Here is a 57671-nt window from a genome sequence, read left to right as displayed (position 1 = left end):
AGCATAGCTTTGGCATTGTTATTCGCTGATGCATCAACCGCTTGTGGTAAGTCGATAATAACTGGACCATAGTCATCGACCAATACATTAAATTCTGACAAATCACCGTGAATGATACCCGCACAAAGCATTAGCTTAACGTAGTGCATGACTAGTACATGATCTTCTGCTGCTTGCTCTGCTGACATCACAACATCGTTTAATCGTGGCGCAACGTCACCGTCATCATCGGTAACGAGTTCCATCAATAAAACACCGTCAAAGCAGCCAAAGGGTTGTGGTACTCGTACTCCAGCTTCTGCTAGTTTATACAAGGCATCAACTTCTGCATTTTGCCATGCGGACTCTTGTTGGTCACGACCATATTTTGAGCCTTTTTCCATTGCGCGAGCACGGCGGCTATTTCGGCTTTTTCTGCCTTCTTGATATTGCGCTGCTTTTTTAAAGCTGCGCTTAATCGCTTCTTTATAGACTTTTGCACAACGAACGTCATCGCCGCATCGTACCATATAAACGGTGGCTTCTTTACCGCTCATTAACTGGCTTATTACTTCATCTACTAGGCCATCATCAACAAGTGGCTGTATGCGTTTAGGTACTTTCATGGCGTCGTTATACCTTAGTTCGTTGATGGATGATATAACAAAATTATAACTTTTTATTTATCAATAGATTAAAACCTAGCTATGTTAGGGTAAAATAACAAATAAACGCCAACAACATTAGTGTGACCATGATCCCATTCGTTAGCCAATTACCTAGAATTGAACAAGCTTTATGGCTTGAAGCGCTGAGTCAAGTGCTCACCAATGAAACTATTGTTTTAGCTGATGATATCCCGCAAGAGCAGCGACACCTTTGTAAATTAGCAATTGTTGCTAACCCTGATATATCGACGTTGAAGCAGTTTAAAAACTTGCATTGGTTGCATAGTGTTTGGGCGGGAGTTGAGAAGCTAATGGAGTCCTTACCAGCGTCACCGATTAATGTGGTTAGGTTAGTTGATCCTATGTTGAGCCAAACCATGGCAGAAGCGGTACTTGCGTGGAGCCTGTACCTGCATCGTGATATGCCGACTTATGCAAAACAACAGCGGAAAAAACAATGGCAACAGCAAGCTTACGTGTCAGCGAGTGAGCGACGTATTGGCATCTTAGGTTTGGGGGAGTTAGGTTGTGCTAGTGCTAAGCAATTAAGTAATGTTGGTTTTCAAGTGTTGGGTTGGAGTCGAACGACTAAAACCTTAGCTGGCGTTTCTACATATAGTGGTATCGATGGATTGGCGAGCATGGTTTCGCAAAGTGACATTTTAGTGTGTTTACTACCATTGACTCCGGCGACAAAAGGTTTAGTCAACACAGAGTTACTTTATAAAATGCCAAAAGGGAGTTCGCTAATTAACTTTGCTCGCGGCGCTATTATTCATTCGCATGACTTACTTCAAGCCCTTGACGATAAACAGCTTAGTCATGCGGTGCTAGATGTTTTTGAGCGAGAGCCATTGTCATCAAACAGTGAACTCTGGCAACATCCCAATATTACGGTTTTACCGCATATTTCTGCGCCAACGAATATGGCTACGGCTTGCCAAATTGTTGCTAAAAACATTATTGAATATCGCGCTACTGGACAATTACCTGAGTGTGTCGATAAGGCGAGAGGTTATTAACAGTACAATTTAGCACTTGAGCTAAGGTGTTAAATGCTCGCTTAAATAGTCTACTAGGGCACGTATTTTCGGTGATAACTGTCGATTATGAGGATACACCGCCCAAATGCCGTCATCGGGTTCTTGAAATTTCGTTAGCAGTGGAATTAACTTGCCTTGCGAAATATGATCTTTAACGTAGTAATCGGGTAGTTGTACTATGCCTAAGCCTTTTAAGGCCGCATCGGTTAAGCCCGAACCATTGTTGTAGCGCAGAGTACCTTTTACTTTCACGGTTTTTTCTTTTCCTGCTACTTTAAAGCGCCAGTAATCTAATGTGCCCAATAGACAGTTATGATCACTAAGTTCAGATAGCGAGTGCGGCATACCATATTTTTCTAAATACTGTGGTGAAGCGCAGAGGTAGTTTTTTCTTTTACCTAACTTTTTTGCTATTAATGTCGAGTCGGCTAATTTGCCTAATCGAACAGCTAAATCAAAGCCTTGCTCGACTAAATCAACATTTTGGTTACTCAGGTAAGCACTGATCTGTATTGCACTGTGTTGTTGAACGAAGTCATTAATTAGTGGCAGTATTTTCTGCTCGCCGTAGGTTACGGGAGCGGTTAACTTTATATGACCTTGTGGTTTTTGTTGTAAGTTAGTCACCACGCGTTCAGCTTCTTCTATGCCGTCTAATACGCTGCGGCAATGCTGATAAAATAACTGTCCTTCTTGAGTTAGTGATACTTTGCGTGTGGTACGGTAAAGTAATTTAATGTTTAGCTTTTGCTCAAGCGCCGTTACCCTGCGACTGACATGTGCTGTCGAGATGTTGAGCTTCTTAGCTGCTCGGGTAAAGCTTGCGGTTTCTGCCACATAAACAAATTCGCTAATACCATCAAAATTCATACCTATTACCTAAGACTTCTAATTGTTATCACTCTTATATTTATATTGTTACGTATAAGTAATAGTGAATTGCTGTTTTGCTATATTATCATTTAATGTGAAATAAATATAATAACCTCATCGACAAAGTTTACCGTGCGATTAAAGCCGTCACGTCCGGTTATATTCAACTATAGTTATTGATACATTTTTAAGAAGCGTAACTGAGTTTGTAAACTACCAATTTAATTTTTATACCTTATCGAGGATTCAAAATGACTGATAAATTTATTAAATCAAAAGCCGCAATTGCCTGGGGACCTAAACAACCATTATCGGTTGAAGAAGTTGATGTTATGTTGCCTCGTAAAGGTGAAGTGCTAGTAAAAGTGATTGCGTCTGGCGTTTGTCATACTGATGCCTTTACATTATCAGGTGACGATCCCGAAGGTATTTTTCCGGCTATTTTAGGTCATGAAGGTGGCGGTATTGTTGAGCAAGTTGGTGAAGGCGTGACGAGTGTGCAAGTAGGCGATCACGTTATTCCTTTATACACGCCAGAATGTGGTGAGTGTAAATTCTGTTTGTCAGGCAAAACTAACTTATGTCAAAAAATACGTGAAACTCAAGGTAAAGGTTTAATGCCTGACGGTACCACGCGTTTTTACAAAGATGGTCAGCCAATATATCACTACATGGGCTGTTCAACCTTTTCGGAATACACGGTTTTACCAGAAATATCATTAGCAAAAGTTAATAAAGAAGCGCCTTTAGAAGAAGTTTGTTTATTAGGCTGTGGTGTTACTACCGGCATGGGCGCGGTAATGAATACCGCAAAAGTTGAAGAAGGGGCAACGGTTGCTATTTTCGGCTTAGGCGGTATTGGTTTGTCAGCGGTTATTGGCGCAACCATGGCGAAAGCGAGTCGTATTATTGCCATTGATATCAACGAAAGTAAGTTTGATTTAGCGAAACAGCTGGGGGCTACTGATTTTATCAACCCGAAAAACTTCGATAAGCCGATTCAAGATGTGATTGTTGAAATGACTGATGGCGGTGTTGACTACTCGTTTGAGTGTATTGGCAACGTTAACTTAATGCGCTCTGCATTAGAGTGTTGTCATAAGGGTTGGGGTGAGTCAGTGGTAATTGGTGTGGCTGGCGCTGGTCAAGAAATATCAACTCGTCCATTTCAATTAGTGACAGGACGAGTATGGCGCGGCAGTGCATTTGGTGGCGTAAAAGGTCGTACTGAATTACCTGATTATGTCGAACGTTATTTAGCCGGTGAATTTAAGTTAAGTGATTTTATTACCCATACCATGGGCTTAGAAGATATTAATGAATCATTCGAGTTAATGCATAAAGGCGAAAGTATCCGCACCGTGATCCACTTTGATAAGTAGTTTTTAACGTCTAGTTCTTAAGAGCTGCCTTGAAAGTAATTTCAAGGCAGCATTAGTGTTCAGTTAGAAGGTTTTAACATGACCATAGAAAAGATCAGTGCTAACAAAAGCTTTGGTGGATGGCACAAACAATATAATCATTATTCAAAGACGGTAAATGGCACTATGCGTTTTGCTATTTATTTACCGCCACAAGTGGCAAATGGCGAAAAAGTACCGGTACTTTATTGGCTGTCGGGTTTGACTTGTAGCGATGAAAATTTTATGCAAAAAGCTGGTGCTCAGCGTATAGCGGCTGAGCTTGGCATGGCGATTGTTGCACCTGATACTAGCCCGCGTGGCGAAGAGGTTGCTAACGATGAGGGGTATGATTTAGGCCAAGGTGCAGGCTTTTATGTTAATGCCACTCAAGCGCCGTGGAATAAACATTTTCAGATGTATGATTACATTGTCAATGAGTTGCCTGAGTTGATTGAGTCAACATTTCCGGTAACTCAACAACGTGCAATTTCGGGTCATTCAATGGGGGGGCATGGTGCGTTAATGATCGCGCTAAAAAATGCCAATCGTTATAGTTCCGTATCTGCATTTAGCCCTATTACTAATCCGGTGAATTGTCCTTGGGGGCAAAAAGCATTTACGGCCTATTTAGGGGACGATAAAGCGACATGGCATGAGTACGACAGTAGCGAATTAATGCGCAATGCGAGTGAGTTTGTACCTGCGTTGGTTGACCAAGGTAAAGGTGATGACTTTTTAGTTGAGCAACTAAAGCCTGAAGCCTTAGTTGCTGCAGCCAACGAGAGTCGCTACCCATTGCAGTTAAATCAACATGAAGGTTACGACCACAGCTATTATTTTATTGCCAGTTTTATTGCTGAACATTTACGTTTTCATCGTCAGCACTTTTCTAACTAGTATGAGCCTATTTATGACGCAGAGTTGAAACCTGTTAGCCGTTAAACTCAACCTAAAGAGCTAGCTTTTGATTAATGAAGCTAGCTTTTTCTTATTTTTACAAAAAGATCTTACTATAGGCGCTTAGCGGTAATCACATAACGCTCATTGGCATTCTGATCAATACCGTTAAATGGATAGCAAGTTATTAGTATTAAGCTGCTGTCATTTGCCAGCACAGGAAGTTGCCCGGTTGCAGCATCAACAATATCAATAGCTTCCACTTGATACAATTGGCTTTGCCCATATTGGTCTGTCATTGAAATCACATCTTTCATTAATATATCCTCTAAAAATGCAAAATGGCTATCGCGATGTCCCGCCACCACAAAAGGTTTGGCGGAATTTGTTTGATTAAATGGTGCAATGGCACCAGCAGAGAAAGCTAAGGTGGTTGGGTCACCGCCGTTGAGTATCACAATGTTTTTTTGCAAGCGCTTAAATGACAACTCAGCGATAGGAAAGGTGTCTGCCCAGGGCCAAGGTTTTATGGAGACATTGAGATTATTGCTTAAGCTGCTTCTGGAATTTACTGATTGTTGCCAGCTATAACTGATTAACTCTTGTGATAACCAAGCCTTAACTGGTAGCCAACTGGCATGAATGCACAGCAAGCTGCCAGCAATAAATAAGGCTTTAAAGATAACAGCGGCCACGTTATTTTGACCAAAAACGTAAAATTAATGGTGCCAGTAAGATTAATAGCAAACCAATGAAAAATTGTTGATGCCAGCCAAGCGCCGTTTTAGGCATAGCGACCATCAAGTTTTCATGGGCCTTTGCCAGCATGTTTTCTTTATGTGTTGCCATTTTAGCTTTTTGCGCTGCTGTCAGTGTCTCAAGCTCAGGTTGTTTTTCCACGGCAATAAAGCTGGTGTAAGGAGAAATGATCTGGTGAGCAAGAGATGTTGTGATAACTTGTTGCTTGACCTGTAGTTTATCAGCTCCCATGACCAAGCCATCTAATAAATCTTCAATTTTACTGCGTGCCCAAACAGTTGCTATGCCCTGAGATGGCTGGCTATCGTCAATGATTAATTGTTGATACCAAGGTTGGGTTGCGGTATCCCCGATGAGTTGCAGGCTAGCGATGGGAAATTGGGATTTAATCGCCACTTGCATAGGTTCGCCCAGGTATAAATCGGTGAGCTTTTTCGGGTAAACATCAATTTGTTGGTGGACTTGGTTATCAAACATTAGTTGAATATCACTTACCGCAGGTTGGCTTATTTTTGTCATCAATGCCGACATACTGGCTTGTACATCATTATTATTCTGAATAAAAACATAACTACCGCGGCCAAATTGTGCTGCTTTTTTCATAAAATATCCATTCGGTGCCGCGCCAATACCAACAGTAAATAAGCGAAAGTCTCCTTGTGCACCATCAAGTAATTGCATTAATTCAAATTCGTTAGCAACGGCGCCATCGGTAATGAAAACAACTTGCCGAATTGCTTGTGAAGATTGGTGATTATTTTTTGCCATCACTAGTGCTTGGCTTAGTGGTCGGTACATTTCAGTGCCGCCATCCGCTTGTAAATTATGGATAAATTGTTGAGCTTGCTTGATGTTTTGAGCTGTGACCATTTCAGTGTGTGAAAAGAGTAAATCGACAGAATCACTAAAGGCAATAATGTTAAAGCTGTCATTTTCGTTCAATAACGATATCGCTTGCTTTAGACTCGCTTTAGCTTGTGCCATCGAACTACCTTGCATTGAACCTGAGGTATCAATTATGAAAATAATATCGCGGGCAAATACTTGAGCAGTATCAACACGGGGCGGGAAAAAGGTCAGTAGGGTAAAATATTCACCGTCGACTTGCTCGGTAAAACTACTAACCTGCGGTTGTTGGCTGGGCTCAAGTTGCCAAGTTAAATTAAAGTCTCTGTTGGCAATGGCTTGTTGTTTTGAAAGAGAGATCAAGTAGGATGAGTGCTGATTATTAACGGCTTTAGCATGTATTTGATGGCTAGCACTGCGAATCGATGTAACCGGGACTCCAGCATTAAGTTCGATAGTTATTGAAGCCTGACTTTTGGCTAAAATTTTGCTATTTGTTTCAGTAGCAGGCCGCTGTGCTGTGCTTGCAGTATCATCATTTAACACTGAAAATTGGCTCGGTTTAAGGTTTGAAGTGTAAGTTTCAGCTGATAATTCAGACGGAAGCTCGGCAGGAGAGTGCTGGTAATGAGCAGGGTGATAACGAGCGGTCATGGCTAACGGTAAATTTATATTTAACTCGTTATTAAAAAAAGTCACTGGCATGATAAAAGTTAAGGTAACCACAACTGTCGACTGAGCAGGGATGTTGGCAATGTTATTGGTAAACAAATTGGCTCGTTTTTGTTGTACTAAACTCGCTTTTTTACCTTGTCGTTTAGCTTTGTTATACACTGCCTTCGCGGCCTTTTTTTCCATGATTTGGCCAACAATCTCCTTGTCAGCCACTTTGACCGTTAAATGCTTAATGGCGGCGTTTTCAGGTAATGGAAATTGATATTTTCCCTCAAGTTCAAGATTATATGGATTAACAAAAACTTGTTTTATTTGTGCATAAGCGATTAAACCACTGACTTCTATATTTGCCGTCATATCGACAGGTAGTGCGACTCGCTTGTTTTGATCTGGATGATCGAATAATAACTGTGGCCCGTGGATCAGCTTGTTTTCGATATTGAGGTGCGGTTCAGAATCTAGTTGACGACTAATATGTTGGCTTTGTGCCAGTGGCACAATAACGGCTACAAGTGTTACTAACAAAACGATTAGTAAAAAAGCTTTTAGCCACCTCATACGTTGCTTCTTACGCTTTTGTTGATAAAAGTATGAGTCTTGATAGTCAATGAGTCGTAAATTTTTATTTGAGTTAAACACCTGTTTCTCCAATATCCATGTGATATTGGTTATTACAACAAAGCAAAAAGTGTTGCTTGCGGCGATATTAGGGCAATTTAATGAGCAATAGTGGCAAGATTATGACAGCCAGTAGTAGAAATGAGGTTAAACAATTTCAGTAATGCTTTGTTGACGACAAATAACTATTACCCGTCAAGGTAGTGATAGAATTAGAGTGAATAGCACAATAAAAAGGTGAAACGGTGGAATACATATTTTTATTTACATATTCTGTGATTGTTGCGGTTATTGCCGGCGTGATTTTAGCCGCTATCGTGGCATTGTTTAGCCGAGAACGGAAGCTCAAACGCTTCAAAATGACTCTTTGCTATACAACGATAGTCGTTAGCGCTGCTATTTTTTTAATGACTTTAATCAACTTGTAACTTTAAGCCTTAAAGCAAATTAAGGTTAATTTTTGCTATTAGCCAAGAATTTTTTATGTGCTGTTGACCAAAACTGGCTGGTTATTTTATTAATAACATTTGATTCGGCATTAATGAGTACCGCAAATCCAAGGCCTAAATCAGGTGAATAGCCGATGTCAGCGCGAAATCCAGCCACCCAACCTGAATGATAGATTATCGGACGGTCGTCTATTTTATATATGCGCCAGCCATAACCGTAGTGGGCATCGGTTAAATGCTCACGCCAGTAGCGACGGCGTAAATCTTTTTTAGTTTTAATACGCGGCGTTGTTAGTTCTTCTAATAATGCCGGTGAAAGTACCTCAGGTTGGTGGCCTAAGTTGGCGATTAACCATTTTGCTAAATCAGTAATACTGGCGTTTACCCCAGCAGCGGGAGCTACTTTGTAATAGTCTGGCTCGACATCAACCGTGCGCCAAACATATTTTCTAATCTCTTTGCCTTGTTGATCCTTTTTACCTGTTTTTATTCTTTTTCTTAAAATATGAGGTTTAGCCGTGTTGTCGTTTTGACGAAATACATCGATACCGACGGAAGCATTTTCCATGTTCAATGGTGAAAAAATTCTTTCTTGTAATAAAGCTGGGTAACTTTTAGCTTGGCTAGCTTCTATTGCCGGTTGTAAAAAACCGTAGGCAATATTTTGGTAGCTATAGCACTTCGCCGGCTGACAAATCGGAGTAACACGATCAAAGCGGTTAATTATTTTTTCCATGCTCCAGTTTTCATGCAGCAAATTGTCGTAGGCATTTGGCATTAACCCACTTGAGTGACTCAGCAAGTGTTTTAACTGAATTTTATCGGCAGCACCTTTAGTGGCAAGGGTAAAACTAGGTACATATTTGGTGATTGGATCTGACAGCTTGAGTTGTTGCTGCTGCGCAAGCATAGTTGTAATGGTAGCGGCAAAAGGTTTTGATACTGACGCTAAACGAAAAACCGTTTCGTTGTCGACTTTCTTTAATTTTTTCGTGTCGGTATAGCCGAAATTTTCCAAAGCAACGACTTTATTGTTTTTAACAATGGCATAGGCTGCGCCCGGAATATTATGCTTTTTTAATTCTTTGGCAAAATCGGCCGCTAGTTGTTGATTGAAGTGATAAAGCTCGTTTGCGTGAGCAGTTGCATGTAAGCAAACAGAAAAAAGTGGCAAAACTATCGTTAACAAGCGAACAAGCATGAATTAGGCTCAATTTAAAAAAACAGCTAATTCTATCGGCTTGCTAAAAAAATACAATGTAAAAAAAATCTTCGAAAGAAAACACTTACTTATCAACGGCCAATAAAAAATAGCAATTAGCTTTATTTCAATTAGATATAAGCAATGACAATAAGCATCGAAAGTAAGTTGTCAAATCTTGATCTGCATCAAGGAAATGGCGGGCCAGCAACTTAAAATGGCAGAATTAAGCAAGCTGTCGCCAGTAAAAAACGTACAGCTTTTACTTCTTTATTTGTTTGAGTTAGCAAGCAAATAAGTGCTATGGAATACCTAATGAAAAATACCAAACCTTTAGTTTTTGCTTGTTCAGGTTGCTCGCACTTAGCAACAATGGCCAATGATATTGCCTTAACCCTTGATAGTGATGGCATTGCTGAAATGTCTTGTGTTTCATGGTTAATGGCGGCGCCTGAAGCGGATATTAAAGCCAAGTCAGCTAATAGAAAAGTGATCTTGATTGAAGGTTGTGGTGATTCTTGTAGCCGGGATTGCTTAACAAAAGCCGGTGTTGGTATTGATGTTCACTTTAATATTTCTGACTTGGGTTTTGCTGCTCGCTCCGCCAGTGATTGTTCGTTACAAGAAAACAGTATTGCCATGAGCCATATTTACGCTGAATTAGCAAAGTTAGGCATGAAAGCTGAATAGTTAAATAAGACTATTTTTTAAATTAATAATCTGCCTTTTTTAATTACTTTTCAGTGTGGTAGCATGATGGGAAAATAATAATGATTACAATCATATGCCTACCGAATCAACCACTCAAGCATTAGCTATATTACGAGATACAAGTCAATTTTCTTGGTATGTTATTCCATTACTGTTAATTGTAATCTATGTTTATGCTCAAGAAGCTGACAAAGGTAATTGGTCGAGAGTTTTAGCCGGTTTAGCATTTTGGGGCATGGATTGGTTTAATGAGATCTGGAACTCATTGGTTTTTCATTTTAGTCAATATGCGCCAGTATGGGCAGCGCCAAGTGATACCGCTTATTTAATTTTCATTGGTTTAAATATCGAAATTTGTTTTATGTTTGCCATCTCAGGCATTGTGGCGACTTTGGCATTACCTAAAGATCCAAAAATGAAAATTTTAGGGTTGAATAATCGCTGGTTTTTTGCGGTATTGTTTTCGTTGCTAAGCGTACTAGTCGAAATTACCTTGAACCGAATTGGTGCTTTAACTTGGGATTGGACATGGTGGAATGCTGATGCGCCATGGTTGCTATTTTTAGTTGGCTATATGAGTTTTTATAGCATCTGTTATTGGGTCTATGATATGACATCAAGAAGAAAGCAATTACAAGTTGTTGGTGGCTTATATGGTATAAATATCACCGCTATTGTCGTGTTTGGTGGCATATTAGGTTGGTTATAACGTCTTGCTATATAAATAATATAAGCGAAAGTAGTCCTTGGATTTAAGGCAAGATGTCATGCTTTTCTTTGTCTAAAGAATAGAAGACTAATTTGAGTGATTTCCTTCTTTTATTGAGTAATTATTTTGATTGATATCCGTTTATTTGCTTCACAAGACTTTCCTGATGTTCAGGCAATATACCAACAAGGTATTGATGGCGGCAACGCCACGTTTGAAACCACGGTTAAAACTGAGCAACAATGGTTAGACTCAACCTTAGCGGTTGGAAGGCTTGTTGCTGTTGATGAAAACCGGGTTGTTGGCTGGGCTTCATTATCATCGGTATCTGCTAGAAAAGTGTATGCAGGTATTGCGGAAGTGACCATTTATGTGGCTGATAATATGCAGGGTCAGGGGATAGGAAAAAAGCTATTGATTGATTTGATTGAAATATCTGAGTCGCAAGGGTTTTGGACATTACAATCGGCAATATTCCCAGAAAACCAAGCCAGTATTCTTTTGCATCAACAGCTTGGTTTTAGGGTTATCGGCATACGTGAAAATGTTGCGCAATTAAAAGGTGTTTGGCGAGACTCAATATTATTGGAAAGACGCAGTAAAGTGGTGGGTGTTAGTTGATTTTGTTATTAAGTATATATTCTGTTAGTTTGGACATGTTGCGTTCGATAAACTGAGTACTTATTCCGTTTTAATAATTACAGATAAATCCGGTTGATTGCATAACCTATTTATTGGATGAAATTAGGCTCTTATGGAAGGTGCTGTTAGTGAAAGGCATCAACGTAAAGCTTAATTTTCCGTATAAGCAAGTACATAGAGCCTTCGCTAGTTTCCTCAGCTAAAAACCCTTTTTTGTATTTCATTAATTCAGTAGATAATTTGTTAATATCGTACCATTTAAAGTAATAAAAAAAGTGCCAGAGGTTGGTCCGCTTAACGGAATGTTTGTTTTATAAATAGTTGAAATTTAATTTTATTTATTTGTTAGTGTTATAAGTCTTCAAATTTTCCTCTGATAAATTCTGTGGTTTTTGTAGGTTGTTGGGTTAGTAGTTCAGGTAGGGCATCAAACAAGTATTTATTGATAGGATAGCAATTCTTTTTAAGAAGGGAATTAGCTAAAATCTCACGGCATTTTATTCAAGCGGCAGGTAGCCCAGAAAACATGCCAAATGGGCTATTTCTACACATCGAAAGTGGTGTGCCACTCTCCGAGCGTTGACGTTGTATTAGAAATATAAATGGTCAATGTTAACGGTTATAGAAAAATAACTCGTTTAGGCTAACCTTACAGTGTTTGTATCGGGATATGCTTGCAGTTGTTATTACTATAAGTAAACCAAGCTTTACCAGCCCTTGGTTTATTACCTGTTTGTGAAATAGAAGAGTAAATAACCTGAGCTCGTGATAAGCACAATGCTACAGCAGCGTTATTAAAGCCTATTTCTATGTTATTCAAGTTGCCAATAACTCGTTATAAGGCAGACTTAAACGCGTTGAATTAGACATAAATACCACTACTGTAGATTGAGTGTTGATAATGTTTGGAAATAGTTGTGTTTATCATTCTCAGAAACCGAGTTTGGGTTAAATAAATTTAGCTGAGAAGCTTTGAGTGTTTGAGTTATACGCTGTCTAGCATTATCTATTTTTTTAAAAATATTGACTCAAACTCGCATGCTAATACGGGTTTACCAATTAAAAATCCTTGTGCCGAGTCGACAACTGTTTTATCAATAAACACTTGTTGTGCTAGTGTTTCTATACCTTCAGCGGTAATGCTAAGGCCTAAATTTTTAGCCAGGGAAATAATCGCTTTGGTGATGGCAATATCTTCTTGGTTTTCCGGAATGTGTTGAATGAAGCTTCGGTCTATTTTTATTCTACTAATTTTCAGCTTTCGTAAATATGATATTGAGGAATAGCCGGTACCAAAATCATCAAGGGCAATAGATACACCGAGCTGCTTTAACTTCTCAAGCCTTTGTCGTGCAACCTCGACATCTTTCATTATGGTAGTTTCGGTTAACTCAAGTTCTAAAAAGTGGCTTGGGAGCTCCGTCGTTTGTAAACATGACTCGACAACACGGATAAAATCTTTTCGTCCTAGCTGCTTAGCAGACATGTTGACTGATATAACAAAGTTGCTATGGCCTAAATTATGCCAATGCCTGTTTTGTCGGCACGCCTCTAACAATACCCATTCACCTATGGTGTTAATTAATCCTATTTCTTCCGCGATAGGAATAAATACGTCCGGAGGTACACTGCCTAGTTCTTTGTTGTTCCAGCGTAATAGTGCTTCAGCACCTTTAACTTTTTTTGTGTGCACATCAATAATGGGTTGAAAATGAAGAACGAATTCATTGCCTTCAATGGCTTGTCGTAGCTGATTAGCGACAATAAGTTTATTACGAACTCGCTTATTTAGTTCATTGGAATAAAACCTGAAAGTATTTTTGCCTTCATGTTTTGCATGATACATAGCGGTATCGGCATGTTTTAACAGTTGTGATGCCTTTTTGCCATCATTCGGGTACATGGCAATGCCAATACTCATACCCACTGTCGTTTCATTAGCGTTAATTTGAAAAGGCGCTTGCACACAGTCTAATATTTTTTTCGCTAGTATAGTGACATTATTAATGGAACCGACAGCCTCTAGCAGTATAATAAATTCGTCGCCTGCAAAGCGAGATAGGGTATCGCCTTTGCGTAATTGACCTAGTAGCCTTGCGGTAAATTGTTTTAGTAGGATATCGCCAGCATCATGACCGTAAGTATCATTGACCTCTTTAAAGTTATCTAAATCAATAAACAGTACGGCGGCTAAAGCTGATGTTCGAGCAGATTGATCGAGTATGTGCTCAAATCGATTGATACAAAGCTCTCTATTAGGCAGGTCAGTGAGGCTGTCATAGAAGGCTAGTTTTTTAATGCTTTGCTCGGCTTTTCTTCGTTTCTGGATCTCTTGCTTTAAGCGCTTACCATTTCTAAAAGCAATGGCTGCGAGTGCAAACGATGAAATCATTAACAAGGTCAGTAATTCATCAATTTCATATTCTTCATGTGCTCTTGAAATTGCGACCAAATATTCGAAAACATCAAATTCCTGTGCAAACCAAAAAGCTAATAATGCTAGTAGCGTGATCATGATGACATCGATAGCAAAAACGGATGGGCTAGATATTTTTGTTAACATTATTTTTATTGAACCACGAACCATGAAGCTTACTTTCCTTAGAAAAAAAACTTAAGCGTTATACACCTATGAATTCTGTGTTATTTACTTTAAATATTTAAATAACATCGCTTTTCTAGCGTTAACTTAATCATAGCTGACGGATTGATATTTACTTAAAATCAGTATTAATTTTCTTCAATTATTTATCGTTCGATATGCTGCGGGAGTACTGAAAGCATAGATGGTTTGCTAGGTTGATATCTTTAGGTTGATATCTTTAGGATGATTTTTGAGTGTGCTTAACAATGACGATTGCTATCGGTGAGTTATTTATACCAAGCACGTTTTAAGGTAGCTAAAGAAAAGCCAGCGATAACAGCTGGCTTTGAGTAATCTGCTGTTGTTGAATGCGCTACAATTGCGATTGAATGTAGTTTTCTAAGCCAATGGTTTTGATTAGGCCAAGTTGCTGTTCTAACCAGAAGGCGTGATCAACTTCGGTATCATCGAGTAGTTTTTCTAAAATTTCACGAGTGACATAATCTTTTTCTTGTTCGCACATGGCAATGGCAGATCGAAGTGCTTTGGCGACGGCATATTCAACATCTAAGTCACTTTGCAGCATTTCCGGTACGGTTTTACCAATATGCAAGCCTGGGCGCGTTTGCATATCAGGCGTGCCTTCTAAAAACAAAATTCGCTGAATCAACATTGAGGCGTGCAGCTTTTCATCGTCAAATTCATGATCAATTCGCTCGAATAATTTATTGATGCCCCAATCTTCATACATACGTGAATGAATAAAATATTGATCCATTGCTGCTAATTCATAGGCAAGTAGGCCGTTTAGCGCAGAAATAACTTGTGTATTACCTTTCATTTTCATACCCCTTTAACGGTTTTAAAGTTGTGCCTGAATATACTTTTCAATGCCGATATTATCAATTTGGTATTGCTGGGTTTCTAGCCAATCTAAATATTCTTCTTCGTCATTTAAAATGCCGTCGAGTATTTCACGGCTAACGTAATCCTGTTCTTGCTCACAAACAGTTATGGCGTTGCGAACCACGTCAATTTGGGCGGTTTGAAAACGTGTGTCACAACTGATCATTTCTTGAGTGTGTTCACCAATTGCAAGAGGGGAAAGCTGTTGTAAATTTGGCAAGCCTTCGAGGAACAAAATGCGTTCAATCACTTTATCTGCTTGCTTCATATCAAGGATAGATTTTTTATAGCATTTACTATTTAAGGCATTGATGCCCCAGTTCTTATACATGCGGGCGTGAAGAAAGTACTGGTTAATTGATGTGAGTTCACTGGTCAGTACTTTATTAAGTGTTGCTAGAACGCTTGCGTTACCTTTCATTAGAGCCTCGAACTTTATGATATTCAATAGTGGCAGTAATTATAGGAAGAAAACCAAGGAATGCAAAAGGTAATTTGTAAAAAACCTTTAAAAACAACTGGTTGCTAATGGTAATCGTTATCAGTTGTAATTAGGATTTATGAAATAAAATAGTAAGTTAGCTAAGCCTAGCCCACTTCTTTAAATAAGCTTTCATCAACGATAGTATTATCAATAATATTTTGCGCCACTTTAACACAAGTACCACATTGTGAACCTAATGGTAGATGCTGCTTCAACTCTCGCATTGAGCCAACGCCACTTTCGGTTACTAATTGCTTAATTTGATGGTCTGTGATGCCTTTGCAAATACAAACAAACATAATATATATTCACTGATGATTGATAACGCGATTGATAATAGTTCTTATTTGGGTTTTGTTCAACAACTAATTTAATGTCAATTGATAGCGCATTGATAAGTAAAGAAATAAAAATTTAAATAATTTTCTCATCTGGTTATAAACCAGTAGGAATAAAGGTTTTACAGAAATGTCGGTTAAAAATTCATTGTACTAGCTAAGTACTAAATGAGGGAGCTAACAGGAAGTTTATCTTAAAGTTCAATGTTCATTACAGCAAGAAAGATTGGCTTTAAATAGCGTCGAGCTTCTTACCGAGTAAATCTAACATGGTTGCATTAAGAGTATTTAATTGCATTTGTAGTTGTGTACGTTGTTGTTCAGCTTCTTCGCTTTTGTCATGTTTAATTCGACTGAGCTGTTGCTTGATGTTTTCTATTTGCTCTTTAATTTGTTCTATCAGTTTATCGTTAGCGCTGTCTTCTGAACTCTTACTTTCCGACTTTTTGCTCGCGTCTTGACGAAACATTGCTAAGGCTTCTTCAGAAATGGTTACCTTTTCTTCTTCTAACATTTTTGGTGTTGAAGCTAACTGACGTTCAACATATTTCATATGCTCAAGCGGTTCTTCACTTGCTTTACCTTTGGATAGCGGTTGTTTTAGTGAATTCAATGCTGTTGAGCTGTCACTGGTTATTGTATTCATGTCAGTTACCTTATTATGTTGGTTAATATATCGACCAGTCAGCAATTAAGTTGAGGATTATAATTAAGAAAATAATTATATAACTCATTTGTTATATAATTATTTTAATATATATGTTTTATGTTATATACTAGCGAAACGTCCAACAATGTAGAGTGCAGCATGCGAGCAACTGAATTTTTTAAACTTTTGTCTGACGATATTAGGCTAAAAAGTATCCTAATGATCACTGAAGAAAAAGAGCTGTGTGTTTGTGAGTTAATGGTCGCGCTTGATGAAGTTAGCCAGCCTAAAATATCTCGCCACTTAGCATTATTAAAAAGTGCAGGGATATTGTTAACTCGTAAACAAAAGCAATGGGTTTTTTATGCCATTAATCCCAACTTACCGCTGTGGACTCAACAGGTATTAGCAACAACGTTACAAGAAAACCAAGCTTTGATTAGCCCGCATTTACATGCACTACAGCTGATGGGTGACCGTCCAACCCGTATGGTAAATTGCTGTAATTAAATTGGAAAAAGGTAAAATTTTGCCGCGTAGCAGGTAGTTCAGCGGTTAACTCTATCAGCGAAATATAATTGAATTAGGAACAAGGTAATGACAATTAAAATAGGTATTAATGGTTTTGGTCGTATGGGGCGTTTGTCAATGCGTGCGGCTTATGACTGGGATGATGTTGAAATTGTGCAAATTAACGATCCAGCGGGCAATGCTGAAACTTTAGCGCACTTATTAAATTTCGATTCTATTCATGGTATTTGGCAGCATCAAGCTACGCATATCGGCGAAGACATTATCATTAATGATAATAAAATAACCTGTAGTCAAAATAAAAATATTGCTGATACTGATTGGTCGGCTTGCGATGTGGTTATTGAAGCCTCTGGCGTGATGAAAAGCAAAGCGTTATTACAAGCTTATTTGGCACAAGGGGTAAAGCGAGTTGTTGTTACTGCGCCAGTTAAAGAAGACGGTATTTTAAATATTGTTGTTGGTGTTAATGATGACGAATACAGCGCTGATAAACACCCAATAGTGACGGCAGCTTCTTGCACTACTAACTGCCTTGCGCCTGTGGTGAAAGTTATTCACGAAAAAATCGGCATTAAACATGGCTCGATGACAACAATTCACGATATCACGAACACGCAAACCATATTAGATGCGCCACACAAGGATTTACGCCGCGCTCGTGCGTGTGGCATGAGTCTAATTCCAACGACTACAGGCTCAGCGACAGCGATAACTCATATTTTCCCTGAACTTAAAGGTAAGCTTAATGGTCATGCGGTGCGCGTGCCATTGGCAAATGCTTCAATTACCGATTGTGTTTTTGAGCTAGAACGTGCAACCACAGAGCAAGAAGTTAATGCCTTATTAAAAGCCGCCGCCGAGCATGAATTGAAAGATATTTTAGGCTTTGAAGAGCGTCCTTTAGTTTCCATTGATTATAAAACCGATCCGCGTTCAAGCATTATTGATGCGCCGTCAACTATGGTGATTAATGGCACACAGGTAAAACTTTATGTTTGGTACGACAACGAGTGGGGCTATGCCAACCGAACGGCGGAAATCGCGCGTATGGTGGGACGCTCTGATTTAGCGTCGAAATAGTGCAATGTTAAAAAAGTACTAGCAGAAAACAGATGCAAAAAATAAGCGAATTACCGAGTCAAGTTAAGCAATACTTGCTCATTACTGGCAATTATTGGGCGTTCACCTTGACTGATGGTGCGTTACGTATGCTGGTGGTGCTGTATTTTCATCAGCTTGGCTACAGCCCGATCAGCATCGCCATGTTATTTCTCTTTTATGAGATTTTCGGCGTAGTGACTAATTTAGTTGGTGGTTGGTTAGGAGCTCGCTTAGGGCTCAATAAAACCATGAACATCGGCTTGGTCTTGCAAATATTGGCGTTAGCTATGTTACTGGTGCCAAGTCACTTGCTTACTGTTGCTTATGTTATGGTGGCGCAAGCACTGTCAGGTATTGCAAAAGACCTGAATAAAATGAGTGCGAAAAGCTCGATTAAATTGCTGGTTAATGATGGTGAAAGTCAAAAACTCTATCAATGGGTTGCAATACTCACTGGCTCTAAAAACACCTTAAAAGGCATTGGTTTTTTTCTTGGAGGGCTGTTATTAACATTATTTAGTTTTAGCGGTGCCATTGCCATTATGGCGGCAATGTTGGCGGTTATTTGGCTGATAAGCATGTTGAAGTTAAAACAGGATTTAGGCAAAGCGAAAAATAAACCCAAATTTACCGAGGTTTTTTCTAAAAGCCGAGCCATTAATTTGCTCTCTGCGGCCAGGTTATTTTTATTTGCTGCCCGCGATGTTTGGTTTGTTGTGGCACTGCCGGTATTTTTGGCGGCGGAATTTGGCTGGCAACATACCTGGGTTGGTGGTTTTATTGCTGCGTGGATCATTATTTACGGCTTTATTCAAACCATTGCTCCTAAAATTACCGCTAAGTTCTCTGGTCAACTACCGAGTGGCAAAGATGCGGCAAAATGGGGAGCATTACTGTTTTTTGTACCGGCGGTAATGGCGGTAGCGTTAAGTAACCAAGTATCGGTTTTTACCGTGATTATTGTTGGCTTGATGGCATTTGCTGTGCTATTTGCCATTAACTCTTCATTACATAGTTTTCTAATTGTCGATATGGCCGGTAGAGATGGAGTCTCGCTCGATGTTGGCTTTTATTATATGGCCAATGCTGGGGGGCGATTGCTTGGTACTGTGTTATCGGGCTGGATGTTTCAAGTGTATGGCTTGATAGCATGTTTAATTGTCTCAGCCCTATTTATCGCTTTTGCCGCTATTTTCGCTGCTATGATCCCCAATATCAGATTACCAGTGGATTAACTTGCATCCATATAGGGTAATTTAGTGACTCGGCCTTTATTGGTCGAGTCGACTTTCAACTCACTTTTTATATCTTTCCAGGCTGTTACTTTACCGCCAACATTCAATCGCTCAAACCCTGAACCTGCCACTTCATTTTCTTCAATGGCTAGAAATTGGAGTAATTTTTGGTAACTGTCGTTAGCGCTAATATCTATGGCTAAAAATTTTTTTTCCCGGTGTTGAAAGTATGCTTGAGCTTGTGCTTGATGTTGGCGATAACAGTCAGTTAAAAACGCAAAGTTGTTTATGTTCTCTAGTGAATAAGGCGCGAATGTTGTTTGATAGCAACGCTTTATTATCGGATTAAAGCCGCCATCGTCGCGAATTAAGTTGCTATGCATACGCAGCAGTAATTGCTGAATTGACGGTAGCCATTTCTCCATGGCGCGCGCTAAGTATATGAATTTTGCATTAGGATATGCTTTATCAAGCAATGGGTAATCACAAAATATTGGGGTGTCTGCAATAACTTGTGCTTCATTAAAGGAGCGATCTGTGTAGGCAGTGTGAGCAACGCGAAAGCCTAAATCAAGCATAGCGGCACAGACACTTGTGGTGCCTGTTCTAGGTAAACCAATAATGAAAATTTTTTCTTCGTTAGACATATATTTTTGCTAGTAATATTTTAGCTTTCATAAACTGCGGGCGGTTATTTTGCCTTAATTCCGTTGTTAGCGTAAGAAAAATGTCACTTATCTGTCATTTAATAAACCTGCAACATTAGTGAAACCAGATTGTCATATTGAACCATTAAAATTTTTGCCAAGTGATTAAGCCGATATTAGTAACCTAAACAATACTGGCTTAATAAATCTCGCTTCTAAAAGGTTTTATGGACAATGAAACAAAATACTTTATCTAAGTGTATGCAAGTCGCTTTTATTGCTGCGGCGATTTCAATGCCTACGCTAGCACAAGAAAATCAGTTAACTGATGTCGTTGCAGCCGGAGAAAAAATTAATCAATCGGCTAGTCAATCACAACAAAAAATTGATGCCATTAACGGTAAAATATTAACTAAATTACAACAATTTAAAACGGTTAATAAAGAGCTTGATGGTTTAAATGTTTATAACAAACAAATGCATAAGCAAATTGAAAACCAGCTTAAAGAGTTATCACAACTCGATATTTCAATGGAACAAGTGAGCATAATCGAACGACAAATATCACCACTGATGGCCAGAATGATCAGTACACTTGAAGAATTTGTGCAATTAGACATGCCGTTTTTACCTGAAGAACGTCAGCAACGATTAGCCAGCTTAAATACCATGTTAGAACGTGCCGATATTGCGGTATCAGAAAAGTTTCGCCGGGTATTAGAAGCTTATCAAGTAGAAGTTGATTATGGACGAACGATTGAAGCCTATACCGGACTCTTGACCGTAGATGGCATAGAGCGTGACGTTGATTTTCTTCGTATTGGCCGAGTGAGTTTTGTCTATCAAACACGAGATGGTCAACAACTTGGTATGTGGCAACAGTCTTCACAGTCTTGGCAGCCACTATCTGGTGAGTTTCGCTTACCGATAAATAAAGCATTACGCATTGCACGCAAGCAACTTGCTCCTGATCTCATTACTGTGCCTGTCGCGCAAAACTCAGCAGAATAAGGAAGAATAATCATGACTTCTTTCAAAGAATTTGCTTTTAACCGAGTTGTTTCAAATTCATTAAAAGCCACGAATACACTATTAACAAGGTCAGTGGCGTCAATTGTACTGGCTTCATTATTTGCAGCATCAGCGGTATCAGCGCAGCAATCAACTAACTTAGATGATTTGTTATCACGGTTAGAGAGCGGACAAATTGCGCAAACTAAGCAAAACCAAGACCGAGAGCGCGAATTTACCTTAAAAGTAAATGAGCAAACTAAGCTGTTAAAGCAAGCACAAGCAACACGCGATCAAGCGATTAGCACTAGCACGCGTTTAGAAGCGAACTTTCAAGATAATGAAGTAAAGCTTGCTAATAAAACCGAAGCGTTAACGCGTCGTATGGGTGAACTGAAAGAGCTTTTTGGTGTTTTACAGCAAGTGGCAGGTGATACGAAAAGTAAATTCCAAACCTCAGTGGTTTCGGCGCAAATTGCCGGTCGTGGAGAGTTTTTAGATGAACTTGCACAAAGCATGGGCTCTTCGTCAAAGCTAGCGTCAATCGAAGAAATAGAGCGTTTATGGTTTGAATTACAGCGTGAAATGACGCAAAGCGGAAAAGTACATAACTTTACCCGTGACGTGGTTATGGCAAATGGTGAGAAGCAGTTAACACAAGTGACTCGCGTTGGTGGCTTTAACCTTATCGCCAATGGTAAATATCTAGAATATATCGATGAAACAGGTTCAGTTGCGGAGTTAATTCGTCAGCCTTCAGCACGTTATTTAGCAAGTGCACAAGCATTAAGTTCCAGCGCAGAGCAAGTTGTGCCATTTGCTCTCGACCCAACCGGCGGCTCTATTCTCGGCTTGCTGGTACAAGCGCCTGATACCCAAGAGCGTGTTGAGCAAGGTGGCCCCGTTGGCTATGTGATTTTAGCGATAGGCTTGGTGGGATTATTAATTGCGCTGGAAAGGTTTGTGACTTTGTTTTTGATTGGTGGTCGCGTTAATCGTCAATTAAAAAGTGCCACCGCCAGTAGCGATAACCCATTGGGTCGCGTCATGCTAGTGAAAGAGCAAAATCCAAATGCGGACACGGAAACCTTAGAGCTTAGGTTATCTGAGTCAATTCTTCGCGAAGTGCCTAAGTTATCAAGTCGATTAACACTGATTAAAATTATTTCAGTTGTCGCGCCGCTTATTGGCCTACTTGGTACCGTTACCGGCATGATTAATACCTTCCAAGCGATTACCTTATTTGGCACTGGCGATCCTAAATTAATGGCAGGTGGTATCTCTCAGGCGCTTGTTACTACGGTACTTGGCTTGGTAGTTGCCATTCCAATGGTGTTTATTTTTACCTTATTACATACCCGTAGTCGCTCGATTATTAACCTGTTACAGCAACAAAGTGCAGGCATTATTGCCGAGCGAGCTGAAGGCACGGAGCGCAGTGAGCAAGGAGCATAAACCATGATTTGGTTTATCGAGTTAATGAATACTATCGGTGAATTTATCGATACAGGTGGTCAGGTACTAAGTGTTATCGCCATTGTTATTGCCGTGATGTGGCTGCTGATATTTGAGCGCTTGATTTTTGTTTTTTGGGGCTACCGCCGAGTTAAAAAACAGCTTAAACATAGTTGGCAAAGTCGCACTGAGCAACACTCCTGGTATGCAGAACAAATTCGTTGCGCCCTGGTTGCCCGTGGTAGCGCCATGCTAAGTACTAACTTACCGCTTATTCAAAGCTTAGTGGTACTTTGCCCATTGTTAGGTTTGCTAGGCACAGTAACCGGCATGATTGAAGTGTTTGACGTAATGGCGATTTCAGGAAGCGGTAATGCGCGCTCAATGGCATCGGGTGTTTCGCGTGCCACCATACCAACTATGGCGGGCATGGTGGGATCATTATCAGGTGTTTTTGCTGCGACTTGGTTACAACGTAATGCCAAGCGGGAAACAGAATTGCTTGAAGATGCAATGGAAGTTGATCATTAACCAGTGGCTAGCAAAAGGCAAATTTTGCTAGCTCAAAACAATTTATAAGAGAAAAATTATGCGTTCGCAATTAAATAAAATGCTGCAAGAGCAAGAAGAAAGCGAAGAAATCAACATGACACCTATGTTGGATGTTGTCTTTATTTTGCTGATATTTTTTATCGTTACCGCCTCGTTTGTTAAAGAAGCTGGAATAGAAGTTAATCGCCCAGAAGCGGCAACAGCCGTTAAAAAAGAACGGGCGAATATCTTAGTGGCTATCAGTGACAAAGGTGAAATTTGGATCAATAAGCGTCGTATTGATGTTCGCGCTGTGCAAGCAAATATTGAACGTCTGAAAGCGGAAAACCCGCAAGGAACTGTCGTGATCCAAGCAGATAAAAAGGCCACAACCGATGTCTTGATTAAAGTGATGGATTCGGCCAGAGCGGCTGGTGTTTATGACGTTTCAATTGCGGCACAAGAGGCCTAACCATGGCAAATGTACAGATGACGAATGTGGCTCAAGCCCCTTCAGTATTATTGCAAACGAGTAGCCGCTATCTTATTGGACTCGTGCTAGCGGTAGTGACAACGGTGGCTTTGTTGTGGGGAATGCAGGCGTTAATTTCAGGTGGCAATGATGTCATGTCAGAGCCACCACGCGGCAATGTACTGGACTTTATTCGCCTTAAAAAAGAACAGCAGGTGGTAAAAAAAGAGCGAAAACCGCAAAAGCCGGCCAAGCCTAAAACTCCGCCACCGCCTATGGTGCAGCCACAAATGGCGCAAGCGAATCCTAATGCCCAAGCCGTTAGTAGCAGTTTTTCTGCCGATGTTGCTTTAGATGCCGGGCTAAGTGGTGGTCTTAGTCTTGATAGTGGTGATGGCGACTATTTGCCGATAGTTAAAGTTGCACCTATTTATCCGAGACGTGCGCAAGCACGAGGCATAGAAGGTTATGTGATTGTTGAATTTACGGTCACGAAAACTGGCGCTGTTCGTGATGCGGCCGTGGTAAAAGCTGAGCCAGAGAATATTTTTAATCGTGCAGCGTTAGATGCCGCATTGAAGTTTAAATATAAACCGCGGGTTGTTGATGGTGTTGCCATGGAAGTGGCAGGTGTACAAAACAAAATATCTTTTGCTATTGATGGTTAACCATTAATACAAAAGCACAATTGAAACAAAGAGGAGAGCAGATCATGTTAATGAATAAATTAGCTGTACCTTTACTAAGTATTGGCCTGTTATGTGGCTTATCAGCTGTTAATTTAGCGCACGGCCAAACAATTGAGAAAAAAGATAATGTAAACGAACAAAAATTTACGGCAAAACGTAGCGCGAAGAAAGTGCCCGCGATGCGAAATCGAGTTTATAGCCAATTAGCGAGAGCACAAAAGTTAGCTGATGAAGGCGTTAAAATTGCCGGTTTTGATGTTCTTGATGAAGTTAAAGAGCGCTTAGATAGCTTAAATAGTTATGAGCGGGCAATGCTGTGGAACTTCTATGCATTTATGTATTATGGCAATGAAGACATTAGCTCAGCCATTGAACATTTTGAATTAGTAATCAAGGAAGAGGCGATTCCTGATTCATTATATTTATCAACGCTATATTCATTAGCACAATTGTCGATGCAGCAGCAAAACTACCAGCAAGCGTTAAATTATTTGCAGCAATGGCAAACCAACAACAGCAAAGCATTAACGGCTCAACAGCACATAATGTTTGCTCAAGTTTATTATCAAGATAAACAGTTTGATCAAGTCATTCCACAGGTGGAGCAAGCAATTGCGTTAGCAAAACAAAATAACGCAGCTATTAAAGAAAATTGGTTGATCCTGCAACGAGCTAGTTACTATGAGTTAAAACAACCTGAAAAAGTGGTTGCAGTAATGGAGCAATTGGTGCGCCTATTTGATAAACCTGAGTATTGGTTGCAGTTAGCTGGCATGTATGGCGAAGTGGCAGAAGAAGAAAAACAATTGGCAGTTATGGAAGCTTCATGGCAAGCAGGACACATCACGAAAGCGAGTGAGGTGATGACGTTGGCGCAATTATATCGTTTTCATCAAGTGCCATACAAAGCAGCTGTGTTATTAGAACAAGCCATTGCCGATGGTACTGTAGTGGCGAGTGAAAAAAGTTTAGAAGCACTGGCGCAAGCCTATGTCGCTGCGAAAGAAGATGAAAAAGCATTACCAATATTAATAAAAGCGTCAGAAATTGCAGACACTGGCAAGTTTGATGTGCAATTGGCACAAGCGTATTTGAATTTAGAGCGCTGGCAAGAGGCGATAAACGCCGCCAACCGAGCGTTACTTCGCGGGCAAATAACCCGAACAGGAGATATGCATTTAGTGATAGGTATGGCGCAGTTTAATTTACAAGCGTTTGACGAGGCCTTAATTGCCTTTACGCAAGCGCAAAAAATACCACAATCAGCAAAAACCGCAAAGCAATGGTTTCACTATGTTGAACGTGAGCAAGGGCAACGTGAACGTATAGCTATGCTAAATTGATTTGATGCCAAACTCGCATTAAAAAAGGCTTAACGATTATCGCTAAGCCTTTTTAGTTTTTATCTATTGAGAAATCTTAGTTACTTTCAACCGAAACTTCTAAATCTTTTAAAATGCCGTCATGTAAATTATAAACAAAACCATGCACGGTAATATCTTGTTTGGCATCCCAAGCTTTTTTCAAAATAGTGGTGTTACAAACGTTGGCAACTTGCTCTATAACGTTTAGTTCGCACAATAATTTTAGTTTTTCATCTTTGTTTTCAACCGCGTCTAAGCGTTCTTTATGAAAACGATAAACATCTTTTATATGATGTAACCAGTTATCGATTAAGCCATGGCTTTTATCATCAAGTGAGGCAATAACGCCACCACAACCATAATGTCCACAAACAATAATGTGCTTTATTTTTAAAACATCGACAGCGAATTGAATCACTGAAAGACAATTTAAGTCAGTATGAATAACTTGGTTGGCAATATTACGGTGTACAAAAACTTCACCAGGTTGCATGCCAAGCAATTCATTGGCTGGCACACGTGAATCTGAACAGCCAATCCATAAGTACTCTGGAGTTTGTTGTTCTGATAGGTTTTTAAAGAAGTTTGGATCTTCTTGTTTTATTTTGTCTGACCATTGCTGATTATTATCAAATAAATGCTGTATTGAACTCATGAGAAAACCAATAAGGAAAATATAAAGTGATTTTAGGCTGTTGTGCTAACAAGTAAAGGAAAAACTGGTCTTAGCTTTGTGGCGTGGAATGAAAATGAAGTAATTATTTTTGCCTTGAACAAATTTCGTTATAATGGCGATATTGAATTTATCGAGGAGAAGTCTATGGCAACTGCCTGTGCGCGTCATATTTTAGTGAAAAGTGAAAAGCTTGCCCAAGAATTAAAAGCTAAAATTGCTAAGGGCGCTGATTTTGGACAATTAGCAAAGAAAAACTCAACTTGCCCGTCAGGTAAAAAAGGTGGCGACCTTGGCGAATTTAAACGTGGCCAAATGGTTAAGGCCTTTGATGATGTGGTATTTAAAAAAGCCGTGTTGGAAGTGCATGGGCCAATAAAAACCAAATTTGGCTTTCATTTAATTCAAACTATTTACCGAAATTAATTCGGCAGAGCCTTAATAACTATTCTTGGTCGTGATCTTTTTTAACTTGCTCAGCTTCTCTTTCTTTAACCTTTTGTTGTTGTTCGTCAGTGAGCTCAAATTTACTCGCTGACTGCTTCAATAATAAAATCCCAGCGAAAACTGAGCCAACGGCAACAACAATAATTAAAATCGTGGTAAAGGTCATATTGGTTTCCTTAAGGTATCTGCCTGATACGGTATCTCAAGTTTTTCTATTTAACGGAAAAAACTAATAGTAAATTAGCACAATAGCATGTAATTTATTTGCAAACTTGCAACATGGCGTATTGGAAATTTCTGATCAGCGCTAAATTTTAAAATAATTATAAATTGTATTTGGAAAAATGATGTCGAATCGCCTTAGTGTTAAATTGCTCATCCCTACTGTTGTCATAGCTTTTATGGCAATACTCGCCGTCATATTCTTTGGCAGCGCTCTTACGCAAACATCCATTATTATTTTGTTAATCGTTATGGCTTGTGCGCAAGGGCTAGTCGGCTATATTTATGCTCAGAAAAAATTGACGCAACGACTCGAAAACTTGCAGCAATATATTGATAAAGTAGCTAGTGTTAATGAAGCGCCAACTCAATTGTCTAAAGATGAAAATAATGACGATCTCGCTAAAGTTGTTAATGATCTTGGTAAGTTTATCGCAAACTTGGCAGATGTGATTAGTGAAATTCGCGGTGAATCTGAACGCTTAAAGCAAGGCTCAGCGTCATTAGCCGCGCAAATGAGCGATTCCGTTGGTGCAGTTGACCAATCTGCCAACCAAATTGAGCAAATGGCAAGTTCGATAGATCAAGTCGCTTTAACGTCGACAACATTATCTGAAAGTGCCATGCAAGTGAGTGAAACAACCAACCAAGTATTATCGATATTGGAACAAGGCACAAACGCTTCAAATACCAGTCAAAATACTATTGAAGATTTTGCTAATGAAGTTACTGCCATGGCGTCTGAATTGGCACTATTGCAAGAAGAGTCATCTCGCATTGGTTCAGTATTAGAAGTTATTCGTGGTATTGCAGATCAAACCAACTTGTTAGCATTAAATGCCGCCATTGAAGCTGCGCGTGCTGGTGAGCAAGGCCGGGGCTTTGCCGTTGTTGCTGATGAAGTACGTGCGTTAGCGCACCGTACACAAGAAGCGACGGTTGAAATTAATTCTATGGTTGAAGGTTTACAAGAAAAGTCTGCCAACGCCGTAAATGCCATTAGCCGCGGGCAAAGTTTATCTCAAGACAGTCTGACTCATTCCGAACAAGTGGTTGATGCATTGCAACAAATTGGTCAAGTGTTTACCGAAGTAGATACCTTAACCTCACAAATAGCTCACGGCACCACAGAGCAGCAGCAATCAACGGCATCAATTAACGATAATATGTCAATGGTGGTAGATTTAAGCAGAGAATTGAATACGGGTTTATCGTCAGTTGCCGAGCTTGCGGAAATGCAGCAGCAAACCGCAGAAGAAGTTGATACAACCTTGAATAGAATTTGTGTTTGATATATTTACTGACGAAATAAATTAGATAAGGTTCGCATTGCGAACCTTTTTTATGTTCCATATCTAATGTATCCAGAAGGCATAGAATTGCTTTTTCCCGATGGACAGCTAAGCCACCAAAGGGGTTGTTCATCATTAATTAATGCTAACTTTATAGGAAAAGTTGACATTAGATATTCAAAAACGCAATCTATAAATAGTGCTGAGGTTGATTAAATATCGCTTAAAAGTTTTCTGTACCCAAGTAAACAGATAACCAGTTTAAGCTTTCATTAGTAATGTTAAGCTGAAGGCATATTTCATGCGATATTTCTTGATTAACTTGGTCGTTTTTTTAAATGCAATTGTGATGTTTCTCTTAACAGGTTAATTGAATGATAAACAATGATTTAAATTTTATTCCGCCTGCCAACTTTCATACAATGGGCGTAACAGTACTAGAACCACCTCCTTCTATTTCTAGATGGGTACAGTGTTTTTGGCTGATTGATGGAAGAAAATCCTCTCAGCATTTTATTGAAGAAAAACTTTACCCTGATGCTGGAACCAGTCTTACTTTTACTGTTAATGAGAATAATGCCAGCGTTAGTTTTCTTAATAATACTCAGGTGTTTATGAAACGCTGGAATATGTTGAACAGTTATATCAGTATAAGATTTAAGCCGGGAGGTGCTTTTGCTCTTTTAGGGGTAGATGTAAGTGAAATTAAGGATATTGATGTTGATTTTACTGATCTAAATTGCACACACAAAATCCACACCAGTTTATTATTAGACACATTACCTAAATTAAATATTATTGAACAGCATCATTTATTGCAGGACTGGTTAATAAACCTTTTATGTCGGGATTTTCCTCGTTTCGATAAATTGAATGCACTTTTGATTCAAGCTTCTAAAAATGTTTTGCCGCCCCTAAAGGTGGCAGAGTACTATGGCGTAGGGCATCGCACATTACAAAGATATGTTCGAAAGCATTTGGGAACTACACCAAGCCAGTTATACTGCTATGCACAAATACGTAACGCTAGGCAGAAATTAATTTCGACTTCAAATGCTATAGCAGCTATTGGTCTAGATTGTGGGTATTTTGACCAAGCACACTTCACCAACGCATTTCGGGAACATACTTTAGAAACGCCATTGCAGTATAGAAAACGTAAGTTGTCGCAAATTTCCAATTATATATTTTAGATTCTATTTAAAGTAGCTATTTTAACTTTAAGAGAATATTTAAAATGCAATCGATAATTACAGCAAATTCGTTATATAAGAATTATCCTCATTTTGTCAACCATCTAACAGCTTTAGGTGAAGTCCCCAAAAACACTGGTCTTTCCAAGCAATTGCAAGACTTAGTTAAATTGCGTGTATCACAGCTAAATGGGTGCGGTTATTGTCAACACATGCATTCAGAAGAAGCTCGTGAGGATGGAGAAACACAAGCAAAATTGGACGTTTTGTCTGCATGGAGGGAGCTTTCTTGTTTCTCTTCAGACGAAAGAGCTGCGTTAGCTTGGGCTGAAGCATTAACACTACTAGCTAGTTCACAAATTGATAAAAATGACTATTTGACTGCAAAAAACGCTTTTGGAGAGAAAACACTTATGGATCTGACAAGTATAATTTTACAAATTAATAGCTGGAATCGTATATCGGTAGGCTTTAATTTTCAGCCTGAATTTATAGAACAGAACTCATTATGAAAACAACATTATTTCAGCGCATAAAGAATATACTCGGTGTTATCGCGAGTTTAGTCTTTTTCGTTGGCAGAATATGCCACGATTGGCGTTGGCAATTTATGACAGGTTCTGCTTTGATATTAATAGATACTATAAAACAGAAAAGTTAATCAGAAAATGCTGTCATAAGCTTCTAGGAAAATTAGGCCGACTTGAGTGAAAAACTCAAGTCGCGATTAAGTATTCTGATAGCTAACTAAAGTTGAGTTAACTTGAGTTCTAAGGATATTTTATTTTGTATAACAAATACCAAAAGTGAGAATAAATATGAAAGTGCTTTTTTATTTCATGGCTTTACAAATTGCTTTCTTGCCTTCAGTGATGGCAAGTGAATTCAAGGAAATTGAACTAACAGACTTTAGGTCTAACAAAGTAGTTAACTTATCAAAATTTAACGAAACTAAGCCTACTTACATAAAGTTTTGGGCTACATGGTGCAAACCATGTATGGAGCAAATGCCTCATTTTCAACGTATTCAAGAAAAATACAGCGACAGAATTAATATTTTGGCTGTTAACATCAATATTAATGAAAACATGGAATTTATTGATGATGTTATTAATAAAAAGGGATTAACAATGCCGGTTCTTTTAGATAAAGGTGGGAAGTTGAGTGAGGCTCTTGGTTTAGTGGGTACACCATTTAGCGTGCTTATAAATTCAGATAACTATATCGTATACACAACACACGAATCGGATACCGTACTTGATACGTTTGTTGATAAATTGGCAAATGGAAGCAAGCTTGCAACTAAGAGTAGTAAAAGAATTACAGTCGAAGAAAAGAAAAATATCATTAAGCCTTGGCTGGAAGGAAGTCATACATTGTTTTTTACCGCTACGTGGTGTGATTGGTACTTAAAAGATTCTAGACCTGAAATGGCGAGTGAATGTAAGGAAGTCCAGTCAAATATTACTCAACTCTATGATAAATCAGAAGCTAAAGAATGGCATGGATTTGTTAATCATTTATGGACTGATCAAAAAGCACTCACAGACTTCACTCAACTATACGATATAAGCTTCCCATTCGACATTGATACTAACGGTGTGCTATTTACCTATTTCAATATTAGAAGCATTCCAACGATTATTAAAATTGAGGGTGGTAAAGTCATCAAAAGAATTACTGGTGATGAAATAAAAAAGCTTTTTAAAAATGAATAATTGGTTTTATTTTAGTAAAAAGGAAGGCTGTCTAATTACCCAAACAGCCTTTAGGTATTGTCTAACTAAGGTTCCAATGCGACATCTGGTAAAATAGACTCCACTGGCAGCTATGAGCTTACAGAAGATATAAACTTCTCTTCTAAATTGCATACGCTATCTATTGGCAACAAACATCAAAGCTGTCGTTCAGGTAACTGTGTAGGCATAATTTCATCGTTACGGAAGTAGAAATTACGACTCTAAGTCAATTCGCTTTTCCTTATTAGTTTATTAGTCTGGGACGGTCGATATAAAACTTGAGCAAATCATATCAATTGCTCAATAAATATATCTTCCGTGCCCGTTTCACCGCCGGTTGTCCTAAAATAATTAAAGAAACCGTTTTTGGGGAAACTAGGAAACAACATCTGCAATTTCATCCCATATCGCTAAGTTGATTTCAAAGCCCGTCATACCAGCCGCAGCACCTATGAAGACTGACCACCATGTTTCAAAGGATGCAGTTAAAATAAATAGTGCAACAAGAAAGAATGCATAAGGTGACAGTAAAGGTGAAAGAACGAGTGCTAACAAGGTGGAAAGCGCGGCTTTTGCTGCAGCGGCCCCTAGTGCTGCAAAGCCTGCGGCGGCGGCACCCGTTAAAACACCAAATCCTTTTCTAGCGACACTGCCAACACTATAGTAATTGGTCATCAGCGTTATTGGCATTGGCTCACCCCAAAGAGCAACCGTGCTCGCATTGACATCATTAGGAAAGCGAACTAACGCATTAAACTCCTCTGTGGCGATTTTTGCTTCAAGCCGTTTCGACGACAGATCAACTTGGATAATTTGGCGAAAGTGGATCTCTTCATAACAGTGAAAGGGGGTATCAACCCCAAACGTGCAGTCCAGTTCAATTTCTGGAGAGCCGGGGCTTCCGAGCCGAGTTTTGCGCTCACTTTTAACCAAGCGATAAACTGCAATTTTGTAATCCTCAGTATAGGCCTGCTCAGATTGATCGGATTGAAATGAAAGAGAACTGTCATATAAGCCAGGCTTTACTTCGAAGGGCACTTTTAGCGGGATCAAGATATCAACTTCGGAATGCGGCGCCAGCATGACTTGATCTGGGTAGTGTGAACTTGTGATAGCTTTATCTAGATTAAAATGAATGTCAGTGATCTGAATAGGCGTGTCGCCCGTGTTCTCAAATAACAAACGCATATGGCCGTCCTGACCAGAAAATAGCGCTTCAGAAAGTTCGTACAGTACCTCACTTTTACCCCACAGCTGTGGTTTGAAAAGCAAGTTGTTACCTGCGCTCACGCTCTTGCGTGGGGCGAACTGTGCACCTTTCAAAGATGCATCGAAGTTGGCTTCGTAAAATTTTGGTTCACGGATCACCACGTCTAGAACTGCCGCGCCCTCTACGCGCAATGTCTGTTCTGGAGTGAAACATTTTTTCGTCGAACCATCATCCCTGCCGTTAAGCCCAAGCCAATCTATGTGTAAATCACGTGGAGATGCTTTTGACCACGCGGCCTGAATTTCGGTAGAACTAGAATTGCAAGACATAGCATAGCGCTCCCTTAGTAGGAAAAATCTATAAACTACGATAGACAGAATTGAGACAGAAACCTTGCGTTCCTGTTAATTTAGTATGGCTTACAATTGGGCTGTCGTCTAGCAAGCCACTCTACGCTCCATTTAATGTACAAGCGTTTTTGTAAATTTTAAATTCTTTCATCGATTCGTTACTTCGCATATGAAAACAGATATTTTCGGCGCAGCAAAAAGTGATCGAGGGGGAGAGGGGCGAAATTAATGTTTCAAATCATGCCGTAATGCTAGTGATTGATATGTATGCATTACGGCATTTTGATTGCTAGTGTAATTTCGAAAGAATTTCTTCAAACAATACTTGAATTAGTTTCCCTCCGTTCTCTGAACTCCAGTCTTGTGCTAGTTCGGCAATTAACTGGTTTGTTGATGTAAGCGTTACGCCATGGCTTTCCATTCTTCTTAATGCCGTTTCATCTGCAAGAGTGGTTGGCGAGCCTGAGCCATCAACGACAACCTGTACATTATAGCCGTTGTTAAGTGCTGTAATGGCAGGATAAACCACACAAACATCGGTTGTAATACCTGCAATGATGATATTTTTTCGTCCTGTGGCTTCGACTGCGGCGGCAAAATTTTCATCTTTCATACTGTCAACAACACCCGCTCGAAGGATGCGGTTTTCGTAAGCTTCAGGCACAGCTTGAATTAACTCATCAAAAAGTGGTCCTTGTGCTTGATCTTCCATGCTGGAGGTTAAAATTAGCGGCATACCGGTTTCTTTAGCTGCACGAGCTAAAGCGACGGTGTTCTTTTTAATTTCATCAAGTGCTAGTGAGCCAACCCAGCCCATAGTGCCAACCTGATGGTCGATAAGTAACATTACTGAGTTTTCTGGGGTAAAAGTTGTAGTATTCATAATTGACCTCTTATTTAAGAAATTTGGCTAATGCCATGTGTGTGCAGTTGCTGTATTTTTTGTACTCCTGCGATTAAATTGGTTCTGTTGCTATGAACAGACGCGCCGTTGCTAATAATTTTTTGCTTAAGTGGCGCACCTAAAACCAATAAAAATTCTGCCTCTTGTGTTGAAGTGTTAACGACTAGAGCCTCGGTTCCTTTTTCAAATATGCCCAGTTCACCAGACGATAAATGCACACCTCCGGTATCAACTGAGCCATGTCGAACATAAATAAATGCTGTGGTTTGAGACTCATGGCTTAAATGCTGCCACTCACTTCCTGCTTCTAGGTTGACGTGAAGATAGGTCATATCTACAGGGGCTTGTGCGCTGCTTTTTTTGTTTTGGAATTGGCCAATAAGCACTTTGGTTTTTGAGCCATCTGCCTCGACAATCAGTATGTCTTGTTGCTGTAGAGTAGAATAGCTAACCGGGCCCATTTCTTGAGCATTTTCAGGTAAAGCCACCCAAAGCTGGAATGCATCAGCGACACGCTTATCGGGATATACTGTCTCTTTATGCAATACGCCTGCACCTGCTGACATAATTTGAACGCCGCCGGCTTTTAGCATACCTGAGTGTCCACCGGTGTCTTCATGGCCGATATCACCTATTTGTGGGTAGCTTATTGTCGCAACGCCAGAGTGACCATGAAAATCAAATCCTGCGCTACCTGCTACGTGTGGAAGATAAAAGTGATCCCATAGTACAAAAGGATTGAGCTCTGTAACATTTGCTGAGTTGACAAAACTAACTACTGGTCCATGCCTTTTGCCGCTTCTGATTTCTTGAATTTGTCTTGTCATCTTTTTAGATCCTGTGTTAATTGCTATTGATAAATGTTAAGACAAGACCTATTGTTTGATTAGATGGTTTATTTGGTTTTTTTAATCCCATATTTGAAGGTAATGAATGGATCTTAATGATATTAAAGTATTTATTAGCGTTGTAGAGGCTGGTAGTTTCTCTGGAGCAAGTAAAAATTTAGCTATGCCTGCGACTACGGTTAGTCGCAAAGTGGTGCAGTTAGAAGCCAGTCTTGGTGTCAAGCTACTGCATAGAAGTACACGGAAACTTTCAATGACTGAAGAAGGGCGACATTATTTTCACTTATGTCAGCAACACCTAATTGCGCTTGAGGAAGCGAATGACGCTGTGATGCAGGCGCAATCCAAGCCAAAGGGAAAAATTCGCATCTCATCGCCTTTTGATTTTTCCATGCAATATGCACAGGCATGGATAACAGAATTTTTGAAAGAATACCCGGAAATTAGTATTGAATTAGATACATCTGATAGCTATATCAACATGGTAGAAAATCGTATTGATGTGGCATTTCGTTCAGGTCAGCTACAAGACTCTTCATTAATTGCTAGAAGAATAGGTCCTAAACATAGCGTTTGTTGTGCGAGTCCTGAGTTTTTAGAAACGGTAAAAAAAATAAATCATCCCGACGACCTTACCAAGCTAAATTGTCTTATCATGGGCAAGTCATTGTCAGCAAGTCATTGGCAATTCATTAAAAATAAACAACAGTATCAAGTAACTGTTTCAGGAAGATATGCAACGACCAGCATGCATTTAATTATAGATTCAGCTCTCAATGGGCTAGGAATCGCCTATGTACCGATTGCATTAGTCAAAGACCACCTAGAGTCTGGGCGCCTAGTAGAGGTTTTGGCAGATTATCAAACACCTAAATCAAACATGTTTTTGATTTATCAATCACATAAGTACATGACGAAATCTATTAGACTTTTTATTGACCATGTTATTGAAAAAGTCTCACCCAACGCTCCGTGGACAGTTTAATTCAAAAGCATTACTAAGTATTAAGGTTGCTTTGGACTTGTAGAATAGCTAAGGCTGGCCCGTTCTATGCCCTTTATTGACAAGTTGAAAAATTTATAAAAATAAAAAAGCCCTAACATTTCTGCTAGGGCTTAGTTATTAATGGTGTCGCCAAGCAGTCATTGGCCTTTTTCAAAATTCAGCTGAATTAGAGCAGTACTCCATTCTATCCTGTTAAATCTAGTTCACCTGAAGGTGAGACTAGATTTTATTTAATAAAGCTAAGGAATAAAAATGCAGCAAGCACCACAGCAACCCACATAGCCATACTACCTGATGGGTGGTTTTGTGAAAGCAGCGCGCTCAGTCGATTATTCTTGCCAGAAAAATAACTTAAGCAGCTATACAATCTTAATTTCATTGCATCCCGTAATGCCCGATCTGCTTGCCATATAACGCTAAACATTTGCTGTAGTACACTTGGTACAGCTCGGCGATACAGCCAATCAAAATCTAAAACCGTTGAGCGTAGTTCAGGTGGATACATTCCTTTAAGATTAAGCCATACAAAAGCCAATGCAGAAAAGAACAACAACTGCGCCTGTGCTAGCACATGAGTTGCATCGTAAGGATTGTAACCTGTGTCGTAAGGTAACAATGAATATAATGCTTGTGGGTATATGCCGATGCAAATACAAAGCGCAGCAGCAATTGCCATTGCTATCAACATGTTATTAGGCGGATCACTTGCTCGAATACCAGAGTCGTGAGCAAAGAAGGCAAAATATGGGATCTTTATGCCCGCATGATGGAATACCCCAGCAGAAGCAAATAGTAGCATTAACCATATCCAATCAAACCCTTCTTCTAGTGCCGCTGACATCACCATAGATTTACTGACAAAACCACTAAATAGCGGGAAAGCAGAAATAGACGCGGCACCGACGATACAAAGAATCGTTGTTTTAGGCATAGTTTTATATAAACCACCAAGATCAGAGCCATTTATCCGCCCAGTCATGTGTAGTACTGCCCCCATCGACATAAACAACAAGCCTTTGAAAATGACATCATTAAAGGCATGAGCAATGGCACCATTGATGGCAAGCGCTGTACCGATACCGATACCAACCACCATAAAGCCGACTTGGTTTATCAAGCTATAGGCCAATACGCGGCGTAAGTCATTTTCAATAACCGCAAAAAATATTGGAAAACAGGTCATGGCCGCGCCGATATAGACCAATATTTCAGTCCCTGGATAGCCACGTGCTAAGGCATAAACCGCTATTTTGGTGGTAAAAGCGCTGAGAAATACAGTACCGGTTACGGTCGCTTCCGGGTAGGCATCGGTTAGCCAGTTGTGAGCAAACGGAAATGCACACTTTATACCGAAAGCAATAAAAATAAGCCAACCGGCAATACTGTCTAAGCCAATAAAACCAAATTCTAAGCTATTGTTTTCAGAGGCATAAAAAAGCGCGCCGGCAAGCAATATCACACCGGAAAGCACTTGAATAATCAGATAGCGAATCGCCGCATCATAGGCGCGCTGAGTTCTGCGAGCCAAAATCAGAAATACCGAAGTAAATGCAAGTAATTCCCAGAAGATAAATAATGTTAATAAATCTCCGGCAAAAACAGCACCTAAGGCGCTTCCTGCATATAACATTGCCGCGACTTGTTGCATGGTATCGCGAAGGTGTAACGAATAAATGATGCCAATTAGCGCCGCGATGTGAAAGACATAGCCAAACATTAAGCTAAGCTTATCTACGCGGTAGGGGGTAAGTTGATAATCAAGAAAAGCAAATTGTAGATATGCCCCCTCTGGTACCATCCAAAGATGAAAGGCACTCACTATCGGAATAGCCACCATTATGGCACTTCGCAGCATGCCACGAGTAAATAGTATAATCAGTGCACCGATAAAAAATGGCACAAAAGGCGGGAGATCAATCATCCACATGATGCTCTCCTTTTTTATTCAGCGCATTTTTATCAAGGGCGTCGGTATTGATGTCTGCTGTTGAGGCATTGTCATAATAATCTTCAGCACGCATTAAAAAAGTCCGCATCCATTTTGCGACAATCACCAAAACCACACAGCCAACAAAGCCATAGATAGGGTAGAAAGCCCACAAACCATCCCATTCATGCATAGTATGGCGATGAATAACAAAATCCAATATCACCAATATCGCACAGCACAGATAAAAAATATTAAGGAGTCGCTTTATATTTTTGGGATCATCAAATAAGTGTTTTTTATCATCTTTCATCAACTATTCCCTACCAGTCAATACTGCTGAAGCCAACTCAAATAATGGTTGGGGGTAAACAAATAAGGTTAAGCAACCGATCGTGGTTACAACTATCGCGATTAATGAAGGCAAAGGCGCTTCTTTTATATCAAAACTTGGTAACGTATTTCCCGAGGCTGGCCCCTGACTCGTAGCGTCATTAGCTGCATTAAAACGGCTAAGTTTGGGAAAAAATGCATGAAAAGAAATAGGTAATAAATAAGCAATATTGAGTAACGAGCTCAACATTAATATCGCCATCAATACAAACTGTTCCGTTTCTAATGTGCCCATCATTAAATACCATTTACTCCATGTGCCACCAGTAGGAGGAACACCAATAATACTCAGGCTAGCAATAAAGAATGCGGCCATAGTCAGCGGCATTTGCAAGCCAATACCACGCATTTCACTGATCTTTGATTTATGTAAGGTCACGAGTATGGCACCTGCACAAAAGAACAAAGTAATTTTGCCAAAAGCATGCATAGCAATATGCATAGAGCTACCAATGACGCCTGCAGAAGTGGCTAATAAGGCACCTATGGTTACGTAACCCAACTGACTCACCGTTGAATATGCCAGCCGTGCTTTTAGGTTGTCTTGACGCATAGCGATAATAGAAGCAAGTAAGACAGACGCGCCGGCCAAATAAAGTAGGAATTGGGTCGTCGGTAATACCGCCAATAAATCTATGCCAAAGATAAATACGCAGACTTTGAGTACGGTAAATACCCCCGCCTTAACGACGGCAACCGCATGTAATAACGAACTTACCGGCGTTGGCGCCACCATAGCCGCAGGTAACCAGCGATGAAAAGGCATAATAGCGGCCTTACCAATACCAAATATAAACAATACTAATAAGATGCCAGCCACGACTTTATTGACGTCTTCAGCAAATATCCCGCCGGGGGTAAAATCTAATGTACCGGCAACAAACCAAGTGCTGACAATAGCAAGTAGCAAGAAAACGATTGAGGTAGTAAGCAAAATACCTAGGTAGGTTCGCCCGCCTTTTTTCGCTTTTTCGGTACCTGCGTGCGTGACTAAAGGGTAGGTCGATAGGGTCAATACTTCATAGAAAATAAACAAAGTGAAAAGGTTAGCTGAAAAAGCCAGCCCCATCACAGCGCCAATGGCAATCGCAAAACAGACATAAAAGCGTGTTTGATTTTTTTCATGGTGACTACGCATATAGCCGATGGCGTAGCAGGTCGTAACTAACCAAAGAAAACTCGCGATTAATGCGAACAACATCCCCAATGGTTCAATAGCAAAGCTGATGCTTAAACCGGGTAATAATTCCCACCAGAAAGCGCTAATGGATTCCCCTGCTAATAGTCCTTGGTATAACTGCACCACTAAATAAATCAATATTAAGCAAGTGGAGATTGTGACGCTTTCTCGTGCATTAGGATAACGACCAACAGCAACTATGCCTATAGTTGACAATAACGGCATAATAATCGCCAGTTGCAGCATCAACTCTAACGAAAAATTCATAGTGATACTCCAAACAAACTCTGGGCGGCGGCTTCTGCTACTTGCACACTAAGGCGAGTATCGATGCCAAAATAAACATTGGCGATAACCAATATCCAGATCGGCACTAAAAAAATGGCCGGTGCTTCTTTCACAACTGGGCTATTCGCTAATGGTTCTTTGAAATAAGCAACCTCGACAATACGCCACACATAAACAACGGCCAGCAATGACCCTAACAGAATAAGCACCGCGATAGGCCACCAACCTTGTTCAACCAAAGCGGTTAATAAATACCATTTACTGACAAAGCCAACCGTTAACGGCACACCAATTAAACTCAATCCGCCAACAACAATCGCTGCCATCGTCAGCGGCATTTGCCGCCCGAGACCGCGAAAGTTATCCAGTTGAACATTACCAACTCTCAACATAACGGCGGCTAAGGCTAAAAATATGGCACTCTTCATTAACGCGTGGTTAAATAAGTGCAGTAATGTTGAGGTTAAACCCGCCACGGAACTAAGGCTGAACCCAACAATCATATAGCCAATTTGTGCGATGCTGGAATAGGCAAAAACATGCTTAATATTGTGTTGGTAGATGGCAGTACTTGAAGCGACAAAAATACCAATCAGACCTAGCGCCATAAATAAGGTTTGCAACGGAATTGTTGTGAAGGAAAAAGACAGCCCGAAAACTGAAAAGGTAAATCTGATCAACAAGTAAACGGCAACTTTTGTTGCGGTTGCGGCAAAAAATGCAGTGACAATAGACGGTGCGTATGCATAGGCATTTGGCAACCATAAATGCAGTGGAAACAATGCCAACTTCAGACAAACGCCGACAGTCACAAAGGCAAAAGCAACAAATACGGTTCGTGTTTCTGCAACTTCAGGTAAGCGTTGTGATAAGTCTTGCATGTTCAGCGTACCGGTCATTTGGTACATCAGCCCAATGCCAATCAAAATAAATGTCGCGCCGATAGTGCCCATAATTAAATATTGATAGGAGGCCCAAAGTGCCTGTCTGTTTTTGCCCAAAGCAATTAACGCATATGCCGATAATGAAGAAATCTCTAAAAATACAAAGACATTAAATGCATCGCCGGTTGCGACAATCCCCAACATGCCGGTAAGCGAAAGCAGATATAAAACATAAAACAAGGTATGTTTTTCTTTCGGTATTTCTTTTTCAATACTGGATTGCGCGGCAATTAATACTAAGGTACTAATTGAGGTAATAATCAACAATAAGAAGGCATTGAGCTTATCGATTCGATACTCTATTCCCCATGGTGCTTGCCAACCACCTAGTTCATAACTGATCACGCCTGAGGTCATTACTTGTTGTAGTAATAGCACGCTGATGGTAAATGCCAAACCACTAGCAAATAGAGAAAATAGCCATACCAGTTGAGTACGTTTTAAAATTAAACAAATAGGTGCCGCCATCAGCGGTATAATCACCTGCAAAATAGGAAGGTGTGCTGTCACGCTTGATGCTCCGTTGCACTCTGTTCGAGAGGATTATTGTCTTGTTTTTGAATATTCTCTTCTTCAATACTGCCATAAGCTTCTTTGATACGAACCACTAACGACAAGCCCAAAGCCGTCGTTGCGATGCCAACGACAATGGCAGTAAGAATAAGCACATGAGGCAACGGATTCGAATATTGACTGATGCCGTCAGCTAAAATGGGGGCGGTTCCGCCATCCACCTTTGCCATACTGATGTAAAATATAAATACCGATGTTTGAAAAATAGATAAACCAATGAGTTTTTTAATCAAGTTACCGTGAGCGATCACGATATAAAGTCCAATCATCATCAGCACTATAACAACCCAGTCATTAAAAAGTCCCATTAACATTTTGACGACTCCTGTTTTTTAGTTTGTTTTTTATGTGGAGGTAGCTCTCTGCGGCCGGCAAAATTGAAAAAGATAATAACCATCACCGAAGCAACCGTACAACCTACACCCCATTCAATTAATAAAATACCTAAGTGCTGGCCTGCAACAGGGTCGCTAGATAACACATTGTAATCAAAGAAATTACCACCATTCATTAACGAAACTATACCAACACTGCCATACAGCAGCACACCAATGGCGGCAATTAGCTGGATAAAGGTTTGGTTAATGACTTTGCGCGCCGTACCTAAGCCAAACAGCATCGTATACAAGATAATTGCTGCAGCAAAGATAACACCGGCCTGAAAACCACCACCTGGACCAAAGTCACCATGAAATTGAACATACAGGGCAAACAACAAAATGAACGGGATTAACATTTTAGCGACAATGCGAATGACAAGGTGCTGTTGATGCATAGAATCATTAATTGAAGCAATTTCTTCATCATCTTCTTTACGACGACCTGCGGATAACATAGCCAACACGCCAATACCTGCCGTGAAGATCACAACCACTTCACCAAAGGTGTCAAAGGCTCTATAGCTAGCAAGCACAGACGTGACAACGTTAGGTATACCGATTTCTTGCATTGAATCGTTAATATAGCGAGGGGACGTGTGATTATGAATCGGCGCGTCAGCCGAGCCAAAATATGGCATATCTAACGTGCCGTAGATTAGTAAACCGCCAGTGATGAGCACCACAAACAATGCCGATATCGGCTTATGTCGAGTTGGTTTCTCTTTACGCCCAGTCATAGTGATAACAACAAGCATCAGCAAGGTTGATATGCCAGCCCCTACAGCAGCTTCAGTAAAGGCAACGTCGACCGCATCCATGGCAACAAAAAAACTTGCTGATAAAAGCCCATAAATACCGGCGAGCATAACCACAGCGAACAAATCTTTCATGCGAATGATCGCAATGGCAATAACAACCAGTAGCGTTAATAATACGATGTCAATCAAAGCGTCGATGAGGTAGTCTCCTTGTCATTACTTTGCTCAAGGTTGTTTGAAACCTTAGGTTTTAAGCCATTGTGATAAGCGGCCTTAGCCAATACATGACTTGTTGTTGGTCCAATTAACAAGGTCAACAACAGCACCATAACTAACTTAGCAAATACTAAAACATCAGTACTGATAATCATCAGTCCAACCAAAATCATTCCAGCACCTAAAGTATCGGTGACGCCAACGGCATGCATGCGGGTATAAAAATCAGGAAAGCGCAAAAGGCCAATACCGCCGGAAAAACAAAGAAAGCTACCAATAATTAAAAAGAAGCCACTGCTAATCGTTATTACCATATCCATTTAGCGCTCCTTTTCTACTTGTTCATTATGAGTTGGCGTATGCTTAAATTGATCAGTATCGGAGTAACGTAATACTCCAATAACACTAATAAAGTTGATCAGTGCATAGACAATAGCGATGTCTAAAAATTCTGGTCTGCCCATGACAAAACCCAATAAAGCAATCAAGAGTACAGTTTTAGTACCGAACATATTAACCGCCAAAATACGGTCGTATAAGGTGGGTCCGGCAACCCCTCTAATTATTGCTAAAAGCATGGTGACAAAAATAGCAAGCGTAGCGGCAATTAACATGAGCGTTCCAACCTAGTTACGCGGCGATCCATCTCACCGACTTCTAATGATTCAATGTCCTTTGATAACAAGGCATGGACAATAATTTTGTCTTCAACTAAGTCGATGGCAACGGTACCTGGCGTTAAGGTAATAGAATTGGCATATATTACTTTGCCCATATCAGTTTGCTGACTGATTTTTATCTCGGTTAGGGAGGGGGAAATTGCCTCTCCTTTTAACCAAATATGTTTAACTACCGTAATATTCGCTTGAACAATCTCTTTAATAAGCCAGCAAAGATAGCCAAATATGTCAGGTGTTAGATGTATCGGTTGCGATTCTTGATCGATAACATCCATTCTATGCGCAATGACTAAAATTAACACGATAGACGCGAAGCCAAGGGATAAAATCAACAACGAATAATGACCCGAGTTAAGTAGCCAAAATGCTGACAACGTTATAAACAAGCTGGTTGTATGCTTCATAAATCCTCAATAAGAGCCATTTTTACTAACACTACTTCGTTAAAAAATGACGGTTAATCACCCATTACGTGAAAGTTTTCGTGAAAGCGCCCGAGACGCTTTTTGAATAACACGGTCAATGACGAAATAGAGATCAGCATGAGTTTCCTCAGTGACTATATTCGGCATATGATAAAGTGACAGTGTTAGCGAGCAATGCTTTTCAGTTTTACCATCTTGGTCAATAACATCAGATATGGTGAAGTTGATAGACAAGATGTATGAGGCCATCTTAGATAGCGCCAGCCTCAGTACGCGCTGAATATGTTCTTCTAATGATTGGTCAATTTCACTTAAACAATTTTGAATGTCTATTTTCATTGTTTAGTTACTTTTTGCCATGCGAACATGCTGTTGTTAATGTCTCTATTAGAAAAGAATTAAGCTGCTTTACTGACAGGAAGGTACTTGCAGAGTCATCAGACAAGCTTTCAAGTATAAGTACCTTTAATTCATCAACCGTTATACATGAATGACTTAACGGCTTACGCGGAGCTATTTTACCGACCCTATTAGCGTATGCTCTCTCTACTAATGTCGAAGGTTTCTTATTCTTTTCGTCAATTTTTGAAACCGCTGAATTACCAGCATTTAATAAGCCGTTAAAAAAACCTTTAATATACATAATACACGGCAAGGTTTTGTCATTATCGCTAGTCGCTTTAAAAGCATTACATGAGTTAAGTAAGTATTTATCAGTATCAACCCCATTCACTTGGGTCGCTACCGATGAGAACGACAAAACTGATGTTAACAACGCAATAATGACGCTGCGACTTTTTAGTTTCTTCGTTTGAAAAACTGACTGAAGAAGAGTTAAAAATAGAGTACAATTTTTACAAGATTTCATAATAATTCAATCAAATAACTTACAAACATTATCTTGTTATAGCTCACTTGCTGTTGTTGGTAAATTCGAATATTATTTCACTTATCATCGAAAAAAACTGACGATAAAATTATGAGTCCACTGAATTATAACCATCTTTTCTATTTCTATATCGTCGCTACCGAAGGGACAATCTCTAAAGCAAGCGCAAGATTAAATCTGACCTCGCAAACGATAAGCGGTCAAATAACCAGCTTTGAAGCGCAAATAGGCGTCAAATTATTTGAACGAAAAGGAAAGAAATTAACACTTTCAGAGATGGGGGTTCTGATATACAGCTATGCCGAAGAAATTTTTCAGCTCGGTGATGAAGTAAAGAATATCTTAAAAAGGCGGCAACCTAGTCTATGGCATACCTTCACGGTCGGCATAACCGAAGTTGTACCTAAAGTACTCGCACACGAATTACTGTCACCTGTTCTAAAAATGAATGAACCTGTTCGATTGATATGTCTTGAAGGCGATCAGGATCATTTATTGGCAGATTTATCGGTTAACAAAATTGATTGTATTTTAACCGATCAGCCACTTCAGTTAGGTAGTCATGTTAAAGCATATAATCATCTACTCATTGAAAGTGGTTATAGCTTTTTTGCAGCTGAAACCTTATTGGAAAGTAGCAATGAAGTGTTCCCTAAAAATTTATCCGATTTTCCTTGGCTTATGCAGAGCAAAAAATCAGCGGTGAGAACTCGTTTATCGTCATGGTTAGAAAAGCAAAATATTGTGCCAAATATTGTCGCAGAATTTGATGATAGTGCGTTAATGAAATCTTTTGGACAGACAGGTTTCGGTGTTTTTAGTAGCCCGACTCTTATCGAAGACTACGTTGCAGATAAATATGATGTTAAAATCATAGGTCGCACTGAAGAGTTTAAAGAGCCGTATTATATTATTTCTCCGGAGCGGAGATTAAAGCATCCGGCGATTGTTGAAATTGTTAATGCGGTGAAAGTGTAATGGCGGTGTCAATTTCCTCATCCAACTACAGATGCTTCGATTGAAATAAATAACCTAAAAATCTTCGATTGTTGCGGCTAACAAAAACTCAAAAGTAGCCTGCTTAAATACAGGGTTAGCTCGCTGCTATTTTTTACTGCTATTTTTGCTGGTAATAGCTTCGACTTTGTTCAGCTTTTTGGCATAAATCAGTAAGGGCGCCCAAGCTGCGAGTTGTCATTCGGTGTACGACATCAGCATCAAGTTTGATAATTTGTTGATGTTTAACCGCCGATATTACTGGCCATTTTTGCCAAGGATAACCTTCTTTATCCGCTTGATTTTCAGATAAGGGTTGAATAATGATATCAAGGTCGAGTTGTAAAATTTGTTCAATATTCACTTGCGGGTAACGCGCTTGTGCTTGAAAAAACGGATTTTTAATACCGCAAACATCGAGAAATTGTTGTGGCCAACTGTCCTTGGCAATGGTGGTTAATGGTCTTGACCATACTTCATAAAAGGCTGTAAGTGGCGGCTGATTTTGATATTGAGTTTTAATTGTTTCTAGCTCATTCAGAAACTTAGTGGCAACTGCTTGACCTTGGGCTTTATGGCCTGATAGCTCACCAAATAAGCGTAGCTCTTTTGCAACATCATCAAAACTATTGGGTTGTGAGTACACCACGTTAAAGCCTAACTGTTTGATACGCGCCAAATCATCGCTGGGGTTGCCACTCTTCCATGCAATAATGAGATCAGGTTGAAGCTCGATAACACGTTCAATTTGTATCCGTAACGAGCTACCAATACGAGGAATGGCGTTGGCAGCTTGTGGATAATCTGAGTGCTCTGTCGTCGCAATAATTTGCTCACCGGCACCAACATCAAAAAGCATTTCGACGATATGTGGCGCTAGTGCAATGATGCGCGGTTTAGCAGAGCCATTTTCTTGTATGCTATTGGCGTTAGTGGTAAACGCTAAGCCCAATAGCGCAATGAGCATGTAGTGACTAAGTTTCATTATTATTCCAGTTTGTTACGGGCGTTGAACCTGATTTTTTGTCGCGAGAGCAAGTTACCAGTCGATACCTTTTTGTGCTTTGATGCCATTGTCAAAGGCATGCTTAGTGGGTTGTACTTCGCTCACGGTATCAGCAAGCTCAATAATACTGCGGTGACATGCTCGACCTGTGATGATGACATGCTGCATGGCGGGGCGGTTAACAATCGCTTCAATCACTTCATCTAAGTCTAAGTATTTGTAAGACAGCATATAAGTTAGCTCATCAAGTAAAATTACATCGACACTATCATCTTTTAGTAAGCGCTTTGCTTCAGCCCAAACTTTAGTCGCTGCCGCAATATCTTTAGATTTATCTTGGGTATTCCAGGTAAAGCCAGTTGCCATAACATGAAACTCAACGCCGTTCTTTTCTAATAAGTTACGTTCGCCACATGCCCAGTCACCTTTAATGAATTGCAATGCTGCAGCAGTATAACCATGGCCAACCGCACGAGTTAAGGTACCAAAACCTGAGGTTGACTTGCCTTTGCCGTTGCCGGTAATAACAATTAATAAACCACGTTCTTCTTGAGCGGCGTCAATTCGAGCATCAACTTTTTCTTTGACGCGTTGCATACGTTCTTGATGTTTTTGATTTTTATCTGCATCTGTTGTCATAATTTTTATCCTGTTTTACGAGTGCGATACATGATCGCTAAAAAGAAAATACTGCCGATGGCGGAAGTAATAATACCAATAGGGATCTCAACATTACTCAAGGCGCTGCGAGCTAATACATCAACCCAAACTAAAAAGCAGCCACCGACCAATGCTGAGCCAAATATCAGTGGCATAGTTGTCACGCCAACGAGTTGCCTAACAATATGCGGGATCATTAAGCCGACAAAGCCAATACCACCGCAATAGGCAACAATGGTAGCGGTAATTGCTGCACATAAGGCAAGTAAAATAATACGTAATTTATCAACGTTAACACCAAGACTTGCGGCGCTTTCATCCCCAAGTAGTAGTGCATCTATTTGCCGATGAAGGGCGAAGATTGTTATTAACGTGATGATGACCATAGCGCTGATCAAGTAAAAGTGGAACATTTCCACCCGAGTTAAACTGCCCATTAACCAAAAAATAACGCGATTGGTGGCAAATGGATCTCCTAAATAAAGCAGAAAATGGCTAATAGAGCCGAGCATAAAAGATACGGCAACGCCAGTTAACAGTAAATGATTCATGTTGCGCAACAGGGTTGCAATACCAAAAACAAAAATAACGGAAAATAGTGCGCCAAGAAATGCCGCTAATGGTAGCGCCAACATTTGCTCTTCACTAAGCACTAAAGTGGCTATAGTGGCTCCCAACCCAGCACCAGAAATTATGCCAAATAAATAGGGGTCGGCAAGCGGATTACGAGTAACATTTTGTAGTATTGCCCCTGCACAAGCTAGCCCCATACCTGCGACTAAACCAACCAGTACCCGAGGAATTCTCACTTGCCAAATTACCATATCATGCATGGGTGATGCGCAACTGCTGAGCACACACTGTAAAATGTTTGTGCTGGTTATTTCTGCCGGCCCAAAGGTAATGGCGGCAACGATAGAACAAAAGGTAATGGCTATTAAGCAGCTAAAAACCCAGACGGTTTTACCTTTAAATGCTGTTAATAATCTCATTTAAGTTCACCTAACTTTTTGTTATTTGAACTGTTAGGCATAACATTGAATCTTGATGTTTGTTCGGCCCAATGTGCTGTGTTTTCGGGATAAAAGTAAATACGTGGAAAACCGCAATGTTTGGCATCTTCTCGATAACAAGGTAAACCAAAAACCTTACTTAATACACTTGGGTTCAGTGCCTGATCTATTTGGCTATCTAAGACTAATTTTCCTTGGTCTAATATCAATAATCTATTGCAGTATTGCGCCGCTAAGTTAATGTCATGTATGGTCATAATCACCGTAATGTTGAGAGCTTTAACCAGTTGCAATACTTGATGTTGATAAAAAATATCTAAATGATTAGTTGGTTCGTCAAGTATTAATATTTTAGCTTTTTGCACTAAAGCTTTTGCGATTAGTACTCGTTGTTGCTCACCACCAGACAAGGTATTAAAAAACTTATTTTTACTCTTGGTTAAACCTACTTTTTCTAAGGCTAGTAATATTTCTTTTTTATCTACGTCAGTATCACGGGCAAACAATGTTTTGTAGGGTAAGAGCCCCATTCTAACGACGTCGTAAACTTTTAAATCAAATATTGGCGGTGATTTTTGTACAACTAGAGAAAATATTTGTGCGAGCTCTTTTGGCTTATACTCATGTAGGCTCTTATTCTTAAGCTTTATATTGCCATGCCAGTTTTTATATTGATTGAGCAAGCACTTTAATAAAGAAGTTTTGCCGGCGCCGTTAGGGCCAATAATGCCAATAATATCGCCTTGATTGACGGTAAATGAAACATCATCGAGGATAGTTTGCTGCTCAACTTGCCAAGAAATATTACTTACCGTTAATAAATTAGCCATGGTTAGCCGTTAACTCTAGGGTTGTGATTTGTGTTGTTAACGATGCAAGTAGCACTGACGTTAATCATCAGAAATATACTATTTACTGTTTTCATTTGCTGTCAGGCATCCGTTTTAATAACTTAATAGTGTTGAGTTATAACGTGCTGAAAATAAAAGATAAGTGACATGTGCCATAGCGGCAATAGTAACTCTCGTGTATTCCCGCACGGTGTTAATGTTTTGGTTATTGACCATCATGATACTAGGTGTCCTGACTTTTAGTGAAAAATACAAACACTATGTACAGTTGCGGGTACAGTCACGGATTCTAACCGTGTTCCCTATCATTCAACGGAGAATTTCGCATTCGAGTGTTGAAAATATCATTTAATTGTCGGTCGATTTTACGTGTATGTGCAACGCTTTACAATGAAAACCAACCCGCTAGTTGCTTGCTAGTGCAACGAAACGAAATTAAAAAGGAGCCATTAGACTCCTTTTGTTATTGATGTAATTTTATTGCTATTAGGGCAATGCTTACCAAATTTTAACGCGTTTTTCTGGTGCGATATACATAGCGTCACCTTCTTTTACGTCAAATGCACTGTAGAATTCAGGCATATTTGATAATGAGCCTAATGCGCGGAACTCGCCTGGCGAATGTGGGTCAGTCGCTACGCGGTTACGTAGTGATTTCTCGACCATTTTTCCGCGCCATACTTGTGCATAGCCCATGAAGAAACGTTGGTCGCCAGTTAAGCCTTCAATAACTTCTGCTTCTTTACCATTTAGTGATGCTTTGTAAGCTTTATAAGCAATAGTGACACCTGATAAATCACCGATGTTTTCGCCTAATGTTAAAGAGCCATTTACGTTTAAGTCATCGAATACGGCATAGTTATCGTATTGCGCAACTAAGTTATCAGCACGCACTTTAAAGGCCGCTAAATCTTCTTCAGTCCACCAGTTACGCATGTTGCCGTCAGCATCGTATTTGCTACCTTGGTCGTCAAAGCCGTGGCCCATTTCATGGCCAATAACTGCGCCAATGCCGCCGTAGTTAACTGCGTCATCTGCTGCTAAGTTGAAAAATGGCGGTTGTAAAATAGCTGCTGGGAAGACAATCTCATTTTTAGTTGGGTTGTAATAAGCATTTACGGTTTGAGGTGTCATGCCCCATTCTTGTCTATCGATTGGGCCGCCAAGCTTAGCCACTTCTTTTTGATGAGCAACAATGCCAGAACGCATTTTGTTGCCGACTAAGTCATCACTTTTAATGACAAGTTTAGAGTAATCTTCCCATTTATTTGGATAACCGATTTTAGGATCAAAGCTAGCTAATTTTACATGTGCTGCTTTTTTCGTTGCGTCAGACATCCACTCTAATTCATCGATGCTTGCGCCATATGCGCCGCGCAAGTTTTCAACAAGTTGCGTCATACGGGTTTTAGCTTCAGGTTTAAAGTGACGGCCAACATAAACTTTACCGATAACTTCACCTAAGTTGCTATTAACTACTGCAACACCACGTTTCCACATTGGACGTTGTTCTTTGCGACCACTTAATTGCTTTGAGTAAAAGTCAAAGTTTTCTTTATCTAATGCACTTGTTAGTGAACCAGCAAAGTTACTAAGGGTGTGGAAGGTTAAGTAGGTTTTCCAATCAGCCAAAGAAGTTTCTGCAAATGTTTCACCAAAACCTTTAACGAATGAAGGTTGATTAACAATCAGATCTTTCTGAGCAGCTGCACCTTGAGCTTCAAGATAAGCAGTCCAGTTAAAAGCATCTGTTACTGTGTTTAAATCGGCAACGTCAAATTTGTTGTAACGTTTTGTGCTGTCACGAGATTCAACTTTTGTCCAATGAAAACCAGCTAATTTTGTTTCAAGCGCCATAATAGTTTCTGCGGCAGCTTTGCCATCTTGTAGGCCAGCTAAGTTATACATGTTTTCAATATGTGCAACATAACCTTCGCGTAATTTTGTAAAGCGATCGGCTTCGTTAAAATAGTAATCTCTATCAGGTAAGCCTAAACCACTTTGCCAAACGTGCGTGGCGTAGCGAGTGGAGTCTTTTGCGTCAACACTGATGTAAAATGCTAATGGGCTACCGACACCAATTTTTTGATTTTCACCAAAAAATGCTGCTAATTCATTCTTGTCTTTCAAACCGTTAATGTTATCAAGTATAGCTTGCACTGGCGCAATGCCTGCCGTATCACGTGCTTCTGTATTCATGTAAGAGCGGAATAAGTCTGCAACTTTTTGCTCGTCACTACCCATTTTCAGATTTTCAGTCGCGGCAAGTTCTTCAATAATGGCTTTGACATTGTCGTCCGCTTCATCACGTAAGTCGTAAAAAGAGCCAATCGAGGTTTTGTCACTTGGAATTTCATTTGTATTTAACCAAGCGCCATTAACATAGCGGTAAAAGTTATCTTGAGGACGAACGGTTAAGTCCATGTTGGCTTTGTCAATACCTGAGGCTAAGGCTGTTTTCTGCATCGCAGGAGTTTCAGCAACTGTTGTTGTACTGGTGTCGTTATTACAGCCAGCAATAAACAGTAAAGATGTGCATACTGCACTTGTTATTATAGTTTTCATTCTACACTCACAGTTTTTAAGAATATTTTTGTTAACCCAGCGATACTAATGATTCTCGGCGCTATTTACTAGTGAAATGAAACCTTTGATTACATATTCTAATGTAATGCTTGTATTCTAATATTTACATATCAATAGTGTCGGCGGTGTTTTTAGTTTAATTAATTGTTAATTAAGTGCTTTACTCTTTAATGTAAATTCATTTAGCAAGGGGAATGTGGATAAGTTATGGTGCTGTTTATCTCACGTAACATCACTTTTGTTATCGATTTTGTCAACTCTATTGATAATTCTCGTTAAATGGGGAAAAGTTAACAAACAGGCCAGTCATATTTCATTAAGCTGTGCTATGCTCTCTGGCAAATTTGTCTTGGCGTTTTGCCATTTTTTAGGTGAAGAAAGGATTAATGTTTCAACCTGTTAGTGTCTACATCGGCTTAAGATACAGCCGCAGCAATCATGGTAAAGGCTTTGTCTCCTTTATTACCTTTTTCTCTATTATTGGTATTGTGCTTGGTGTCGCCTCATTAATTACCGTGGTTTCGGTAATGGACGGCTTAGAGCAAGAGCAAAAACGTCGTGTTCTCGGACTTGTTCCTCATATTTTAATCTCCCAAGACAGTGAGCAGCGCAGCAATAGTCAATTAAAAAATTGGCGACAATTGCAGGCCGAACTGGTTGCCTTACCCACGGTAAAACACGTGACACCATTTCAAGAAAGCGAAGCCTTGATCCAGTCAAAGTCAGCATTACAGGGAGTGTTAATTCACGGTATTATGCCTGAATACGAACAGCATAATATTATCCATAGTGCTATGGAATATGGCGATTTGAAGCAACTTTCCGATAAACCCTTTGGGCTTGTTTTAGGGCAAGCACTCGCGCGCAATTTGAATGTTGGTTTAGGTGATACTGTACGTTTAACTTTACCGAATAAGACCTTATTTACCCCAATGGGACGTGTACCCGTGCATAGAGCATTTACCATTGTTGGAATTTTCAATGTTGGTTCACAGGTAGATGAGTCTATGGTTTATATACATATTAAAGATGGCGCTAAATTACACCGCAAAAAAGGTGATGGCGTTGAGCAACTTAGGTTGTATTTAAATGACGCTTTTAATGCGAAGACGGTCATTAACCAACTAAACATCAGCTATCCACAATTTAATTATGTTAGTTGGCAAGAAAGCCAAGGCGCATTATTTGCGGCCGTGAGTATGGAAAAAAATATGATGTGGCTGATGTTAAGTTTGATAGTGGCCGTTGCGGCTTTTAACATAGTTTCTGCGTTAGTGATGGTGGTGATAGATAAGCAGGGAGAAATCAGTATTTTGCAAACCCTTGGATTAGATCGCACAGGTATCGTAAAAATATTCATTACTCAAGGCTTAACCAATGGTATTTGGGGCGTGGTATTAGGCGTTACTTTTGGTGTTGTTTTAACGCTTAACTTGAATACCATATTTGCTATGCTTGGCGTCAGTTTGCTGGGGGCAGGGCAAGAGTTACCTATAGCCCTTGATCTCATCAATATTGCAATTATTGTGCTTTCAGCCTTGTTAATGAGCTTTATTGCGACACTTTATCCGGCTTATCGGGCGGCACAAACTCAGCCTGCCGAGGTATTGAGAAATGAATAATAAAATAGAGAATAAAGTAGCGAGTGAAAAAGTAACTGACATGGAAAATATGCTAGAACCAGAAAATGCGGCAAGTGACGTTAATAGTGTCAATAAAAACAATGATCTCACTCTGGGTTTAGAGTGTCGAAAACTAAGCAAAGTTTATCAGCAAGGAGCGATTAAAACCCAAGTGCTGGCAGAACTAAACTTAGCGGTAAAAGCCGGAGAGCTTGTTGCTATTGTCGGCAGTTCGGGTTGTGGTAAAAGTACCTTTTTACATTTGGCAGGCGCTTTAGATACGCCAAGCTCAGGAGAGGTTTTTATTAATGGCATTAATATCCATCAGTTGTCTGAAAAACAACGGGCTAGCTTTCGTAATCAGCAGATAGGTTTTATTTATCAGTTTCACCATTTAATGATGGAATTTACCGCAGAAGAAAATGTCGCGATGCCGCTATTGATCCGTGGCGACAAGCCTAAGCTTGCTTTGGCACAAGCGAAAGCAATGCTAGCAGAGGTTGGCTTAGCGCATCGTGGTCATCATCGTCCGTCTGAATTATCTGGCGGTGAGCGACAACGTGTCGCAATCGCAAGAGCGCTCGTTACTAAACCGTCACTTGTGTTAGCAGATGAGCCAACAGGAAATTTAGACTTTGATACCGCCGAGCAAATTTATCAATTATTAAAAGAACTGAACCGAACTGTTAATACTAGTTTCGTGATTGTCACCCATGATTTAACCTTGGCGGCGAAAATGGATCGGCAATTACGCTTAGATCATGGTCACTTAAAACCGCTTGAAGATGGAGCTGCCGGAAACATGATGAGCGAGGACGGCTAAGTGTTAAAACCGTTAAGTGTGTTTATTGGGTTACGTTACGTACGAAGTCGCCAAAGTAAGGGCTTTTCATCGTTTATTTCCGCATCTTCTACTATCGGCATTGCGCTTGGTGTGACTGTGCTAATTGTTGTACTTTCAGCCATGAATGGCTTTGAAAAAGCATTAGCGCAGCATTTGTTATCGATAGTGCCCCATGGCGAAGTGGTGGCGGTAAACGACCCGATTGATAACTGGCCTAAAAATGTTGCAAACATACAAAAACACCCAAATGTTATGGCCGCTGCACCCTTTATTAAAACTCAGGGCATGATGCAAAATGGCGCAGAGTTAAAGGGGGTAGAGGTGCGCGGTGTCGATGTTGAGCTTGAACAGCAAGTGTCAGCTATATCACGCTATATGACGGCGGGGAACTGGCAAGATTTAGCACAAGAGCATAGTGTGATTGTTGGTGCCGGTATTGCGCGTAAATTATCATTGAAGGTTGGCGATAAGGTGCAGTTATTACTACCACCAGCCAATAACGGCAACATAACTGCAGTTAATGCTAAACAGCAATTCCCCGTGCCAGTGACACAACAGGCGAATGTGGTTGGTATATTTAAGTTTGGTGGCACGGTAGACGAGACACAAAGTTTTATAAATTTGGCGATGGCGAGTCAATTGCTCGGCTATCAAAGTGGTCAAGTACAAGGCATTCGCTTAGCGGTAGATGACGTCTTCTCAGCACCACAAATTGTTCGAGATGTCGCGTTTAACTTTGATTTTTATGTTTACATGCTAGATTGGACTCGCAGTCATGGCCACTTGTTTAATGATATACAACTGGTGCGTTTGGTGATGTTTATTGTTTTAGTTTTAGTGATTGCGGTGGCCAGCTTTAATATTGTTTCGACTTTAATCATGGCAGTGAATGAAAAAAAATCAGATATTGCTATTTTAAAAACCATGGGCGCTAAGCCAAGTACCATCATGACAAGTTTTATGTTTCAAGGGCTGATGAATGGTATTTTGGGCTGTTTGTTTGGTGCTGGTTTAGGTATTGTGATTTCGTTAAATTTAACGGAAATTATCCGAGCCACTGAAAGTTTGTTATCGGTTGAATTTTTATCGGCAGATGTCTACTTTATTGATTATCTACCGACAGTATTACGTGAGGACGACGTTGTTACTACCGTTGTTACAGCATTGATAATGAGTTTGTTGGCAACGATTTATCCAGCCTGGCGAGCAACTAAAGTTGAACCCGCACAGGTGTTAGGGCAAGCGTAAGCCGAGTTTGCTAAAAAATAAAAATGCTTACGGTTTTTAATTACCCCGTTAGTATTAGCATAAAAAAATCAGGCTTAGTGCCTGATTTTTTATGTGCTATTTGCTATTTTCTTCGTGCTTGCCGTTTTTGCCATTCTTTTGCCACCGAAAAGCGCCAAATACTATTTATCGCGATGTAACCTAATATTGCAAAAACTGTTGCGAGCACACCACAACCAATAATAAATGCTGGGCCAATGGTTGAAACACTGTCAACTAACCATTGCCAACTGGCTTGAAAAGCAAATTCTTCCGTTGGCGCACCGATAATCCAAGTACCGACCAAATAACAAAAGTAAAAAATTGCTGGCATTGTCAAAGGGTTAGTGATCCAAACTAAGGCAATTGATAATGGCAGGTTTGCATGTACTATAATTGCAATGCCTGCGGCTAAAACCATTTGAAATGGTACGGGAATAAACGCAAAAAATAGCCCAACAGCAAAGGCTTTACTTACTGAACGGCGATTAAGGTGCCACAAATTGGCGTTATGCAGCAAATCGCCAAAAATCTGCAAATGCTTATTGGTTTTGATCGTTTGATGATCAGGCATCAGGCGTTTAATCATTTTTTTCGGCATAAATATTACTTAACTTCAAATTGCTAAATGGAAATTGATCACTATGGAATGGTGGCTATTAACCTTTTTTCTAGGTGCTATTTTGTCACTATTTATACCGGTAGTGCCAGAGATTTCTTTACTGTTCTTGATCTTAGTATTTTCTTTGTTGTTATTCTTGTTTAAGGAAACTCGACCGATTGCCATGATGGTTTTCGGTGCCTGCTGGATTTTAACGGCAGCAAGTCAATACCAGAATCGCTTATCAGAAAATAATATCGTTTTAGAAAAAAGCCAAAAAGAAAGCATTATTATTCGTGGCGCCATCGCCAATATTGTCCATCAAAAATCGAACATCAATCGCTTTAACTTTCTTGTTAGTCATTGGCGAGGCAGAGCGCTTAGCACGCAGTTTCTTGTCCGGCTGAATTGGAAGTTACCGATTAAGAAATTACAGCAAGGGCAGCGATGGCAACTGCTGGTAAAGCTTAAACCTGCCCATGGTTTAGCTAATATCGGCAGTTTTAATTATCAAACTTGGTTGAAGCAGCAAGATATTGTCGCAACAGGCTACGTTAAGCCAAGCACATCAAAAAACATCAAAAATGCTAAGCAATTAAGTAGTATTCTTCTTGCTGAGAATATTTCTTGGCGACAGCACTTATATCAAAAGCTAGCGGTGCTTTTAGCGGAAAAGCCACTAGCAGGGTTGCTACTGGCATTAGGTTTTGGTGAACGTGGCGAGTTGACTAAGCCGCAATGGCAAGTTTTATCGGCAACGGCAACTGTGCACTTGATCGCGATTTCAGGGTTACATATTGGAATTATTGCATTTTTTAGCTTTATATCGATTCGTGCTTTGATAAAGGTATTACCTTTGTTTGCTATTTTTTCTTCACAGAAAAATATAAAGTTAATGCGGGGTAGCGTTAAGTATTTGCCGATATTATTGAGTTGCACTGTTGCTTGGTATTACGCTTATTTAGCTGGCTATTCCATTCCAACATTACGGGCATTAGTCATGCTTTTCCTTTTTTGGTTGTTAAAAATAAGCGCAATTAATGTTTCGTTAATTCGTTGGCTTCTATTGAGTATTTTAGTCATTTTATTGTTTTGGCCGTTAAGTTTATTGAGTGCCAGCTTTTGGATGTCGATCAGTGCCTTAAGTATTATTTTTGCGAGTTCGTCACGCTTTTTGAATCAAAACAATATTTCAGATAATAAAAATAGCAGCAGCCAAGCAGATGATATTGCTAATCATGAGGATGAAACGCCAACGACTACTCGTTGGTTATTAATAAAGCAACGGTTTTACTCTTGGGGTAAAGCATTAATTGTTATTCAGTTGGCGTTAACCGTTTGCATGTTACCTATTGCGGCTTCTTTGAATTACCAGCTACCGCTGATGGCGTTTTTTGCCAATATTATTGCTGTACCTTTAATGAGTGTGACGACAATCCCGTTAACACTTTTTGCTGTGATTAGTTTGCCCTTGAGTGAGCTTTTAAGTCAGTTTTTTTTGAGTTTGGCGTATTTTAGTTTAGAGCTAGTTTGGCTTTGGTTATCATACATCTCAGAGTTGAAATGGGCTCAGTTAACGGTTTCAAATGCGCAACTGGAAGCTTTGTACTTAATTGTTATTGCAATTTTTTCATTGTTATATTTTCGCGTCAGTAAGTTGCATTCAATATTTGTCGCTGGATTTGTCGCACTTATACTGTCAATTGATTTTATGATTAGAAATAATGATGAAACATGGCAACTTTCTGTATTTGATGTCGGGCATGGTTTAGCAGTCGTTATTGAAAAGAACGACCGTGTTTTTATTTATGATACTGGTGCCAGTTATCCCAGTGGTTTTAATATGGCAGAAGCGGCTATTTTGCCTTACTTAAAGTATCGAGGGTTTAGTAATATTGATATTGTTATGCTGAGTCATAATGACAACGATCATGCCGGCGGGTTAAAGGCGTTACGTGAACAGTTTGTTATCAATGAAGTTATTGCCAATGACAGAACCTTAATGCCCGATGTTCACTGTATTGCAGAGCACACGTTTAGCTGGCAAGGTTTAGCTTTTGAAGTGTTGTCTCCTGTGCAGGTAAAAGGTGATAAAAATGATGATTCATGTGTTGTCACTATCAGTGATGGTTTTCATCGGGTTTTATTACCTGGCGACATATCAACTAAACAAGAAAAGCGATTGCTTAATAATGATGCTGTAAAAAATAAACTTG

59 protein-coding genes and 1 riboswitch (2 of these 60 cut by a window edge) are annotated in these 57671 nt (G+C 39.9%); of the genes, 26 read left to right on the top strand and 33 right to left on the bottom strand.

The window, feature by feature from the left end; genetic code table 11:
- Window positions 1-605, bottom strand: partial view of a PA4780 family RIO1-like protein kinase gene (locus tag AC27JP_RS00560; RefSeq protein ID WP_487111499.1) — the 5' portion only. Its footprint begins 262 nt before the window's first position; only the first 605 of its 867 coding nucleotides appear in the window; its start codon is at window positions 603-605; the stop codon falls past the left edge of the window.
- Between the two features lie 128 nt (window positions 606-733).
- On the opposite strand from AC27JP_RS00560, the gene AC27JP_RS00555 reads away from it, so the two are divergent.
- Window positions 734-1669: a 2-hydroxyacid dehydrogenase gene (locus AC27JP_RS00555; RefSeq protein ID WP_487111498.1), complete on the top strand. Its 936-nt coding sequence runs from the start codon at window positions 734-736 to the stop codon at window positions 1667-1669.
- A gap of 21 nt (window positions 1670-1690) precedes the next feature.
- On the opposite strand, the gene AC27JP_RS00550 is transcribed toward AC27JP_RS00555, so the two are convergent.
- Window positions 1691-2560: a LysR family transcriptional regulator gene (locus tag AC27JP_RS00550; RefSeq protein WP_487111497.1), complete on the bottom strand. Its 870-nt coding sequence runs from the start codon at window positions 2558-2560 to the stop codon at window positions 1691-1693.
- 254 nt (window positions 2561-2814) lie between these two features.
- On the opposite strand from AC27JP_RS00550, the gene AC27JP_RS00545 reads away from it, so the two are divergent.
- Window positions 2815-3945, top strand: coding sequence for an S-(hydroxymethyl)glutathione dehydrogenase/class III alcohol dehydrogenase (locus tag AC27JP_RS00545; protein ID WP_487111496.1), 1131 nt, complete (start codon window positions 2815-2817; stop codon window positions 3943-3945).
- Window positions 3946-4023: 78 nt separating this feature from the next.
- Complete coding sequence (gene fghA, locus AC27JP_RS00540; protein WP_487111494.1) at window positions 4024-4863, top strand: S-formylglutathione hydrolase; 840 nt, start codon at window positions 4024-4026, stop codon at window positions 4861-4863.
- A 113-nt stretch (window positions 4864-4976) separates the two neighbouring features.
- Here fghA and AC27JP_RS00535 read toward each other — a convergent pair whose 3' ends face one another.
- The 3 genes from AC27JP_RS00535 to AC27JP_RS00525 form a co-directional block, all read right to left on the bottom strand.
- The gene (locus AC27JP_RS00535; protein WP_487111493.1) at window positions 4977-5558 is read right to left on the bottom strand and encodes a class GN sortase; all 582 of its coding nucleotides are present in this window, start codon (window positions 5556-5558) and stop codon (window positions 4977-4979) included.
- A gap of 1 nt (window position 5559) precedes the next feature.
- The gene (locus tag AC27JP_RS00530) at window positions 5560-7782 is read right to left on the bottom strand and encodes a marine proteobacterial sortase target protein (protein WP_487111492.1); all 2223 of its coding nucleotides are present in this window, start codon (window positions 7780-7782) and stop codon (window positions 5560-5562) included.
- 432 nt (window positions 7783-8214) lie between these two features.
- Window positions 8215-9411 carry a serine hydrolase domain-containing protein gene (locus AC27JP_RS00525; protein ID WP_487111490.1) on the bottom strand — a complete coding sequence of 399 codons (1197 nt, stop codon included), beginning with the start codon at window positions 9409-9411 and terminating at the stop codon, window positions 8215-8217.
- A 315-nt stretch (window positions 9412-9726) separates the two neighbouring features.
- Here AC27JP_RS00525 and AC27JP_RS00520 point away from each other — a divergent pair, with 315 nt between their 5' ends.
- The 3 genes from AC27JP_RS00520 (at window position 9727) to AC27JP_RS00510 (ending at window position 11452) form a co-directional block, all read left to right on the top strand.
- Entirely contained in the window at window positions 9727-10101 is a 375-nt protein-coding gene (locus AC27JP_RS00520) for a putative zinc-binding protein (RefSeq protein ID WP_487111488.1), read from the top strand.
- Between the two features lie 94 nt (window positions 10102-10195).
- Window positions 10196-10831, top strand: coding sequence for a hypothetical protein (locus AC27JP_RS00515; protein WP_487111487.1), 636 nt, complete (start codon window positions 10196-10198; stop codon window positions 10829-10831).
- 126 nt (window positions 10832-10957) lie between these two features.
- A complete protein-coding gene (locus AC27JP_RS00510; RefSeq protein WP_487111486.1) occupies window positions 10958-11452 on the top strand; it encodes a GNAT family N-acetyltransferase in 495 nt (164 codons plus the stop codon).
- Window positions 11453-12479: 1027 nt separating this feature from the next.
- On the opposite strand, the gene AC27JP_RS00505 is transcribed toward AC27JP_RS00510, so the two are convergent.
- The 5 genes from AC27JP_RS00505 to AC27JP_RS00485 form a co-directional block, all read right to left on the bottom strand.
- Window positions 12480-14060 (bottom strand): putative bifunctional diguanylate cyclase/phosphodiesterase, encoded by a 1581-nt coding sequence (locus AC27JP_RS00505; protein WP_487111484.1) that lies wholly within the window; start codon window positions 14058-14060, stop codon window positions 12480-12482.
- 370 nt (window positions 14061-14430) lie between these two features.
- A complete protein-coding gene (gene bfr / locus AC27JP_RS00500; RefSeq protein WP_487111482.1) occupies window positions 14431-14898 on the bottom strand; it encodes a bacterioferritin in 468 nt (155 codons plus the stop codon).
- A gap of 21 nt (window positions 14899-14919) precedes the next feature.
- On the bottom strand, window positions 14920-15384 hold the full coding sequence (gene bfr, locus AC27JP_RS00495; RefSeq protein ID WP_487111480.1) for a bacterioferritin: 465 nt from the start codon (window positions 15382-15384) through the stop codon (window positions 14920-14922).
- 167 nt (window positions 15385-15551) lie between these two features.
- Complete coding sequence (locus AC27JP_RS00490; RefSeq protein ID WP_487111479.1) at window positions 15552-15746, bottom strand: bacterioferritin-associated ferredoxin; 195 nt, start codon at window positions 15744-15746, stop codon at window positions 15552-15554.
- Window positions 15747-16017: 271 nt separating this feature from the next.
- Window positions 16018-16431, bottom strand: a complete 414-nt coding sequence (locus AC27JP_RS00485; RefSeq protein WP_487111477.1) for a hypothetical protein — start codon at window positions 16429-16431, stop codon at window positions 16018-16020.
- 120 nt (window positions 16432-16551) lie between these two features.
- Between AC27JP_RS00485 and AC27JP_RS00480 the strand changes: the two genes are divergently transcribed.
- From AC27JP_RS00480 to arsJ, 3 genes are all read left to right on the top strand, one after another.
- Window positions 16552-16944: a metalloregulator ArsR/SmtB family transcription factor gene (locus AC27JP_RS00480; RefSeq protein WP_487111476.1), complete on the top strand. Its 393-nt coding sequence runs from the start codon at window positions 16552-16554 to the stop codon at window positions 16942-16944.
- Between the two features lie 87 nt (window positions 16945-17031).
- Window positions 17032-18048: an ArsJ-associated glyceraldehyde-3-phosphate dehydrogenase gene (locus AC27JP_RS00475; RefSeq protein ID WP_487111475.1), complete on the top strand. Its 1017-nt coding sequence runs from the start codon at window positions 17032-17034 to the stop codon at window positions 18046-18048.
- Window positions 18049-18080: 32 nt separating this feature from the next.
- The gene (gene arsJ, locus AC27JP_RS00470) at window positions 18081-19304 is read left to right on the top strand and encodes an organoarsenical effux MFS transporter ArsJ (RefSeq protein ID WP_487111473.1); all 1224 of its coding nucleotides are present in this window, start codon (window positions 18081-18083) and stop codon (window positions 19302-19304) included.
- Here the strand turns inward: arsJ and AC27JP_RS00465 are convergent.
- A complete protein-coding gene (locus AC27JP_RS00465) occupies window positions 19301-19951 on the bottom strand; it encodes a sulfotransferase (RefSeq protein ID WP_487111471.1) in 651 nt (216 codons plus the stop codon). The genes arsJ and AC27JP_RS00465 overlap by 4 nt on opposite strands.
- Window positions 19952-20185: 234 nt before the next feature.
- Between AC27JP_RS00465 and AC27JP_RS00460 the strand changes: the two genes are divergently transcribed.
- From AC27JP_RS00460 to AC27JP_RS00435, 6 genes are read left to right on the top strand one after another with little or no spacing between them, the layout of a single operon-like run.
- A complete protein-coding gene (locus AC27JP_RS00460) occupies window positions 20186-20962 on the top strand; it encodes a DUF3450 domain-containing protein (RefSeq protein WP_487111470.1) in 777 nt (258 codons plus the stop codon).
- 12 nt (window positions 20963-20974) lie between these two features.
- Window positions 20975-22417 carry a MotA/TolQ/ExbB proton channel family protein gene (locus tag AC27JP_RS00455; RefSeq protein WP_487111469.1) on the top strand — a complete coding sequence of 481 codons (1443 nt, stop codon included), beginning with the start codon at window positions 20975-20977 and terminating at the stop codon, window positions 22415-22417.
- A gap of 3 nt (window positions 22418-22420) precedes the next feature.
- Window positions 22421-22948, top strand: a complete 528-nt coding sequence (locus tag AC27JP_RS00450) for a MotA/TolQ/ExbB proton channel family protein (protein ID WP_487111467.1) — start codon at window positions 22421-22423, stop codon at window positions 22946-22948.
- Window positions 22949-23006: 58 nt separating this feature from the next.
- A complete protein-coding gene (locus AC27JP_RS00445; protein ID WP_487079825.1) occupies window positions 23007-23420 on the top strand; it encodes an ExbD/TolR family protein in 414 nt (137 codons plus the stop codon).
- A 17-nt stretch (window positions 23421-23437) separates the two neighbouring features.
- Window positions 23438-24088: an energy transducer TonB gene (locus AC27JP_RS00440; protein WP_487113396.1), complete on the top strand. Its 651-nt coding sequence runs from the start codon at window positions 23438-23440 to the stop codon at window positions 24086-24088.
- A 44-nt stretch (window positions 24089-24132) separates the two neighbouring features.
- A complete protein-coding gene (locus tag AC27JP_RS00435; protein ID WP_487111465.1) occupies window positions 24133-25452 on the top strand; it encodes a tetratricopeptide repeat protein in 1320 nt (439 codons plus the stop codon).
- Between the two features lie 76 nt (window positions 25453-25528).
- Here the strand turns inward: AC27JP_RS00435 and can are convergent, their stop codons facing one another.
- On the bottom strand, window positions 25529-26128 hold the full coding sequence (gene can / locus AC27JP_RS00430; protein WP_487111464.1) for a carbonate dehydratase: 600 nt from the start codon (window positions 26126-26128) through the stop codon (window positions 25529-25531).
- A 165-nt stretch (window positions 26129-26293) separates the two neighbouring features.
- Between can and ppiC the strand changes: the two genes are divergently transcribed.
- Entirely contained in the window at window positions 26294-26572 is a 279-nt protein-coding gene (ppiC, locus tag AC27JP_RS00425) for a peptidylprolyl isomerase PpiC (protein WP_487113394.1), read from the top strand.
- A gap of 19 nt (window positions 26573-26591) precedes the next feature.
- Here ppiC and AC27JP_RS00420 read toward each other — a convergent pair whose 3' ends face one another.
- Entirely contained in the window at window positions 26592-26759 is a 168-nt protein-coding gene (locus AC27JP_RS00420; RefSeq protein ID WP_487111463.1) for a DUF2897 family protein, read from the bottom strand.
- 181 nt (window positions 26760-26940) lie between these two features.
- Here AC27JP_RS00420 and AC27JP_RS00415 point away from each other — a divergent pair, with 181 nt between their 5' ends.
- From AC27JP_RS00415 to AC27JP_RS00400, 4 genes are all read left to right on the top strand, one after another.
- Window positions 26941-28107 (top strand): methyl-accepting chemotaxis protein, encoded by a 1167-nt coding sequence (locus AC27JP_RS00415; RefSeq protein ID WP_487111462.1) that lies wholly within the window; start codon window positions 26941-26943, stop codon window positions 28105-28107.
- A 374-nt stretch (window positions 28108-28481) separates the two neighbouring features.
- On the top strand, window positions 28482-29300 hold the full coding sequence (locus AC27JP_RS00410) for a helix-turn-helix domain-containing protein (RefSeq protein ID WP_487111460.1): 819 nt from the start codon (window positions 28482-28484) through the stop codon (window positions 29298-29300).
- 44 nt (window positions 29301-29344) lie between these two features.
- The gene (locus tag AC27JP_RS00405; RefSeq protein ID WP_487111459.1) at window positions 29345-29812 is read left to right on the top strand and encodes a carboxymuconolactone decarboxylase family protein; all 468 of its coding nucleotides are present in this window, start codon (window positions 29345-29347) and stop codon (window positions 29810-29812) included.
- Between the two features lie 327 nt (window positions 29813-30139).
- Entirely contained in the window at window positions 30140-31018 is an 879-nt protein-coding gene (locus tag AC27JP_RS00400; protein ID WP_487111458.1) for a TlpA family protein disulfide reductase, read from the top strand.
- A gap of 396 nt (window positions 31019-31414) precedes the next feature.
- Here AC27JP_RS00400 and AC27JP_RS00395 read toward each other — a convergent pair whose 3' ends face one another.
- From AC27JP_RS00395 to AC27JP_RS00385, 3 genes are all read right to left on the bottom strand, one after another.
- Window positions 31415-32578, bottom strand: a complete 1164-nt coding sequence (locus tag AC27JP_RS00395; RefSeq protein WP_487111456.1) for a hypothetical protein — start codon at window positions 32576-32578, stop codon at window positions 31415-31417.
- 310 nt (window positions 32579-32888) lie between these two features.
- Entirely contained in the window at window positions 32889-33482 is a 594-nt protein-coding gene (locus tag AC27JP_RS00390; RefSeq protein ID WP_487111454.1) for an isochorismatase family protein, read from the bottom strand.
- A gap of 14 nt (window positions 33483-33496) precedes the next feature.
- Window positions 33497-34330 carry a pirin family protein gene (locus AC27JP_RS00385; RefSeq protein WP_487111452.1) on the bottom strand — a complete coding sequence of 278 codons (834 nt, stop codon included), beginning with the start codon at window positions 34328-34330 and terminating at the stop codon, window positions 33497-33499.
- Window positions 34331-34436: 106 nt separating this feature from the next.
- On the opposite strand from AC27JP_RS00385, the gene AC27JP_RS00380 reads away from it, so the two are divergent.
- On the top strand, window positions 34437-35336 hold the full coding sequence (locus AC27JP_RS00380; protein WP_487111450.1) for a LysR family transcriptional regulator: 900 nt from the start codon (window positions 34437-34439) through the stop codon (window positions 35334-35336).
- A 247-nt stretch (window positions 35337-35583) separates the two neighbouring features.
- Here the strand turns inward: AC27JP_RS00380 and AC27JP_RS00375 are convergent, their stop codons facing one another.
- The 11 genes from AC27JP_RS00375 to AC27JP_RS00325 are packed head-to-tail and all read right to left on the bottom strand — an operon-like array spanning window position 35584 to window position 43989.
- Window positions 35584-37284: a Na(+)/H(+) antiporter subunit D gene (locus AC27JP_RS00375; protein WP_487111448.1), complete on the bottom strand. Its 1701-nt coding sequence runs from the start codon at window positions 37282-37284 to the stop codon at window positions 35584-35586.
- Window positions 37271-37597 (bottom strand): hypothetical protein, encoded by a 327-nt coding sequence (locus tag AC27JP_RS00370; RefSeq protein ID WP_487111446.1) that lies wholly within the window; start codon window positions 37595-37597, stop codon window positions 37271-37273. The genes AC27JP_RS00375 and AC27JP_RS00370 overlap by 14 nt, the downstream gene beginning before the upstream one ends.
- Before the next feature lie 3 nt (window positions 37598-37600).
- Entirely contained in the window at window positions 37601-39124 is a 1524-nt protein-coding gene (locus tag AC27JP_RS00365) for a monovalent cation/H+ antiporter subunit D family protein (protein WP_487111445.1), read from the bottom strand.
- Window positions 39121-40599, bottom strand: coding sequence for a monovalent cation/H+ antiporter subunit D family protein (locus AC27JP_RS00360; protein WP_487111443.1), 1479 nt, complete (start codon window positions 40597-40599; stop codon window positions 39121-39123). The genes AC27JP_RS00365 and AC27JP_RS00360 overlap by 4 nt, the downstream gene beginning before the upstream one ends.
- Entirely contained in the window at window positions 40596-40976 is a 381-nt protein-coding gene (locus tag AC27JP_RS00355; protein ID WP_487111441.1) for a cation:proton antiporter subunit C, read from the bottom strand. The genes AC27JP_RS00360 and AC27JP_RS00355 overlap by 4 nt, the downstream gene beginning before the upstream one ends.
- The gene (locus AC27JP_RS00350) at window positions 40970-41989 is read right to left on the bottom strand and encodes a DUF4040 domain-containing protein (protein ID WP_487111439.1); all 1020 of its coding nucleotides are present in this window, start codon (window positions 41987-41989) and stop codon (window positions 40970-40972) included. Before AC27JP_RS00350 ends, AC27JP_RS00355 begins: the two co-directional genes overlap by 7 nt.
- Complete coding sequence (mnhG, locus tag AC27JP_RS00345; RefSeq protein ID WP_487111437.1) at window positions 41986-42336, bottom strand: monovalent cation/H(+) antiporter subunit G; 351 nt, start codon at window positions 42334-42336, stop codon at window positions 41986-41988. Before mnhG ends, AC27JP_RS00350 begins: the two co-directional genes overlap by 4 nt.
- Window positions 42337-42630: an MrpF/PhaF family protein gene (locus AC27JP_RS00340; RefSeq protein WP_487111435.1), complete on the bottom strand. Its 294-nt coding sequence runs from the start codon at window positions 42628-42630 to the stop codon at window positions 42337-42339.
- Window positions 42624-43100 carry a Na+/H+ antiporter subunit E gene (locus tag AC27JP_RS00335; protein WP_487111433.1) on the bottom strand — a complete coding sequence of 159 codons (477 nt, stop codon included), beginning with the start codon at window positions 43098-43100 and terminating at the stop codon, window positions 42624-42626. The genes AC27JP_RS00340 and AC27JP_RS00335 overlap by 7 nt, the downstream gene beginning before the upstream one ends.
- Before the next feature lie 57 nt (window positions 43101-43157).
- Window positions 43158-43460: an HPF/RaiA family ribosome-associated protein gene (locus AC27JP_RS00330; RefSeq protein WP_487111431.1), complete on the bottom strand. Its 303-nt coding sequence runs from the start codon at window positions 43458-43460 to the stop codon at window positions 43158-43160.
- Between the two features lie 7 nt (window positions 43461-43467).
- Window positions 43468-43989 carry a hypothetical protein gene (locus AC27JP_RS00325; RefSeq protein ID WP_487111430.1) on the bottom strand — a complete coding sequence of 174 codons (522 nt, stop codon included), beginning with the start codon at window positions 43987-43989 and terminating at the stop codon, window positions 43468-43470.
- A gap of 111 nt (window positions 43990-44100) precedes the next feature.
- Between AC27JP_RS00325 and nhaR the strand changes: the two genes are divergently transcribed.
- The gene (gene nhaR / locus AC27JP_RS00320; RefSeq protein WP_487111429.1) at window positions 44101-44988 is read left to right on the top strand and encodes a transcriptional activator NhaR; all 888 of its coding nucleotides are present in this window, start codon (window positions 44101-44103) and stop codon (window positions 44986-44988) included.
- Between the two features lie 139 nt (window positions 44989-45127).
- Here the strand turns inward: nhaR and AC27JP_RS00315 are convergent, their stop codons facing one another.
- The 5 genes from AC27JP_RS00315 to AC27JP_RS00295 form a co-directional block, all read right to left on the bottom strand.
- Window positions 45128-45991: a cobalamin-binding protein gene (locus tag AC27JP_RS00315; RefSeq protein WP_487111427.1), complete on the bottom strand. Its 864-nt coding sequence runs from the start codon at window positions 45989-45991 to the stop codon at window positions 45128-45130.
- A 54-nt stretch (window positions 45992-46045) separates the two neighbouring features.
- Window positions 46046-46651, bottom strand: coding sequence for a cob(I)yrinic acid a,c-diamide adenosyltransferase (cobO, locus tag AC27JP_RS00310; RefSeq protein WP_487111426.1), 606 nt, complete (start codon window positions 46649-46651; stop codon window positions 46046-46048).
- Window positions 46652-46656: 5 nt separating this feature from the next.
- Window positions 46657-47664 (bottom strand): FecCD family ABC transporter permease, encoded by a 1008-nt coding sequence (locus AC27JP_RS00305; protein ID WP_487111425.1) that lies wholly within the window; start codon window positions 47662-47664, stop codon window positions 46657-46659.
- Window positions 47661-48515, bottom strand: coding sequence for an ABC transporter ATP-binding protein (locus AC27JP_RS00300; RefSeq protein WP_487111423.1), 855 nt, complete (start codon window positions 48513-48515; stop codon window positions 47661-47663). Before AC27JP_RS00300 ends, AC27JP_RS00305 begins: the two co-directional genes overlap by 4 nt.
- A 231-nt stretch (window positions 48516-48746) precedes the next feature.
- Window positions 48747-48892, bottom strand: a riboswitch (cobalamin riboswitch).
- Window positions 48893-49034: 142 nt separating this feature from the next.
- Window positions 49035-51101 carry a M13 family metallopeptidase gene (locus tag AC27JP_RS00295; protein WP_487111421.1) on the bottom strand — a complete coding sequence of 689 codons (2067 nt, stop codon included), beginning with the start codon at window positions 51099-51101 and terminating at the stop codon, window positions 49035-49037.
- 407 nt (window positions 51102-51508) lie between these two features.
- Here AC27JP_RS00295 and AC27JP_RS00290 point away from each other — a divergent pair, with 407 nt between their 5' ends.
- The 3 genes from AC27JP_RS00290 to lolE are packed head-to-tail and all read left to right on the top strand — an operon-like array spanning window position 51509 to window position 54836.
- Complete coding sequence (locus tag AC27JP_RS00290; protein ID WP_487111419.1) at window positions 51509-52744, top strand: lipoprotein-releasing ABC transporter permease subunit; 1236 nt, start codon at window positions 51509-51511, stop codon at window positions 52742-52744.
- A gap of 49 nt (window positions 52745-52793) precedes the next feature.
- Window positions 52794-53567, top strand: coding sequence for a lipoprotein-releasing ABC transporter ATP-binding protein LolD (gene lolD / locus AC27JP_RS00285; RefSeq protein WP_487113392.1), 774 nt, complete (start codon window positions 52794-52796; stop codon window positions 53565-53567).
- Window positions 53568-54836, top strand: a complete 1269-nt coding sequence (lolE, locus tag AC27JP_RS00280) for a lipoprotein-releasing ABC transporter permease subunit LolE (protein ID WP_487111418.1) — start codon at window positions 53568-53570, stop codon at window positions 54834-54836.
- Window positions 54837-54939: 103 nt separating this feature from the next.
- Here the strand turns inward: lolE and AC27JP_RS00275 are convergent, their stop codons facing one another.
- Window positions 54940-55455, bottom strand: coding sequence for a DUF2062 domain-containing protein (locus tag AC27JP_RS00275; RefSeq protein WP_487111416.1), 516 nt, complete (start codon window positions 55453-55455; stop codon window positions 54940-54942).
- 43 nt (window positions 55456-55498) lie between these two features.
- Here AC27JP_RS00275 and AC27JP_RS00270 point away from each other — a divergent pair, with 43 nt between their 5' ends.
- A protein-coding gene (locus AC27JP_RS00270) for a DNA internalization-related competence protein ComEC/Rec2 (RefSeq protein ID WP_487111415.1) crosses the window boundary here: on the top strand, window positions 55499-57671 show its 5' portion. The gene runs 275 nt beyond the window's last position; only the first 2173 of its 2448 coding nucleotides appear in the window; it begins with the start codon at window positions 55499-55501; its stop codon lies off the right edge, out of view.

It is taken from the genome of Colwellia sp. SU-HH01172, assembly GCF_057553355.1.
Note: the sequence above shows the minus strand (reverse complement) of the source record. Positions and strands in the feature narration are given on the sequence as shown.

Bases quoted from the DNA above. Each gene is read 5' to 3' on its own strand.
- AC27JP_RS00555 (WP_487111498.1), top strand. From the start codon at position 734: ATGATCCCATTCGTTAGCCAATTACCTAGAATTGAACAAGCTTTATGG.
- AC27JP_RS00550 (WP_487111497.1), bottom strand. From the start codon at position 2,560: ATGAATTTTGATGGTATTAGCGAATTTGTTTATGTGGCAGAAACCGCA.
- AC27JP_RS00545 (WP_487111496.1), top strand. From the start codon at position 2,815: ATGACTGATAAATTTATTAAATCAAAAGCCGCAATTGCCTGGGGACCT.
- fghA (WP_487111494.1), top strand. From the start codon at position 4,024: ATGACCATAGAAAAGATCAGTGCTAACAAAAGCTTTGGTGGATGGCAC.
- AC27JP_RS00525 (WP_487111490.1), bottom strand. From the start codon at position 9,411: ATGCTTGTTCGCTTGTTAACGATAGTTTTGCCACTTTTTTCTGTTTGC.
- AC27JP_RS00520 (WP_487111488.1), top strand. From the start codon at position 9,727: ATGAAAAATACCAAACCTTTAGTTTTTGCTTGTTCAGGTTGCTCGCAC.
- AC27JP_RS00515 (WP_487111487.1), top strand. From the start codon at position 10,196: ATGCCTACCGAATCAACCACTCAAGCATTAGCTATATTACGAGATACA.
- AC27JP_RS00505 (WP_487111484.1), bottom strand. From the start codon at position 14,060: ATGGTTCGTGGTTCAATAAAAATAATGTTAACAAAAATATCTAGCCCA.
- bfr (WP_487111482.1), bottom strand. From the start codon at position 14,898: ATGAAAGGTAATACACAAGTTATTTCTGCGCTAAACGGCCTACTTGCC.
- bfr (WP_487111480.1), bottom strand. From the start codon at position 15,384: ATGAAAGGTAACGCAAGCGTTCTAGCAACACTTAATAAAGTACTGACC.
- AC27JP_RS00490 (WP_487111479.1), bottom strand. From the start codon at position 15,746: ATGTTTGTTTGTATTTGCAAAGGCATCACAGACCATCAAATTAAGCAA.
- AC27JP_RS00485 (WP_487111477.1), bottom strand. From the start codon at position 16,431: ATGAATACAATAACCAGTGACAGCTCAACAGCATTGAATTCACTAAAA.
- AC27JP_RS00480 (WP_487111476.1), top strand. From the start codon at position 16,552: ATGTTATATACTAGCGAAACGTCCAACAATGTAGAGTGCAGCATGCGA.
- AC27JP_RS00475 (WP_487111475.1), top strand. From the start codon at position 17,032: ATGACAATTAAAATAGGTATTAATGGTTTTGGTCGTATGGGGCGTTTG.
- arsJ (WP_487111473.1), top strand. From the start codon at position 18,081: ATGCAAAAAATAAGCGAATTACCGAGTCAAGTTAAGCAATACTTGCTC.
- AC27JP_RS00465 (WP_487111471.1), bottom strand. From the start codon at position 19,951: ATGTCTAACGAAGAAAAAATTTTCATTATTGGTTTACCTAGAACAGGC.
- AC27JP_RS00460 (WP_487111470.1), top strand. From the start codon at position 20,186: ATGAAACAAAATACTTTATCTAAGTGTATGCAAGTCGCTTTTATTGCT.
- AC27JP_RS00455 (WP_487111469.1), top strand. From the start codon at position 20,975: ATGACTTCTTTCAAAGAATTTGCTTTTAACCGAGTTGTTTCAAATTCA.
- AC27JP_RS00450 (WP_487111467.1), top strand. From the start codon at position 22,421: ATGATTTGGTTTATCGAGTTAATGAATACTATCGGTGAATTTATCGAT.
- AC27JP_RS00445 (WP_487079825.1), top strand. From the start codon at position 23,007: ATGCGTTCGCAATTAAATAAAATGCTGCAAGAGCAAGAAGAAAGCGAA.
- AC27JP_RS00440 (WP_487113396.1), top strand. From the start codon at position 23,438: ATGACGAATGTGGCTCAAGCCCCTTCAGTATTATTGCAAACGAGTAGC.
- AC27JP_RS00435 (WP_487111465.1), top strand. From the start codon at position 24,133: ATGTTAATGAATAAATTAGCTGTACCTTTACTAAGTATTGGCCTGTTA.
- can (WP_487111464.1), bottom strand. From the start codon at position 26,128: ATGAGTTCAATACAGCATTTATTTGATAATAATCAGCAATGGTCAGAC.
- ppiC (WP_487113394.1), top strand. From the start codon at position 26,294: ATGGCAACTGCCTGTGCGCGTCATATTTTAGTGAAAAGTGAAAAGCTT.
- AC27JP_RS00420 (WP_487111463.1), bottom strand. From the start codon at position 26,759: ATGACCTTTACCACGATTTTAATTATTGTTGTTGCCGTTGGCTCAGTT.
- AC27JP_RS00415 (WP_487111462.1), top strand. From the start codon at position 26,941: ATGTCGAATCGCCTTAGTGTTAAATTGCTCATCCCTACTGTTGTCATA.
- AC27JP_RS00410 (WP_487111460.1), top strand. From the start codon at position 28,482: ATGATAAACAATGATTTAAATTTTATTCCGCCTGCCAACTTTCATACA.
- AC27JP_RS00405 (WP_487111459.1), top strand. From the start codon at position 29,345: ATGCAATCGATAATTACAGCAAATTCGTTATATAAGAATTATCCTCAT.
- AC27JP_RS00400 (WP_487111458.1), top strand. From the start codon at position 30,140: ATGGCTTTACAAATTGCTTTCTTGCCTTCAGTGATGGCAAGTGAATTC.
- AC27JP_RS00395 (WP_487111456.1), bottom strand. From the start codon at position 32,578: ATGTCTTGCAATTCTAGTTCTACCGAAATTCAGGCCGCGTGGTCAAAA.
- AC27JP_RS00390 (WP_487111454.1), bottom strand. From the start codon at position 33,482: ATGAATACTACAACTTTTACCCCAGAAAACTCAGTAATGTTACTTATC.
- AC27JP_RS00385 (WP_487111452.1), bottom strand. From the start codon at position 34,330: ATGACAAGACAAATTCAAGAAATCAGAAGCGGCAAAAGGCATGGACCA.
- AC27JP_RS00380 (WP_487111450.1), top strand. From the start codon at position 34,437: ATGGATCTTAATGATATTAAAGTATTTATTAGCGTTGTAGAGGCTGGT.
- AC27JP_RS00375 (WP_487111448.1), bottom strand. From the start codon at position 37,284: ATGTGGATGATTGATCTCCCGCCTTTTGTGCCATTTTTTATCGGTGCA.
- AC27JP_RS00370 (WP_487111446.1), bottom strand. From the start codon at position 37,597: ATGAAAGATGATAAAAAACACTTATTTGATGATCCCAAAAATATAAAG.
- AC27JP_RS00365 (WP_487111445.1), bottom strand. From the start codon at position 39,124: ATGAATTTTTCGTTAGAGTTGATGCTGCAACTGGCGATTATTATGCCG.
- AC27JP_RS00355 (WP_487111441.1), bottom strand. From the start codon at position 40,976: ATGTTAATGGGACTTTTTAATGACTGGGTTGTTATAGTGCTGATGATG.
- mnhG (WP_487111437.1), bottom strand. From the start codon at position 42,336: ATGGATATGGTAATAACGATTAGCAGTGGCTTCTTTTTAATTATTGGT.
- AC27JP_RS00340 (WP_487111435.1), bottom strand. From the start codon at position 42,630: ATGTTAATTGCCGCTACGCTTGCTATTTTTGTCACCATGCTTTTAGCA.
- AC27JP_RS00335 (WP_487111433.1), bottom strand. From the start codon at position 43,100: ATGAAGCATACAACCAGCTTGTTTATAACGTTGTCAGCATTTTGGCTA.
- AC27JP_RS00330 (WP_487111431.1), bottom strand. From the start codon at position 43,460: ATGAAAATAGACATTCAAAATTGTTTAAGTGAAATTGACCAATCATTA.
- AC27JP_RS00325 (WP_487111430.1), bottom strand. From the start codon at position 43,989: ATGAAATCTTGTAAAAATTGTACTCTATTTTTAACTCTTCTTCAGTCA.
- nhaR (WP_487111429.1), top strand. From the start codon at position 44,101: ATGAGTCCACTGAATTATAACCATCTTTTCTATTTCTATATCGTCGCT.
- AC27JP_RS00315 (WP_487111427.1), bottom strand. From the start codon at position 45,991: ATGAAACTTAGTCACTACATGCTCATTGCGCTATTGGGCTTAGCGTTT.
- cobO (WP_487111426.1), bottom strand. From the start codon at position 46,651: ATGACAACAGATGCAGATAAAAATCAAAAACATCAAGAACGTATGCAA.
- AC27JP_RS00305 (WP_487111425.1), bottom strand. From the start codon at position 47,664: ATGAGATTATTAACAGCATTTAAAGGTAAAACCGTCTGGGTTTTTAGC.
- AC27JP_RS00300 (WP_487111423.1), bottom strand. From the start codon at position 48,515: ATGGCTAATTTATTAACGGTAAGTAATATTTCTTGGCAAGTTGAGCAG.
- AC27JP_RS00295 (WP_487111421.1), bottom strand. From the start codon at position 51,101: ATGAAAACTATAATAACAAGTGCAGTATGCACATCTTTACTGTTTATT.
- AC27JP_RS00290 (WP_487111419.1), top strand. From the start codon at position 51,509: ATGTTTCAACCTGTTAGTGTCTACATCGGCTTAAGATACAGCCGCAGC.
- lolD (WP_487113392.1), top strand. From the start codon at position 52,794: ATGCTAGAACCAGAAAATGCGGCAAGTGACGTTAATAGTGTCAATAAA.
- AC27JP_RS00275 (WP_487111416.1), bottom strand. From the start codon at position 55,455: ATGCCGAAAAAAATGATTAAACGCCTGATGCCTGATCATCAAACGATC.